This is a genomic window from Texcoconibacillus texcoconensis (assembly GCF_014202575.1).
Lineage (GTDB): Bacteria > Bacillota > Bacilli > Bacillales > Salisediminibacteriaceae > Texcoconibacillus > Texcoconibacillus texcoconensis.
Window position 1 is genome coordinate 1 of record NZ_JACHHB010000019.1, and the last position, 56,260, is coordinate 56,260.

Genomic DNA, 56,260 nt, shown 5'->3' on the forward strand with positions numbered 1-56,260 from the left:
ATGTCTCTGACATCTTTATTGTTTCATTGACAGAATCTTAAATAAGATCCCGCTGGTCGCTTAGCTTTTTGTTTAGTTTTCAAAGGTCAGTGTTTGCGCCGCTGTTGTTGCGACTTTTATAATCTTACTCTAACCTCCCGCAAAAGTCAACAATTATTTTTCAATGATTGAAATCAAAATCAAAAATCATATTTGTTTTGCGGACAATTGATAATATACCACCATAATGAATCAATGTCAAAGGTTTCATTGATGTTTATCAATTTTGACATTCTTACGCCCTCGCACATATTTCATCACTTCTTCATGACTTGCGAAGCGTTTGTACATTTTAAAGATCAATTGATACCTTTCTTCCATTGCCCTTTTTACTATTCCATCTATGCGTGAATCAGATAAATCAAGAAGTAATTCTTCAAGTTCACGATTTAGTAAATGCTTCACTTCTTCTAATTCTTTATCTTGAAATAAAACACCCATCATAATTATCACGCCTTTATATTTAATTCAACATTAATGTGTCGAGCTACTCTAAAATTCTTTTCTTTTTTCGAAAGTTTTATTCATCGTTGTCCAAACTTCTCCATATACATGTACAAATAACAGGACAAGGGAGGTAGGCGAGTGAATTTCATATGGGTTTGGAAAGCAAAGAACATAAAACGTTACCTCATCATTGCCTTAGCTGCATTTTTTACAGCCGGTATCATATATGTTGATCAAGCAAAAATAGCTGTTTTTTCTCCTAGTGACGATGATGCGGCAATATATCGAGCAGATATTGACGAACAGGAGGTATCCTTAACTTTCAATATCAGTTGGGGTGAGGAACATGCTATTCCAATTTTAGATGTTCTAAAAGATCATGACATTAGCAACGCTACATTTTTCCTTTCTGGATCATGGGCAGAAAGGCACCCCGATATCGTCGAAAGGATTGTTGAAGACGGACACGAAATCGGAAGTCACGGATTTCACCACGAGCACTACACAAAATGGGATGACAGTGAAATCAGGCGGGACATCCAGCTTGCGCATGACCATCTAGTAAGTGAAATTGATACTGAACCCAATTATTTACGTCCACCAAATGGTAGTTTTGATGAACGCGTTTTATCTGTTGCACGATCGCAGAATTATCATATTATCCATTGGAGCGTCGACTCTCATGATTGGAAAGAACCAGGTGTTGATACGATCGTAGATAACGTACTCGAACCAATTTCCCCTGGAGATATTGTGTTATTCCATGCTTCAGACTCAGCGACGCAAACTGCAGAGGCTTTACCTACAATCATTGAAGAACTAGAGAAAAATGATTATGAGTTTCTAACTGTTTCCGAATTGTTGGCTGGTGCTGAAAGCGAACATAGCGTTATCGAATAAAACAACAAGGGCTGTCCATTGAAGGACAGCCCTTGTTGTTTTATTGTTCTTGCAAACGATGTAGAATAAGAAGTTGCCACGTATTTGCAATAAGCAAAGGGACTAGAGCACTCCATAAAAAGGTTGGATCATTTTCTCTGAGTGCTGGTATCCATTCAATTGTCGTGATGACAACCATAAAGAATAAAGCTGGGATAAATGCTCCCATATGCGTGTCTTTGCTTTTTAAGTATGCAACGACTAGTCCATATACCAGAAGGAATAAAGGCATGATAGAATATGCTAAAAGTGATTCACCTTCTTCTGCAAATGCCATATGCCGAAAATACATTAAGTCAAATAAAACGAATAAAATAATGACGACTTGTACACGGTTCCACAACTTGTGGGATTTAAACATCCCTAAACATAAACGATTGAGCGTTAAGTAAGCGAAAAAACCCATTTGACTAATTGCAGTCCAAAGAGCGCCAATTCCAAAAAGCCAAATCACTAGGAGAATAAAACCAAAAAACTCTCCAGAAAATAAATCCTCCATGTATGCATTCCAATCCAATATTAAACCTATCAATGCCCCACTTGTTGAACCGATCAACATCGTTGATATAAATAAGTAAACGACCTTTCGAGAATTCACGGTATATTCCCCCAGTCTAAACTATTTGCACTGTAAATTGTATCAAAATATCGAACATAAGTGTTAGGAAGAACACTTATCTGTTTTCATTTTGTACAGATGTATAATAAAAGCTACTGTTATTCAACCTAAGAGCGAATCATTTAATGATAAAACATCATATTTAAGCCTGATAATCGCATCACCAATAAGCAATTCCTTCACAACCAAAAAGAGTATGCCTGATTTACATAAAAGGTGAAAGGAGTAAGAAACGTGAAGACAATCAGTCAATTCCTCATAACAAGTGCTGTATTTATTGTGTTAATGACTGGGTGTGCAGCAGCCGAAGAACAAAGCCAACCCGATTATGAAAGCACAAAGAAGATGATGGTAGATATGTTACAAACAGATGAAGGAAAACAATCGATTCAAGAAATTTTGCAAGATGAAGAAGTTCAACAATCGCTTATTATTGAAGATGAATTTGTTAAAGACACGATTCAAGAAACTTTGACAACCGAAAAAGGGAAAGAATTTTGGCAGGTTATGATGGAAGACCCTGAGTTTGCTCAAACCTTTGCCGAGAGTATGCAAGAAGAAAATGAACAAGTTCTTAAACATTTAATGAATGATCCTGAATATCAGGAAATGATGATGGAAATTTTAAAGGACCCTGAAATGGAACAATCCTACCTAGAGTTAATGGAAAGCAAAGAATATCGTCAACAAGTGATGAATGTAATGAACGAAGCGTTGGAAAGCCCACTTTTCGTCGGGAAATTAAAAAACATTTTGGATGATGTTGTTGAAGAACAAATGAATCAACAAAACGAAAACCAAGAAGAAGGCAATGAAGGTGAAGAATAAATTCAATGATTTAAAAAAGATGGATAAAGGGATCATCCCTTCATCCATCTTTTTTGTTTATTATTTACCTTCTTTTTCGATCACTTTTTCAGCTAATCCCATATAAATTTTACCGATAGGATGATCCTCATCGTAAACAGAAGGGGCAAAATTCTCCTCGTCGATTTCCGGTTGACCTAATGGGATTTGCGCCATAACCTCAGATTGTAACTCCTTAGCAAGGCGCTCACCGCCACCTTGACCAAAGACATACTCTTTTTCACCTGTTACTTTACTTTCAAAATAAGACATATTTTCGATAACACCTAAAATTTCGTGCTCTGTTTTCATCGCCATAGCGCCAGCACGTGCTGCAACAAATGCTGCAGTCGCATGTGGTGTCGTTACAATCAATTCTTTACTCTGCGGAAGCATGGAATGAACATCTAAAGCGACATCTCCAGTTCCTGGTGGTAAGTCTAAGATTAGGTAGTCAAGGTCGTCCCAAATAACCTCTGAGAAAAAGTTATTCAGCATTTTACCTAACATTGGACCACGCCAAATGATTGGTGAGTTATCTTCAACGAAGAAACCCATAGAAATAACTTGAACACCAAATCGATGGACAGGGTAAATCTTTTGTCCAACAACTTTCGGACGCTCTTCAATCCCCATCATATCTGGAACACTAAATCCATAAATATCCGCATCTACAATGCCGACTTTTTTCCCTTTACGTGCTAATGAAGTTGCCAAGTTTACGGAAACCGTTGACTTACCAACGCCACCTTTACCACTTGTAACGGCGATAAATTTTGTCTTAGAATTTGGGCTTAGTAATGAGTCGTCTTGTTCGTCTTCTTGTTGAAGGCCTAGCTTTTCTAGCTCCTCTTCACTGAAAGCTTCAAAACGTAAGCCTACCGACTCTGCTCCCGCTTCTTTCACGGCATTGACAACTTGTTGTTGTAATTGCATTTGTTCTGCTGTTCCTGTTTGGGTAAGAGCAATTTTAAGACTTACCATATCATCTGTTATTTTCACTTCTCGAACTGCATCAAGTTCGAGGAGAGGTTTATTTACGTGAGGCTCGTTCACTGAACGAAGCGCCTGAAGAACTTGTTCTTCGGTAAGCATACAAACACCGCCTTCTATGTAATCGATTTTGGGACTAGTATAACATAGATGGTGTGTATTCATGTTGATAAAAATCACAGCACCACTTATTCAATCATGCTATTCACTTGGTAAAGGATCGCCAGCCCCGTAACGAAGCATTCCTTCATAAATCGAAGCTGCTAATTTTTGTTGATATTCCTTTGTATTTAACCGATCTGCTTCAGAGGGGTTAGACAGAAAACCAACCTCAACAAGCGCACCCGGAATTTTTGACTCTTGCATTAAGTAAACATTATTCACAGGTTTAGCCAACCGATTTGTATTTTCCAAATTCCGGCGAAGTTCTCCTTGAATATGTTTTGCGAGCGTATCACTACCTTCAATAGCTCGATTATAAAAAGTTTGTGCGCCACTCCATTTTGGGGATGGAATTGCATTTAAATGGAGACTAATAAACATATCTGCATTTGACTCATTAACCAGCTTCAAACGCTCCCTTAAGTCTTCCAATTTACGTGTGCGAACACGTTGTGTTTCCTTATCTGCTAAATCATAGTCGCCTTCTCTTGTCATTAAAACAAGAGCTCCTGACTCTTGCAAATAATCGCGGAGCTTAAAAGCAATATCTAGAGCCACATCCTTTTCTAATGTGCCGGATTTCGAAGTGGCACCACCGTCGATGCCCCCATGACCTGGGTCAACAACAATAACCTGACCTGATAATGGCATTTGCATACTTCCTGAGTCTTGTGTTGTCAGTGGGTATTGTACAACGTAAACCAATGCAATAAACCCTAAAATAAATAACATCCGTTTGATCCAACGGTTCATACTTGTCTCCCTCCCTGTCCCATTCGTTTTAAATATATTGGGACAGGAAAGGAAATATGTTCTTTTTAATGCATTTTCAATCGATGTTGTTTTTCCCCTTCTTCAAATCCTTTCATCCACCATCTTCGTACGAAAGCCTTTCCCGCTTCGACAAACTCTTCTTCATCTACTTCCATACCGTACGTCCATGCGTAAAGATGGTGTTTGACTTGGTCGATGTACTCTTCAATTTGTTCTCGGCACCGGTCCATCGTTTTCTCTGCTGTATCGCCATAATAACCGAAACGGCTAAATGAAGCACCTAACAGATAACTGTCGACGCCAATATCCAAACAATAATCCTCAACGTACATCTGTCCGATTTGATCTAAGGGAAGAAATCGTAAAAATTGCTGTTGAACATCTTTTCGTAGCGACTGTACAGATAAATTTCTTAAAATGTTGCGTTCAAACTTCCACTGTTTTTGTCGCTGTCGTTCGCCAAATGTAGTAATTACATTCATGTTCATACTCACTGTTTATTCCCCCCTTGCTTTCAAACCTTATTATTTGAAGCAAACAGACAATCATCCGACGCAAATGATTCCATGGATGAGTACGATAAACTTTCCAATATTAAATGATGTTTATCATCCGACGATTGAGAAAGCATAATTATATGTAACAGTTATAAACAAAAAACAGCAAAGCACTCTTCTATCTTGTATGGGCAATTGGGCAATAAAAAAGCCCCTTTCCCAAGTGAATGGAAAAGAGACTTTTGGTATTCGAAGAATTAACGCTTCGAGAACTGAGGTGCACGGCGAGCGCCTTTAAGACCGTATTTCTTACGTTCTTTTTCACGTGCGTCACGTGTAAGGTAGCCTGCACTCTTAAGAGTTGGACGGTATTCTGGGTCTGCTTGCAATAATGCACGTGCAACGCCGTGGCGAATTGCACCAGCTTGACCAGTATATCCTCCACCATCTACGTTTACGCGCACATCATATGTTCCATCTGTGCTTGTTTCAACGAGTGGTTGTTTTACAATCAATTTAAGCGTATCAAGGTCGAAATATTCGTCAATGTCGCGATTGTTAATTACGATGCTGCCGTCACCAGGGACAAGGCGAACACGTGCAACCGCATTTTTACGACGGCCTGTACCGTAGTATTGAACTTGTGCCAATGTAAGAAACCTCCTTTTTTATTAACCGCGTAGTTCGTACGTTTCCGGCTGTTGTGCTTGGTGTGGATGTTCGTTACCAGCATAAACGTGAAGCTTCATGCCTTGTTTACGTCCAAGGCTGTTCTTTGGAAGCATTCCTTTAATACCGATTTCGAGCATTTTCTCAGGCTTGCGATCGCGCATATCTTGCGCAGATGTTGCCTTCAAACCACCAGGATGTCCACTGTGACGATAGTACATTTTATCGGACATTTTCTTCCCTGTTAGTTCAATTTTATCCGCATTGATGATGATCACGTGGTCACCTGTATCAACGTGCGGTGTGTAAGTTGGTTTATGCTTACCGCGAAGGATAGCAGCAACTTCACTGGATAGACGACCAAGCGTTTGGCCAGCTGCGTCTACCACATACCATTTACGTTCTACTTCATTGGCGTTTGCCATATATGTCGTACGCATGCGTTTCCCTCCTATATACGTTCAATAACAAAAACAATATCGATCACTACTGATTATATATTCTATATTCCCGGGGCTAGTGGGTCAAGAATACCATAAATCATAATAATATAAATTTTAAGCTGTGTCAATCATATGTTACACCAGGAATCGTTGTCTATCGAAAAGCGGAAGGCGCTGCTCACCGACGACCAACTTAATCCTAGCTATAATTGACTTCCCATAAATAGAGGCCCTGCCCTGAAACAGTCGGGCCTGCAAGATGACGTTTTTTATCTTTCAATAATTCTGTCATATTTTCAGGGGACCTTTTTTGTTTCCCAACCTCTAAAATTGTACCTGTTAATATTCTTACCATTTGATATAGAAAGCCACTACCTACATAACGAAAATGCCACTCATCACCTTGTTTATATATATCAATCTCGTAAAGTGTACGCACTTTATCCTTTACGTTCGTTTTCGGTGAGCAAAAAGCTGTAAAATCATGCTCACCTAATAGGAGAGAAGCAGCTTGTTTCATCGCTTCTTCATCCAATAAGCCAGGTAGGTGATAAGTATAGTTCCTGCGGAAAACATCAGGGTGTTTTCCTGTATAAACACGATAACGATACTCTTTTGTAACAGCATCGTATCGTGCGTCAAAATCGTCAGCCACCGGCTCTACATCTTTCACAGCAATATCCTCTGGCAATATTCCATTTAACGCAATAGGCCACTTATCACGCGGAATATCAATCGGTGTATCAAAGTGTGAAATTTGCGCCACAGCATGAACACCAGCATCAGTACGTCCTGAACTTCGGGTTTGTATGTGTTGTCCTTTATGCAGCTTTGCTAGGGCCCGTTCAAATTCATATTGCACTGTTCGTGACGAAGGTTGTACTTGGTAACCTGAAAAATGAGTACCGTCATAAGACAATGTACATTTCACTCGTGGCATTTGTCATCCCTTCTTTCTTTCATGATAGCCATCTCAATGCAAGCACGATGAACATTAAAGCCACGACCGTCAGCAAAACGAATGTATCGAGCCCTCTCCAATTTTGTTGACGAAATCGAGTTCTTTCAGCGCCACCTTGATATCCCCTTGACTCCATCGCTGTTGCTAGTTCATCTGCTCTTTTAAACGCTTGTATAAATAACGGAACGAGAACAGGGACAAAAGCTTTCACGCGCTTAACGAGCGAACCATGTAAGAAATTCGCTCCACGCGCCATTTGTGCCTTCATAATCTTTTCTGTTTCCATGAGTAACGTTGGTATAAAACGAAGCGAGATCGACATCATCAATGCAAACTCATAGACAGGGACACCAAATTTTTTTAATGGGTTAAATAACGACTCTAACCCGTCCGTTAAAGCGATAGGTGTTGTCGTTAATGTAAGCATTGATGTCATGACGACCAACAAAAACAACCGAAGCGAGATCATCGCTCCTTGTTTTACACCACCTTCATAGACCGTCAAGAACCCTACAGAAAATAATGGTTCTCCTTCTCGCGTCATAAACAAATGAAGCAGGAAGGTCACCACAATAATAATGGCAATCAGACGAAGTCCTTTCAGAAAAAAACGGATGGGCACCTTTGAAAGAAAGAATGCGCCGAGAACATATAGAGTTAAAAGGGAGAAGCTAACAAATTGATTGGCTATAAATAGGTTAATGATAAAGACAAATACAACGATTAATTTCGCTCTAGGGTCCATCCCATGGATCATGGATGTACCAGGAATATATTGACCAATTATTATATTTTTAAACATCTCCTAGTGTACTCCCTTTTAACATACCATCAATATGTTCAACTAAGGCCGTTTCTCCAAAAGGAAGAGAATCGCCTTCTTTTCCAAAGTGTTCTTGTACCGCTTTCCATAACCTAAGAGATTCAGGTAATTGTAAGCCTAAGCTTTGAAGCTTTTGCTCATCAGCAAATACTGTCGGAGGACTCCCTGATTTTGCAACTTGTCCTTCGCTCATGATAATTAAGCGATCTGAATGTTTTGCAGCAAGCTCCATATCATGAGTGACTAAGATAACTGTTGCCTCATAATCTTGTCGCCAAGCTTCGATCATATCCATTAATTCTTTTTGTCCTTGTGGATCAATGCCAGCTGTTGGCTCGTCAAGAATGAGAACCTCTGGATTCATCACTAGCACCCCTGCGATTGCAGCACGTCTCATTTGCCCCCCACTTAGGTCAAATGGTGATCGACTGCACACTTCTTGTGGCAACCCGACTTGTTCGATCGCTCGCCTTGCCCGTTTTAATGCCTCATCTTTTGGAACACCATGATTAATAGGACCAAATGCCACATCACTTTCAACTGTTTCATCAAATAGTTGATGTTCAGGGAATTGAAATACCATCCCAACTTTTCGCCGCATTGGGTGGATCACTTTTTGTTTTGTATCATGCTTTAATGTCCAGTTTCCGACTTGAACACTTCCAGATGTCGGTTTAACTAAACCATTAAAATGCTGGACAAGCGTCGACTTCCCTGATCCAGTATGACCTATAATCGAAACATATTCACCTGAAGCAATTGATAAATCAACTTCATGCAATGCTTTTGATTCAAAGGGAGAACCACTCATATAAATGTGGGTTAATTTTTCTGCTTTAATGTCCATAGTGCTTCCACCAACTCTTCCTCATTGGTCACTGACTTCGGTAATGGCCATCCCTTTTCTTTCTTTAGACGATCACCAACTCGAGCAGGCAAGGGCAACATAAGACCAGCCTGTTCTAGCAAGTCTTTTTGCTGTAAAACATCCTTAGATGTTCCTTCTGCAATCATAGCGCCTTCCTTCATCACAACGACCCGATCTGCTTGCCTCATTTCCTCTAAATCATGGGTAATAGAAACAACACTAATTCCTTCATTAACTTGTAATTGCTTCATCACTTCCCGTAAATGAGTCTTTCCTTCAGGGTCAAGCATAGAAGTCGCTTCATCGAGAACGATAATAGAAGGTTTCATTGCTAAGACCCCTGCAATAGCGACGCGTTGTTTTTGCCCACCAGAAAGATGATGTGGTTCAGCGTTTTCGTAACCACTCATACCTACCTTTTTTAAGCTGTTTTCAATTCGATCTTTCATTTCTTCAGATGGTACTGCGATGTTTTCTAAGCCAAAGGCCACATCATCTTTTACCGTCGTTGCAACCATTTGATTTTCGGGGTTTTGAAACACCATTCCAACTTTTTTTCTAATAAGGGAGAGGTCTTTTTCGTGATTTGTAAATAATCCATCAACAACGACTGAACCTTCTTCTGGTTGTAGTAAACCATTTAACATTTTTGCTAATGTTGATTTTCCACTTCCATTATGGCCGACGACCGCAAGCCATTCTCCTTCATTAATCGTTAAATTGATGCCTTTTATAACAAGAGGCATTTCTGGTTGGTACCGAAAAGAAACATTATTCACTGCTAGTAAGGAAACCATTTTTCTACTCCCTTAGAGTTTAGATTGGTCAACATGAACGGGCCAAAGTCGATCGCTTTTTGAACGAAAAGCGAAGCTAGCAACAACAAAAAAAGGGCACAGATCAGAACCTGAAAATCAGATTCTGTGTCTCGCCCTTTGCTGAAATCAATCCTAGTTGTTACACGAGTTCAATGATGGCCATTTCAGCGCCGTCACCACGACGAGGGCCTAGTTTGTTCACACGTGTGTAACCGCCTTGACGGTCCTCATAACGTGGTGCAATGTCGTCAAACAACTTTTGCACTGCATCTTGACCACTCTCTTCGTTCGCAACTTCTTTACGTACGAAAGCTGCTGCTTGACGGCGAGCGTGTAAGTCGCCACGCTTTCCGAGCGTAATCATTTTTTCTACGACGGAACGAAGTTCTTTAGCTTTTGATTCTGTCGTTTCGATGCGCTCGTTAATAATTAGATCCGTTGCTAAGTCACGAAATAATGCTTTACGAGCTGCACTATTGCGTCCGAGTTTTGCGTATGCCATTTGTGATTCCCTCCTTCATCAAACAGTCGTCCCGATCTCCCTTTGCATCAGGAATCAGTGGATCGTTAAAGACGAGACTACTCCTCGTTGCGTAATCCGAGGCCTAGTTCGCCTAGTTTTTCTTGAACTTCTTCTAATGACTTACGGCCGAGGTTACGAACTTTCATCATATCCTCTTCCGATTTTTGTGTGAGCTCTTGTACGGTATTAATTCCCGCTCGTTTTAAGCAGTTGTAAGAACGAACAGAGAGATCTAACTCTTCAATTGTCATCTCAAGCACTTTTTCTTTTTGGTCTTCTTCTTTCTCAACCATAATTTCAGCATTTTGTGCTTGATCTGTCAGTCCAACGAAGATGTTTAAATGCTCGTTTAAAATCTTACCACCAAGAGAAACAGCTTCCTCAGGGCGAATACTACCATCAGTCCAAACATCTAGTGTTAGCTTATCAAAGTTCGTGATTTGCCCAACACGTGTGTTTTCGACTTGATAGTTCACGCGAGATACCGGCGTGTAAATGGAGTCAATAGGGATGACGCCAATCGCCATATCCTCTGACTTGTTTCCATCTGCTGGTACATAGCCACGCCCACGACTGGCTGTTAATTTCATATTGAACTGTGCGCCTTTTGATAGTGTTGCGATATGAAGGTCAGGGTTCAAGACTTCTACATCACTGTCATGCGTAAGGTCCGCAGCCGTAACAACCCCTTCACCTTGAGCTTCAAGCTCCAACGTCTTCTCTTCATCAGAGTAGACTTTTAATGCTAAATTCTTTAAGTTCAAAATGATGGTTGTTACGTCTTCAACGACACCTTCGATCGTTGAGAATTCATGCAAGACACCATCGAATTGCACACTTGTTACAGCAGCACCAGGTAAGGAGGACAATAGAATTCGGCGCAAGGAGTTACCGAGCGTCGTTCCATAGCCTCTTTCCAAAGGCTCGACGACAAACTTCCCGTAAGTTGCATCGTCGCTCAGTTCAACCGTTTCTATATTCGGCTTTTCGATTTCAATCATTCAACAAACCCTCCTTCAAAACGTCGAAACCCCGGTTCACATTGACGTCGAACCGGAATCCCTCTTTAGGCACATCCCGACCGTATCATATCTTTTATGTCCATCGTTCGTAAGGAGCTGATCTTGTTGTCTCGTTAACGAATTCTCAAACATTATTGACAACGGATAAGCAACTCATACACGTTGCTGCACGATTAGACGCGACGACGTTTTGGTGGACGGCAACCGTTATGAGGAACAGGAGTGACGTCACGAATCATGCTAACTTCCAAGCCAGTCGCTTGCAAGGAACGGATCGCAGCTTCGCGCCCTGCTCCTGGGCCTTTTACAGACACTTCTACAGCCTTCATGCCGTGTTCTTGCGCAGCTTTTGCAGCTGTTTCTGCTGCTGTTTGTGCTGCGAAAGGGGTAGATTTACGTGAACCTTTAAACCCTAAAGCGCCAGCACTTGCCCAAGAAAGTGCATTTCCTTGTTGATCTGTGATCGTAACAATCGTGTTGTTGAAAGTAGAACGAATGTGAGCGATCCCAGATTCAACATTTTTACGTTGGCGACGTTTTGTACGTGTCGTTTTTGTTCTTGCTTTAGCCATAATGTGCAATTACCTCCTTTACTTTTTCTTGTTCGCTACTGTACGACGTGGACCTTTACGTGTACGTGCGTTGTTCTTCGTTTTTTGACCTCGTAGTGGTAAACCACGACGGTGGCGAATACCTCGGTATGCACCGATTTCAATAAGACGCTTAACATCTAAAGAAAGTTCGCGACGAAGGTCACCTTCTACTTTGTAAGTGTCAATAACTTCACGGATTCGTGCTAACTCGTCATCAGTAAGATCACGAACACGTGTGTTTTCAGATACATTTGCTTTATCGAGGATTTCTTTCGCTCTGGAATTTCCGATTCCATAAACGTAAGTTAGTGAAATCACTACTCGTTTCTCACGAGGAATATCGACGCCTGCAATACGTGCCATCGATCATGCACCTCCTTCAATTAACCTTGTTTTTGTTTGTGCTTTGGATTTGAGCAGATAACCATTACCGTACCTTTACGGCGAATGATTTTGCATTTTTCACAAATGGGTTTGACTGATGGTCTAACCTTCATGATTTTTACCTCCTTATTGCACGGAGTGACCTTAATAGGTTTTCATTTTTTTTACTATTTATATCGGTAAGTGATACGACCACGAGATAAGTCATACGGAGATAATTCTACCGTAACTTTATCGCCTGGTAGAATTCGAATAAAGTGCATACGGATTTTACCAGACACGTGAGCTAATATTTTATGACCATTTTCCAATTCAACACGGAACATAGCATTTGGAAGCGGCTCAATCACCGTTCCTTCCACTTCAATTACATCATCTTTCGCCATGAATTTACTCTCCTTCCTTCAGTAAACTTTTATGAATATACGATGAAATAGCAAATCGTAATTTCGCATTGGTAACACGACCCGTCTCGACTATGCTATTCTTCACTTCTGAGGAAATATCATATAGTCTTTCGACGTGCTGAACATTTTTCTTCTTCGCACGATCTACTTTGCGTTTATCACCATCGGCAATAAGAACAAAGCGATCATTGACGACTTCGATCACGCACGCAAATTGCCCTATATCTCTTCCTTGCGAAATTCGCACAAGTTCTCCAACTTGCGGAACCGAATCAGGATTCTTCATAGAGAACCACCTTAACTTAGGCTTTCGTCAAAATTTCATATCCTGTGTCGTTAATAGCAATCGTGTGTTCAAAGTGAGCGCAGTTTTTCCCATCTGACGTAACGACAGTCCAATTATCAGACAGTGTCTTCACGTGACGTGATCCTGCATTCACCATTGGTTCTACCGCGATCACGAGACCTGGTTTGAGTCGGGGCCCTTTATCTGGTGGACCAAAATTCGGTACTTGTGGCTCTTCGTGCAAGTTTTGCCCGATACCATGACCGACATACTCACGAACGACTGATAGACCATGTTCTTCAACATATAATTGTACAGCATTTGAAATGTTAGACAAGCGTTCGCCTGGTTTTGCTTCATTTAAACCTGCGTATAATGCTGATTCAGTCACACTTAATAGTCGTTCATCTTCTTCTGAGATCTCACCAACTGCATATGTCCATGCAGAGTCCCCATGATAACCACCATACTTTGCACCAATATCGATACTGATGATGTCACCTTCTTGAAGCACTCGCCCCCCTGGAATCCCGTGTACCAATTCTTCATTTACTGAAGCGCAGATACTGCCAGTAAATCCATGGTAGCCTTTAAAAGATGGAATCGCATCATGTGCTCGAATAAATTGATCAGCAATTTCATCTAGATCTTTTGTCGTTACACCTGGTTTGATGTGTTTTTTAAGCTCCTGATGAGTTCGCCCAACAATTTGTCCAGCTACACGCATAATTTCCAATTCTCTTGGCGTTTTTTTTACAATCATTACTCGGTTCCTTTCAACCATTGCGTAATGGAAGCAAAGACATCATGAATGTCTTGATTTCCATCAATGGAACGAAGGTATCCTTTATCCTTGTAAAAGTCAACAAGGGGTTGCGTTTGTTCTAAGTTCACTTTAAGACGTTTTTCGACGGTTTCAGGTTTATCATCATCTCTCTGAATGAGCTCACTACCATCTTTATCACAAACACCCGGTGTTTCCGGAGGATTGTAAATTTCGTGATAAGTTGCCCCACTCGTTGGAGAAATCCAACGTCCTGTCAATCGTTTGAAAAGATCGTCGTAAGCGACGTCAATATATAAAACGTGATCAAGCTTACGTCCTAAATCTTGTAGGAGATTTTCTAAGGCCTCAGCTTGAGCAACGGTACGTGGAAAACCATCTAGCAAAAAGCCTTTTTTACAATCTGGCTTTTCAAGACGTTCACGAACGATACCGATGGTGACTTCATCAGGAACGAGAGCCCCTTCATCCATATACGATTTCGCTTGTTTTCCAAGTTCTGTTTCTTCTTTTATCGCTTGTCGAAACATATCCCCAGTTGATATATGTGGGACTTGATATTCATCGACAATTTTTTCGGCTTGGGTACCTTTTCCTGCGCCCGGAAGTCCCATTAAAATCAAGTTCATCGATATCCCTCCATCGTGCGATCCTATTCACAACGAATAAGGTAAGGGAGGGTGAATTCCCCTACCTTTCTATTTAATGAAGCCTTTATAGCTACGTTGAATGAGCTGGCTTTCGACCTGTTTCATCGTATCCAAAGCTACACCAACAACGATTAACAAACCAGTTCCTCCGATTTGTACTTGCGGTGGTAACCCTGCAAGTTCTGTGAAAAAGACTGGTATGACGGAGACAGCTGCTAAGAAAAGAGCTCCGACAAATGTTAAACGGTACAGGATCCGGGTGATGTAAACTTGCGTCGTGTGACCGGGACGAATACCAGGAATGTAGCCACCTTGCTTCTTCAAATTTTCTGCCATTTGTTCAGGATTGACTTGAACAAATGTATAGAAATAGGTAAACCCAATAATGAGTAAGGCATAAACGAGCAATCCAAACGGTTGCGTGTAGTCAAAGTTTGTCGAAACCCATGCCGCAATCGCGTTCTCATCACCTACAAAACCTGCAATCGTCGGTGGGAAAATAAACAATGACATTGCGAAAATAACGGGGATAACCCCTGCAGCGTTTACTTTCAATGGTAGGTGTGTCGATTGACCTCCTTGTGGTTTCCCTGCAACAAGGCGCTTCGCGTACTGTACAGGAACCTTACGTAACGCTTGTTGAACGAAGATTACACCAACAACGATCGCCAATAAAGCGACGAGTAAAAGGAGAATCGTGACAACACCAACAAAGAGTTGCTCACCTGCTCCAGCAATTTGTTGTTCATACAATTGGCCAACGCCACCAGGAATACCTGCAGCAATACCACCAAAAATCATAATCGAAATCCCGTTACCGACACCTTTTGCAGTGATTTGCTCCCCTAACCACATTAAGAATGTGGTCCCTGCAGTTAAAACAAGTGCAATCAACAAGTATGTGACGACGGTAGGGTTCGGAACCAAACCTGGCATTAAATTGTTAAAGCCAATCGACATACCTAATGCCTGAAAAAAAGCAATGACAACCGTAAAATAACGGGTGAATTGAGCTAATTTTCGGCGACCTGCTTCACCTTGTCTTCCCCACTCAGCAAACTTTGGGACAACATCCATTCTGAGCAATTGGACAATGATCGACGCAGTGATGTAAGGCATAATGCCTGTTGCAAAAATTGAAAAGTTCTCTAATGCTCCACCACCGAACGCGTTGATAAAGCCAAATGCATTCATTTGGTCCTCGAACGTCAACATTTCCGCATTGACGCCAGGGGCAGGTATATGAGCTCCAATCCGGAAAACGATAAGCATCGTTAGGGTGAAAAGGATTTTGTTACGCAAATCACCCACACGAAAAACGTTTGCGATGGACCGAAACATTAGACCACCTCAGTGCTTCCGCCGGCAGCTTCGATCGCTTCTTTTGCTGAAGCGGAGAACTTTCCTGCCTTAACAGTAAGCTTGCGTTCAAGCTTGCCGTTACCTAGGATCTTAACTCCATCCTTTTCGCTCTTTACGACTCCGGATTCTACAAGAAGTTCTGGTGTAACTTCAGTGCCATCCTCGAAGCGATTTAAAGCATCTAAATTCACGATCGCAAATTCTTTGCGGTTCGGATTCGTAAACCCACGTTTAGGTAGACGACGAATGATCGGCATTTGTCCACCTTCAAAACCTGGGCGAACTCCGCCGCCAGAACGAGCGTTTTGACCATGGTCACCACGACCGGATGTGTTACCCGCGCCCGAAGCATAGCCACGTCCAACGCGTCTACGAACTTTTCGTGAACCTTCGTTAGGCTTAAGTTCATGAAGTTTCATCTTGGCACCTCCTCAACTATATAGTGTTTTATGCGTCAATTTCGTTTACTTTTACTAGATGGCTCACTTTGTTAACCATGCCACGAATCGCTGAGTTATCCTCTTGCACAACGCTGTGGTTCACTTTACGAAGACCAAGTGCTTCAACTGTCTGACGCTGGTCTCCTGGGCGGCCAATCAAACTACGAGTGAGGGTGATTTCAAGTTTCTTTGCCATGTCTCGTCCCTCCTTATCCTAACAGCTCTTCAACGGATTTACCGCGAAGTTTTGCGACTTGTTCAGGTTTTTTAAGTTCAGTCAACCCTTGGATTGTCGCACGAACCATGTTTACAGGGTTGTTAGAACCGTGTGATTTCGAGAGAATGTCGCCGACGCCTCCGAGCTCTAACACCGCACGGACAGGTCCACCGGCAATAACTCCTGTACCTTCAGATGCTGGTTTAAGAAGAACATTACCTGCACCGTATCGTCCGACGATTTGGTGAGGAATTGTCGTACCACGCATAGGTACTTCAACTAAGTTTTTCTTCGCATCTTCAATACCTTTACGGATCGCTTCAGGAACTTCTAGGGCTTTACCCATACCGAATCCTACGTGACCGTTTTTATCTCCAACAACGACAAGTGCAGCAAAGCGGAAGCGACGTCCACCTTTAACAACCTTCGCTACACGGTTGATCGCCACTACTCTTTCTTCAAGTTCAAGTTGATTTGGGTCGATTTGCATCAGTTTCCCTCCTTTATTGCTTCATTAAAATTCAAGGCCATTTTCACGTGCTGCATCAGCAAGCACTTGAACACGACCGTGGTAAAGGTAACCACCGCGGTCAAAAACGACTGACGTGTAGCCATTTTCTTTTGCGCGTTTCGCTAGTAGTTCGCCGACTTGGCGAGCTGCTTCTTTATTGCCACCGTTATCAAGTTTAAGTTCTTTATCTAAGCTAGAAGCACTTGCAACCGTGACGCCTGCAACGTCATCGATTAGTTGTGCATTAATTTGCTTATTAGAACGGAAAACATTTAAACGGGGACGTTCAGCAGTACCTGATACCGTTTTGCGAACATGACTATGGCGCTTTTTGCGAACCGCATTTTTGTTCGTCTTCGTAATCATCGAACGTCTCTCCTTTCATTCCGTTTGTTTACCGATTACTTCCCAGTCTTACCTTCTTTTTGGCGGACATATTCGCCTTCGTAACGAATACCTTTACCTTTATAAGGCTCTGGCGTACGTACGGAACGAACATTAGAAGCAAACGCACCTACACGTTCTTTATCAATTCCACGAATAACAATCGATGTGTTACTTGGTACTTCTACTTCAAGATCGCCTTCTGTTTCAAATTCTACTGGGTGAGAGTATCCAACGTTCAATACTAATTTGTTACCAGTCTTTTGCGCACGGTAACCTACACCTACGAGTTCGAGCTTACGTTCGAAGCCGTTTGTAACACCTTGAATCATGTTATTTAAAACACTGCGCGTCGTACCGTGAAGCGCACGATGTTCTTTATGATCAGATGGGCGTTCGATCGTAATCACGTTCTCTTCTTGCTTAATAATCATGTCTGGGTGAAGCGTTCTGCTTAGTTCACCTTTAGGACCTTTTACTGTTACGCTGTTGCCGTCAAACGCAATTTCTACGTTCGATGGAACTTCGATCGGCTTAACACCAATTCGTGACATATTCTTGCACCTCCATTCTGCCGTTGAGACTTACCAGATATATGCTAGTACTTCGCCGCCAACTTGTTTTTGACGAGCTTCTTTGTCTGTGATAACACCAGTAGATGATGAAACCACCGCAATACCTAAACCACCAAGTACACGTGGTACTTCTGAAGCTTTTGCATAAACGCGAAGACCTGGCTTACTGATTCGTTTTAAACCTGTGATAACACGTTCGTTATTTGAACCGTATTTAAGGAAAATACGTAAGATACCTTGCTTGTTGTCTTCGATCATTTCGTAATCGCGAATAAAACCTTCACGCTTCAAGATATCAGCTACTTCTTTCTTGAGCTTAGAAGCTGGTAGCTCCAAGCTATCATGGCGTACTGTATTCGCGTTACGAATACGCGTTAGCATATCTGCAATTGGATCTGTCATGACCATAGGTTTTTACCTCCTTCCCAAATCGGAATTACCAACTTGCTTTTTTAACACCTGGAATTTGCCCTTTATACGCGAGTTCACGGAAACAAATTCGGCATAGTTTGAACTTACGAATGACGGAGTGCGGGCGTCCACAACGTTCGCAACGTGTATATTCCTGCACTTGGAACTTTTTCGGCTTCTTGGCCTTAGCGATCATTGCCTTTTTTGCCAAAGTGTTCACTCCTCCCTATTTGGCTATCGCCTTTTATTTTTGGAATGGCATTCCCATTTCTGTAAGAAGTTCACGAGCTTCTTCGTCAGAATCTGCTGTCGTAACAATTACGATGTCCATACCACGAACTTTATCGACTTTATCATATTCAATCTCAGGGAAAATTAGCTGTTCTTTCACTCCGAGTGTGTAGTTTCCGCGTCCGTCAAAAGCTTTTTTCGATACACCACGGAAGTCACGTACACGAGGCAAAGAAACAGAGAACAATTTATCTAAGAAATCGTACATGCGCTCGCCGCGCAAAGTTACTTTAGCACCGATTGGCATACCTTCACGAAGCTTAAATCCGGCGATGGATTTTTTCGCTTTCGTAATGATCGGTTTTTGACCTGTGATTGCTGTTAACTCTTCGACAGCTTTGTCTAGCATCTTAGAGTTTTGAACAGCATCGCCGACACCCATGTTGATGACGACCTTTTCGATTTTAGGAACTTCCATAACGGAATCATAGTTAAATTTCTCTGAGATAGAAGAAACGATCTCTTGATTATACTTCTCTTTTAATCGATTCATTGCTAAATTGACCTCCTTTCGACACTGGCAATTAGTCGAGCGCTTCGCCAGATTTCTTTGCGATACGTACTTTTTTACCGTTCTCTTCTTTAAATCCAACACGTGTTGGTTCAGATGTTTTTGGATCAATTGGCATCACGTTTGATACGTGTACTGGCGCTTCTTGATTCAAAATACCACCTTGTGGGTTTGCTTGAGTCGGCTTTGCATGTTTTTTCACCATGTTGACTCCTTCAACAAGCACGCGTTCGGAAGACGGGTACGCTTCAAGAACTTTGCCTTCTTTTCCTTTATCTTTACCTGAGATGACTTTAACGTTATCTCCAGTTTTCACGTGCAATTTACGTTGTGACATAAGGGCACCTCCTTAGCTGACGAATTTCCGTCCGTTTCCTTTTCTATCCGTTAAAGCACTTCTGGTGCAAGAGATACAATTTTCATAAATTGGTTTTCGCGTAATTCACGAGCAACCGGTCCGAAAATACGCGTTCCACGTGGGCCTTTGTCGTCACGTACGATGACTGCTGCGTTTTCGTCGAAACGGATGTAAGAACCGTCTTTACGACGAACTCCGCTCTTTGAACGAACGATAACAGCTTTAACAATTTCACCTTTCTTGACAACGCCACCAGGTGTTGCTTGCTTTACGGAACAAACGATAACGTCCCCGATATTTGCGGTTTTACGCCCAGATCCGCCCAATACTTTGATGCATTGTACTTCACGAGCTCCAGAGTTATCTGCTACTTTCAAGCGGCTTTCTTGTTGAATCATAGTTCCTTAACCTCCCTTCAGGTAAGCAAATGACTTAACTGAACTGATTAGACAATTACAGCTTCTTCAACAACTTCTTCGAGTCTAAAACGTTTGTTTTTCGAAAGTGGGCGTGTTTCCATGATGCGTACAATGTCGCCATTTTTCGCAACGTTATTTTCATCATGCGCCTTAAACTTTTTCGAGTATTTAACACGTTTACCGTACAGTGAGTGCATTTTATACGTTTCTACAACAACTGTGATCGTTTTATCCATTTTATCGGAAACGACACGGCCGACGTAAGATTTACGATTATTACGCTCTGCCAATGGACGAACCTCCTCTCAGCTTATTCGTTCGTAATTCCTAATTCACGCTCACGAAGAACTGTTTTCGCTCGAGCGATCGCCTTTTTCACTTCGCGGATGCGAGCAGGGTTATCTAATTGACCTGTCGCTAGTTGGAAGCGTAAGTTAAACAATTCTTCTTTTAGTGAGTTGGCTTTTTGTTCAATTTCGGCAGTGGTTAAGTTGCGAATCTCGTTAGCCTTCATTTGCGTCACCACCCACTTCTTCTCGTTTTACAAATTTCGTTTTAATCGGTAGTTTGTGAGAAGCTAAACGCAATGCTTCACGGGCAACTTCTTCAGAAACACCGGAAATTTCAAACATGATTTTTCCTGGTTTAACAACCGCAACAAATCCTTCTGGAGCACCTTTACCGGAACCCATACGAACTTCAAGAGGTTTTGCTGTATAAGGCTTGTCAGGAAAGATTTTGATCCATACTTTACCGCCACGTTTCATGTAACGTGTCATAGCGATACGTGCAGCTTCAATTTGGCGGTTTGTGATCCAAGACGCTTCTAACGCTTGTAAACCGTACTCACCAAAGTTAACCTCTGTACCACCTTTTGCTTGACCACGCATTTTCCCACGATGTTCACGACGGAATTTAACACGTTTTGGTACTAGCATAATTAGTTTCCTCCTTCCTCTTCGTTCGTTCCTTTCGTCGGAAGGACTTCCCCTCGATAAATCCAAATCTTCACACCTAGCTTACCGTATGTTGTGTCAGCTTCTGCGAAACCGTAATCAATGTCGGCACGCAAAGTGTGTAGGGGTACTGTACCTTCGCTGTATTCTTCAGCTCGTGCGATATCTGCGCCACCAAGACGACCAGAAACTTGTGTTTTAATACCTTGTGCTCCAGATCTCATAGTACGTTGCATCGCTTGTTTCATCGCACGACGGAAAGAAACGCGGTTTTCTAATTGGCGTGCAATATTTTCAGCAACTAAAGTTGCGTCCATATCTGGTTGCTTAATTTCGTTAATGTTGATGTGTACACGCTTGCCAGTTAATTGGTTAAGAGCTTTACGTAGTGCTTCAACTTCAGCACCACCTTTACCGATAACCATACCAGGCTTAGCAGTGTAAATCGTAATATTTACACGGTTTGCTGCACGTTCAATTTCAATAGTTGAAACTGCAGCATCTTTTAGACGGTTTTCCAGGTATTCACGAATTTTAATATCTTCGTGAAGTAGGTCAGCGTAATTCTTGTCAGCGTACCATCTTGATTCCCAATCGCGGATAACGCCAACGCGAAGTCCTACTGGATTAACTTTTTGACCCACATTTATCCCTCCTTCTTTTCTGTTAGAACGACAGTAATATGACTCGTACGTTTGTTAATACGGCTCGCTCGACCCATCGCACGCGGGCGGAATCGTTTGAGCGTGATGCCTTCGTCTACGTATGCTTCGCTGACAACGAGATTGTCAGGTTCCATTTCGTAATTGTGCTCTGCATTTGCGATCGCAGAGTTGATGAGCTTTTCAACAACAGGTGACGATTTCTTCTGAGTATGGCGAAGAATTGAAATCGCCTCTCCAACGTCCTTACCTCTAATCAAGTCAACCACTAAGCGAACCTTGCGAGGAGCAATACGCACTTGTTTAGCTACTGCTTTAGCTTGCATGAATAGTACCTCCTCTCTCTATTAACGTTTCGTTTTCTTGTCACTACCTGCATGGCCTTTGAAAGTACGGGAAGGAGCAAACTCACCAAGTTTGTGTCCTACCATATCTTCAGAGACGTATACAGGTACATGTTTACGACCATCGTGTACGGCAATTGTATGACCGATAAATTGTGGGAAAATTGTTGAGCGACGAGACCAAGTTTTAATAACCTTTTTCTCGTTTGCTTCGTTCAAAGAATCCACTTTCTTCATCAAGTGATCATCTACAAAAGGTCCTTTTTTCAAGCTGCGACCCATGTGTGTACCTCCCTTCGCGATTGCCCTACGGTTCCTACGAACCGTAGCTCAATCCCGTTATTTTTTACGACGGCGACGAACAATATATTTGTCCGTGTCCTTATTTTTCTTACGTGTCTTGTAACCAACTGATGGTTGACCCCATGGGGATACAGGCGATTTACGTCCGATTGGTGCACGACCTTCACCACCACCGTGTGGGTGATCGCTAGGGTTCATAGCAGAACCACGTACATGTGGACGCTTGCCTTGCCAACGAGAACGTCCAGCTTTACCTGTGTTCACAAGTTCGTGCTCAACATTACCAACTTGGCCAATTGTCGCACGGCATGTTGCAAGAATCAATCGTGTTTCACCTGAACGAAGGCGAATAAGCACGTATTTTCCTTCTTTACCAAGTACTTGTGCCTCTGCACCAGCAGAACGTACAAGTTGTCCACCTTTACCAGGTTTTAACTCGATGTTATGAACAACAGTACCAACTGGAATATCTTGAAGTTCCAAAGCGTTTCCGCGCTTGATATCTGCATCCTTACCGGACATAATTTCATCGCCAACTTTTAAGCCACGCGGCGCAAGAATATAACGCTTCTCACCATCAACGTAGTTGATAAGAGCAATGTTTGATGTGCGGTTTGGATCGTATTCGATCGTAGCAACGCGGCCTGGAATTCCATCTTTGTTACGTTTGAAGTCGATAATACGATAGTGTCTTTTGTGTCCGCCACCTTTATGACGGGATGTAATACGACCGTGGTTGTTTCGTCCAGCTGTTTTGCTGATTGGAGCTAACAAAGAGCTTTCCGGCTTATCAGTCGTAATTTCATCAAAAGTTAATCTTGTCATATTACGGAATCCGTTAGTCGTCGGATTATACTTTTTGATTGCCATCTGGGTTTCCCTCCTTCTCTGTTAAGATTTACGCTTCAAAGAATTCAATTTCTTTGCTATCTTGCGTAAGTTCTACAATCGCTTTTTTGCGCTTGCGTGTATACCCTGTGTAACGGCCGAAACGTTTGAACTTCCCTTTGTAGTTCATTGTGTTTACGTTCGCTACCTCCGTGCCATCAAAAATTTCTTCAATAGCTTTTTTGATTTCAGTTTTGTTGGCGCGTGGGTCAACTTCAAAAGTATATTTGTTCTCTGCCATAAGGTCCGTAGTACGCTCAGTAACCACGGGGCGCTTAATGATATCACGTGCATTTGCCATTATCCAAGCACCTCCTCGACCTTTTTCGCAGCACCTTGTGTCATAACGAGCTTATCAGATTTAAGAACGTCAAGGACATTAACGCCCTCTGCTGTTAGATAAGCTACGCCTGGGATGTTGTTAGTAGATAGAGCAACTTGTTGGTTATACTCTTCTGTAACTACTAATGCTTTTTCATCCGCAGATAGATTATTCAAGATGCTAATCATTTCTTTTGTCTTTGGCTTTTCAAGTGATAATTCTTCTAAAAGAATCACATCATCACTTTGAAGTTTTGAAGACAATACAGACTTCATTGCTAATCGACGAACTTTTTTCGGTAGTTTATAACCGTAATCGCGTGGTGTTGGTCCGAATACTGTTCCACCACCAACCCACTGTGGAGAACGGGTTGAACCTTGGCGCGCACGCCCTGTTCCTTTTTGGCGCCATGGCTTGCTGCCACCACCGCTCACATCCGAACGACCTTTTACTTTGTGAGTACCTTGTCTTAATGATGCTTGTTGCATTACAACGGCATCGTGAACAACGCTTTCGTTCGGTTCAATACCAAACACGTCATCGTTCAACTCGATGTCGCCTACTTGTGAACCGCTTTGGTTGTATAGAGTCACTTTTGGCATCTTGGCTCCTCCTTTCCTTGCCAATCTTTTAGTTTTCTTTTACAGCTGAATGTACAGAAACGTAACTTCTTTTCGCTCCTGGAACATTTCCTTTTACTAGAAGTAGGTTACGATCAGTGTCTACCTTTACAACTTCTAGGTTTTGAATCGTCACCTGATTCGTACCCATGCGACCCGGAAGTTTCTTCCCTGGACGAACGTGGTTCGGATCAATTGGACCCATCGCACCTGGTCGACGGTGGTAACGGGAACCGTGTGTCATTGGTCCGCGGGATTGGTTATGACGCTTGATTGCGCCTGCAAAACCTTTACCCTTTGTAATACCAGTAACGTCGATCGCGTCACCTGATTCAAATGTATCTACCTTGACTTCTTGACCAACTTCTAAGTTCGTAGCATCTAAGTTACGAAACTCTTTAACGAAGCGCTTAGGCGTTGCATTTGCCTTTTCGGCGTGGCCTTTTTCCGGTTTGTTGATTTGAGATTCTTTCTTATCTGCAAAACCAAGTTGTACTGATTCATATCCGTCATTTTCAACGGATTTCTTTTGAAGTACAACGTTAGGCTCAACTTCAATTACCGTTACAGGAACCACTTCACCGTTCTCAGAAAAAACTTGTGTCATACCTAGTTTTTTACCTAAGATTCCTTTGGTCATAAGTCACACCTCCTAATTAAATCTTTTATTTTAATTATAGTTTAATTTCAATATCGACACCTGATGGAAGATCCAAACGCATTAAGGAATCTACCGTTTGTGGTGTTGGGTCAACAATGTCAATTAGACGCTTGTGAGTTCGCATTTCAAATTGCTCACGTGCATCTTTGTACTTATGAACAGCACGTAGAATTGTATATACGGACTTTTCCGTTGGAAGCGGGATCGGCCCAGAAACACTTGCTCCTGCACGCTTAGCCGTTTCCACAATCTTTTCTGCAGACTGGTCTAAAATTCTGTGATCATATGCTTTTAGACGAATGCGAATTTTTTGTTTTGCCATTTGATTACCTCCTTTTTCGCCCATTTTTTAAAACAGACTTACTCCATGGAAATTTTCCTGCACCTAGCTCATGGCAAAGGAGCCGGGTGTGTCAGCAACCTTCCACATCATCGCCTGTCAGTGACCAACGTTAAATATTATACAATAAAATAACATGCGAATGCAAGTTTTTTTTTATTACTCTCAACGCGGACACTTTTTGTATTATACAAGCTGTGTTCGTGGATTTCAAGTTTACAAGTGAATCTTTTAAATGGAAATAAATATATCCTTTGTAAAACCGTCTATTACTAATAAAAAAACACCCTAGAATCCTAGGGTGCTTTTTGAAGTATCATAATCGTAGATTACTCAACGATTGTAGCTACGACGCCCGCACCTACTGTACGGCCACCTTCACGGATTGAGAATTTAGTACCTTCTTCAATCGCGATTGGTGCAATTAGGTCTACTGTCATTTCTACGTTATCTCCAGGCATAACCATTTCTACGCCTTCAGGAAGCTCGATGATTCCTGTAACGTCCGTTGTACGGAAGTAGAACTGTGGACGGTAGTTTGCGAAGAATGGCGTGTGACGGCCACCTTCTTCTTTTGAAAGAACGTAAACTTCAGCTTTGAACTTTGTGTGTGGAGTGATCGTACCAGGCTTAGCTAGAACTTGTCCACGTTGGATGTCATCACGGGAAACACCACGAAGTAGCGCGCCGATGTTGTCACCTGCTTCAGCGTAGTCAAGAAGCTTACGGAACATTTCCACACCAGTAACAGTTGTTTTGCTGGAGTCTTCTTCCATACCGATGATTTCGATTTCATCACCTACGTTTAATTGTCCACGCTCAACACGACCTGTAGCAACAGTACCACGACCAGTGATAGAGAATACGTCCTCAACTGGCATCATGAATGGCTTGTCTTTGTCGCGATCTGGAGTTGGAATGTAGTTGTCAACTGCTTCCATTAGTTCGAAAATTGCTTGCTCGTACTGCTCGTCACCTTCAAGTGCTTTAAGAGCAGAACCTTTAACAACTGGTACGTCGTCACCATCGAAGTCGTACTCACCAAGAAGGTCACGAACTTCCATTTCTACTAATTCTAGTAACTCTTCATCGTCAACCATGTCACATTTGTTCAAGAACACAACGATTGCTGGTACACCAACTTGGCGGGAAAGCAAGATGTGCTCACGAGTTTGTGGCATTGGACCGTCAGCAGCGGATACAACAAGGATTGCACCATCCATCTGAGCAGCACCAGTGATCATGTTTTTAACGTAGTCTGCGTGTCCTGGGCAGTCAACGTGTGCATAGTGACGACTTTCTGTTTCATACTCAACGTGTGCAGTGGAGATTGTGATTCCACGCTCACGCTCTTCTGGAGCACCGTCGATTTGGTCATATGCCATTGCGTCACCAGTACCGTCTTTCTTGTTAAGTACAGTAGTGATTGCTGCAGTTAATGTAGTTTTACCATGGTCAACGTGTCCGATTGTACCAATATTGGCATGGGTCTTCGAACGATCAAACTTTTCTTTAGCCATTATTAATTTCCTCCTTAAATTGAAGAATAATTTTTATAGTTGGAAAGGTGAGAGATGATAATCAGTCACCTTTCCTAGCTTACAATAAATTAAACACAGAAACAATATTTACTGATTTATTCACCAGTTTGTTTCTTGATAATTTCTTCAGAAATGCTCTTTGGCACTTCTTCATAGTGGTCAAAGTGCATTGTGTAAGCTCCGCGACCTTGTGTGTTTGAACGCAATACTGTTGCGTAACCAAACATTTCTGCAAGTGGAACGAAAGCTTTTACAATTTGTGCATTACCGCGTGCTTCCATACCATCAACTCGTCCACGACGAGAAGTGATGTCGCCCATGATGTCTCCCATGTATTCTTCTGGGATAACAACTTCGACTTTCATGACTGGTTCAAGAAGTACTGGTTTACACTTTGATTTCGCTTCTTTTAAGGCTAGGGAAGCAGCTACTTTATAAGCCATCTCATTAGAGTCAACGTCGTGGTAAGAACCATCAACTAGTTTTGCCTTCACGTCGATCATTGGATAGCCAGCAAGTAGACCATTATCCATCGATTCTCTTAGACCTTGTTCAACGGATGGGATATATTCACGTGGAACAACACCACCGACGATCTTGTCTACAAATTCAAAACCTGCGCCTTCTTCGTTTGGTTCGAACTCAATCCATACGTGACCGTACTGACCACGACCACCAGACTGACGTACAAATTTCCCTTCTACTTTTGCCGCTTCACGTAAAGTTTCACGGTAGGAAACTTGAGGAGCACCAACGTTAGCTTCAACTTTGAATTCACGCTTAAGACGGTCAACGATAACGTCTAAGTGAAGCTCACCCATACCTGCGATGATTGTTTGTCCAGTTTCTTCATCAGTATGCGTTTGGAATGTTGGGTCTTCTTCAGCCAACTTACCAAGTGCAATACCCATCTTGTCTTGGTCAGCTTTTGATTTAGGCTCAACGGACAAGGAGATAACTGGTGCTGGGAATTCCATGGATTCAAGGATAACAAGATCCTTCTCATGACAAAGCGTATCACCAGTTGCCGTTTGTTTCAAACCAACACCTGCAGCAATATCCCCTGAATAAACAGTGGAGATCTCTTCACGGTGGTTTGCGTGCATCTGGAGAATACGTCCCATACGTTCACGTTTGTTCTTCGTTGAGTTCTGTACATAAGAACCAGCATTTACTGTTCCAGAGTACACTCGGAAGAATGTCAACTTACCAACGTAAGGGTCTGTCATAACTTTAAATGCTAGTGCAGAGAATGGTTGGTTGTCATCTGCGCTACGCTCAACTTCTTCATCAGTATCAGGCTTGATACCTTGAATAGCAGGAACGTCAACAGGTGATGGCAAGAAGTCAATCACTGCATCCAACATAAGTTGAACACCTTTGTTTTTGAAGGCAGAACCACATAGAACAGGATAGAATTCAACATTAAGCGTTCCTTTACGGATCGCTTCCTTGATTTCTGCTATTTCTAATTCTTCACCTTCTAAGTACTTCATCATTAATTCTTCATCGAGTTCAGCAACAGCTTCAACTAACTTCTCGCGATATTCTTTCGCTTGAGCTTGATACTCTTCTGGAATCTCGCGAGCATCAGTACGTGTTCCTAGGTCATCTTCATAGTAATAAGCTTTCATTTCTATGAGGTCAATGATGCCATCGAACTCATCCTCTGCACCGATTGGTAGTTGAATAGCGTGAGCATTTGCCCCAAGACGGTCACTTAATGTGCTAAGGGAGTAGATGAAATCTGCCCCTACCTTGTCCATCTTGTTTACAAATACAATTCGTGGTACATGATATGTTGTAGCTTGGCGCCAAACTGTTTCAGTTTGCGGCTCAACCCCGGATTGCGCATCAAGTACTGCAACAGATCCGTCTAATACTCGTAGAGAACGTTCAACCTCAACTGTGAAGTCTACGTGTCCTGGAGTGTCGATAATATTTATACGGTGGTCATTCCACTGAGCAGTCGTTGCAGCAGAAGTGATTGTGATTCCGCGCTCTTGCTCCTGGGACATCCAGTCCATTTGTGAAGCACCTTCGTGCGTTTCACCAATTTTATGAATACGCCCCGTGTAGAAAAGAATACGCTCTGTTGCTGTTGTTTTACCAGCATCAATGTGAGCCATGATCCCGATATTACGGGTTTTCTCTAAGGAGAACTCTCTTCCCATTGACTTTTTCTCCTTCCTTTTTGTAGATGTTCACTATGATGCGAAAGAGAGTCGCATAAATATAGGACTCATCTTTACACATCTAGCAGTATCTATTCCCATATCAACCATATTAGATAAGTGGTTGATTAAAATTTTACCAACGGTAGTGAGCGAATGCTTTGTTCGCTTCTGCCATTTTATGCGTCTCTTCACGCTTCTTAACAGCAGCACCAGTGTTGTTAGCAGCATCTAGGATTTCGTTAGCAAGACGCTCTTCCATCGTTTTTTCACCACGAAGACGAGCATAGTTTACGAGCCAACGAAGACCTAGTGTTGTACGACGGTCTGGTTTAACCTCAACCGGTACTTGATAGTTTGCACCACCTACACGGCGAGCTTTAACCTCAAGTACTGGCATGATATTTTTAAGTGCTTGTTCAAAAACTTCTTGTGGATCTTGACCAGCACGCTCTTGTACAAGTTCAAATGCTTTATAAAGGATCTTTTGTGCTTTTCCTTTTTTACCGTCAGTCATAATACGGTTGATTAAACGAGTAACTAGTTTCGAGTTATACAACGGGTCAGGTAGTACGTCACGTTTTGCGACAGGACCTTTACGAGGCATGTGTTCCCCTCCTTTCAAATTTCTTAATTTGATAACAATCTATTTGTTAACGATCATTATTTTTTCTTTTTCTTCTTACCAGTTTTCGTTCCGTACTTGGAACGACCTTGCTTACGTCCTTCAACGCCAGCAGTATCTAGCGCACCACGTACAATGTGGTAACGGACACCTGGTAAGTCTTTAACACGTCCTCCACGGATAAGAACAACACTGTGTTCTTGAAGGTTGTGTCCAATACCAGGGATATAAGCTGTCACTTCAATTTGGTTCGTTAAACGAACACGAGCGTATTTACGCAATGCAGAGTTTGGTTTTTTCGGTGTCATTGTACCAACACGTGTACAAACCCCGCGTTTTTGAGGTGATGATTGATCCGTAGGCACTTTACGGTGACTGTTGTACCCTTTGTTAAGTGCTGGTGAATCATATTTTTTCGGCTTGGACTTACGTCCACTGCGTACTAGTTGGTTAATTGTAGGCATCGTTATTTTCCTCCTTTCATCATTAATATAAGGCCACTGATCCAGGTGGCTCATTGTTGTGTAAAAAGTAAAGTTTTTGTCGCGGGGGAGTGCCCCGCAAACAAAAACTTCATTTACTTTTTCAATGCGACCGTCGCAGCGCCAACATCTATTCCACAAGCCTTACCTAATTTTTTCATCGAATCAACTGTAACGATCGGTACGCCACGTCGATTAGCTGAAGAAAAAATTTTTTGTTTCACTTGTTCATCAATGTCCTCGGCAACGACCACTTCAGTTACCTTACCATCTTCCAGAGCTTTTAACGTCTGTTTTGTGCCCACCAGTTTCTGATCAGCCTGTGCTACTTTTTCATAAGACATTTTTCATCCTCCAAAGCACCAGGGTTTAGGCGCACTTTTATATACTATCATCATGATCTAGTGATGTCAATACTATTTTCTTTTAATCTTGTACGGTAACTTCTTCGGTTTCTTCCGAAGTTTCAGTTGCTGTTTGACCATCGTCATAATCTAGTTTGCGATAACGTTGCATTCCTGTACCTGCAGGAACGAGCTTACCGATAATGACGTTTTCTTTCAACCCAACAAGTTCGTCACGTCTTCCTTTGATCGCTGCATCTGTTAAGATACGAGTTGTCTCTTGGAAAGACGCCGCCGATAAGAAGGAGTCTGTTTCAAGTGATGCTTTGGTAATACCAAGAATAACAGGTTTACCAGTTGCAGGTTGCCCTCCTTGAAGCAGAACATCACGATTGGCTTTGTCAAACTGGTGAATTTCAACAAGTGACCCAGGTAATATTTCTGTATCCCCTGCATCAATAACACGGATTTTTCGAAGCATTTGGCGGACCATGACCTCTACGTGTTTATCACCGATTTCAACACCTTGCATACGGTAAACTTTTTGAACTTCCTTAAGCAAGTATGCCTGAACACCTTGAACACCGCTAACCTGTAGCAACTCTTTAGGGTCGATAGAACCTTCAGTGAGAGCCTGACCTGGTATCACTTCATCCCCTTCAGATACTGTAAGTCGAGCGCCATATAGCGTAGTGTACGTTCGGTTTTCGACATCACCTTGAACGGCGATTTCTTTTTTATCCGTCGATTCTGTGATATCTATAACCCTTCCTTCAATTTCGGAAATGACTGCCTGACCTTTCGGATTACGCGCTTCAACTAGCTCTTGGATACGCGGTAAACCTTGTGTGATATCGTCCCCTGCTACACCACCGGTGTGGAAAGTACGCATCGTTAACTGCGTTCCCGGTTCACCGATTGATTGAGCGGCAATAATACCTACGGCTTCACCGACTTCCACTTCGCTTCCTGTCGCTAGGTTTCGACCATAACACTTTTTACAAACGCCGTGTTCAGTGTCACAAGTAAAGGCAGAACGAATCGTAACCGTTTCAACACCAGCATCTACAATCTTGCGAGCAACATCTTCGTTAAGGAGTTCTTCTTTTTCTGCTAGCACTTCTCCAGTTTCTGGATGACGTACTGTTTCAAACGAAAGACGACCTACGAGTCGGTCAAATAGCCCTTCAATGACTTCACTGCCTTGAGTAATCGCCGAGACAGGTAAGCCACGATCAGTTCTACAATCATCCTCGCGAACGATGACATCTTGAGCTACATCAACAAGACGACGAGTCAAGTAACCCGAGTCTGCTGTCTTCAGTGCCGTATCGGCCAGACCTTTTCGGGCACCGTGTGTAGAGATAAAGTATTCAAGAACTGTCAAGCCTTCTCGGAAGTTAGACTTGATCGGAAGTTCGATAATTTGACCTGATGGATTGGCCATTAGACCACGCATACCTGCTAACTGGGTGAAGTTTGATGCGTTACCACGTGCACCCGAATCACTCATCATAAAGATTGGGTTCGTTTTATCCAACGCATTCATCAGACGACCTTGGATGTCATCCTTTGCCCCACTCCACGTTTCGATAACTTTGTCATAACGTTCCTCATCAGTAATTAAACCACGACGGAATTGTTTTGTAACACGAGTTACTTTTTCCTCAGCTTCATCGAGGATTCCTTGTTTATCTTCTAAGGTTACAATGTCTGCAACGCCCATCGTGATACCTGCTTTTGTTGAATAATAGAAACCTAAGTCCTTCATTTTATCCAGCATGACAGATGTTTCTGATATCTTGAACTTTTTAAAGACTTCTGCAATGATATCGCCTAAAAAGCCTTTTTTAAATGGATCAACGACTTCTCGGTTTTTGAACTCTTCCTTGATGTCAGTACCTACCGGAACGATGTATTTCTCCGGAATCACTTCTTCTAAGTTGGTTGCACTAGGTTCATTAATATAAGGGAATGAACCTGGGAGAATTTCGTTGAAGATCACTTTACCTACAGATGTGAGCAATAGTTGTTCGTCTTGCTCTTCAGTAAAGTTTGTTTTCCCAACTGAATTAACAGGTAATGCAATTCGTGTATGCAAGTGGACATATCCGTTTTGATAAGCTGTCAACACTTCGTCTGGGTCTTTATAGATATTTCCTTCACCTACGGCACCCGCACGTTCCAACGTTAGGTAGTAGTTCCCTAGAACCATGTCCTGTGATGGTGTAACAACAGGTTTTCCGTCTTTCGGGTTAAGGATATTCTGCGCTGCTAACATTAATAATCTTGCTTCCGCTTGCGCTTCAGCAGATAGCGGAACGTGAACGGCCATTTGGTCACCGTCAAAGTCCGCGTTATATGCAGTACATACGAGTGGGTGCAGCTTAATCGCTCGACCTTCAACAAGCGTAGGTTCAAAAGATTGAATCCCTAAACGGTGAAGGGTTGGAGCACGGTTTAACAATACAGGGTGCTCTTTAATTACTTCTTCAAGCACATCCCATACTTCTGGGTGTACGCGCTCAACTTTACGCTTTGCACTCTTAATATTATGAGATAAGCCTTTGTTTACGAGTTCTTTCATAACAAATGGCTTAAATAATTCTAGGGCCATTTCTTTCGGTAAACCACATTGATACATTTTCAGGCTAGGACCAACAACGATAACCGAACGACCAGAATAGTCAACACGCTTACCGAGTAAGTTTTGACGGAAACGACCTTGCTTACCTTTAAGCATGTGAGATAAAGACTTCAATGGACGGTTTCCTGGTCCTGTAACCGGACGACCTCGTCGACCGTTATCGATCATCGCATCGACGGCTTCCTGAAGCATTCTCTTTTCATTTTGAACAATGATACTAGGTGCGCCTAAATCTAGTAGGCGTTTTAGACGGTTGTTTCGGTTAATGACACGACGGTATAAGTCGTTAAGATCCGAAGTTGCAAAGCGTCCACCATCTAGTTGCACCATTGGACGAAGTTCAGGTGGAATAACCGGAAGGGCATCCATAATCATCCAAGCAGGGTTGTTACCTGAATTTCTGAATGACTCAAGAACTTCTAGTCGCTTAATTGCACGTGTGCGACGTTGACCTTGAGCAGTTTTGAGCTCTTCGCGAAGCATATCGACTTCTTTTTCTAGATCGATGTCTTCTAGAAGTTTACGAATCGCTTCTGCTCCCATTTCAGCTTGGAAAGAGCGCCCGTACTTTTCACGATACGTTCTGTACTCTTTCTCAGATAATAGTTGCTTTAATTCTAACGGTGTATCTCCTGTTTCTGTCACAACATAAGAAGCAAAGTAAATCACTTCTTCAAGCGACCTTGGAGACATGTCTAGAACGAGGCCCATTCGACTTGGAATCCCTTTAAAGTACCAAATGTGAGAGACAGGGGCAGCTAGTTCAATATGCCCCATGCGCTCACGTCGTACCTTTGAACGCGTAACTTCTACACCACAGCGGTCACAAACGACACCTTTGTAGCGTACGCGTTTATATTTTCCACAGTGACACTCCCAGTCTTTTTGCGGTCCAAAAATACGTTCACAAAACAAACCGTCTTTTTCTGGCTTTAATGTACGATAGTTAATCGTCTCAGGTTTTTTAACTTCACCGTGAGACCATGAACGGATTTTTTCCGATGAAGCTAGACCGATCTTCATGTACTCAAAATTATTTACATCTATCAAGGGGTCAACCTCCCTTTCCACATTAAGGATCTTGCATTACCCGTTCGTTTCGCCGGATTCGAGGTTTAGATTTAGCTTTTCATTATTTTGCTCTTCTTCATCGTCAAGTTCGAGCATTTCAATTTCTTCTTCGTTACTAGAAAGCATCTTCACGTCCATACCTAAACTTTGCAATTCTTTAATTAGAACTTTAAATGATTCAGGTACACCTGGTTCAGGTACACTTTCTCCTTTGACGATCGCTTCGTACGTTTTCACACGGCCGACAACGTCATCGGATTTGACCGTCAAAATTTCTTGCAATGTATAAGCAGCACCGTAAGCTTCAAGTGCCCACACTTCCATCTCACCAAAACGCTGACCACCGAATTGGGCTTTACCACCTAATGGTTGCTGTGTAACGAGTGAGTATGGTCCAGTTGAACGTGCGTGCAACTTGTCATCAACCATGTGCGCAAGTTTAATCATGTACATGACACCGACGGAAATACGGTTATCAAATGCTTCACCAGTACGGCCGTCATAAAGAACTGTTTTACCATCACGAGCCATACCTGCTTCTTCTAACGTGTCCCAAACGTCATCTTCACGCGCACCATCAAAAACAGGTGATGCTACGTTAATACCTAAGTTTCGCGCAGCCATACCTAAGTGCATTTCTAGCACTTGTCCGATATTCATTCTTGATGGAACACCTAATGGGTTTAACATAATGTCGATCGGTGTGCCGTCTGGTAAATAAGGCATATCTTCTTCTGGAAGTATACGAGAAATAACACCTTTGTTACCGTGACGGCCGGCCATCTTGTCACCTTCGTTAATTTTACGTTTCTGTACGATGTAAACACGTACGAGCTGGTTGACTCCCGGAGGTAGCTCGTCGCCATCTTCACGGTTGAAAATTTTCACATCGAGGACAATTCCATCTCCACCGTGCGGTGAACGTAAGGAAGTATCACGAACTTCTCGTGCTTTTTCACCGAAGATCGCGTGTAATAACCGCTCTTCAGCTGTTAACTCAGTAACCCCTTTAGGTGTTACCTTACCAACGAGAATGTCTCCATCTTTAACTTCCGCACCGATGCGAATAATGCCTCGCTCATCAAGGTTACGTAGTGCATCTTCACCGACATTCGGAATATCACGTGTGATTTCTTCTGGTCCAAGTTTTGTATCGCGAGCTTCTGATTCATACTCTTCAATATGAATCGAAGTATAAACATCATCTTTTACAAGGCGCTCACTTAAAATAACGGCGTCCTCATAGTTGTAACCATCCCATGTCATAAAACCGACAAGGACATTACGACCTAGGGCCATTTCGCCTTCTTCCATCGAAGGTCCATCAGCAAGGATTTCTCCTTTTTCAACGATCATACCTTCAGATACAATTGGGCGTTGGTTATAGCAAGATCCTTGGTTTGAACGCTCAAACTTTTGCAAGTTATAACGATCAACATCCCCTTCTACTTCCTTGCCATCGACTTCCTCAATACGTCGAACGCGTACTGATTTACCATCAACTTTTTCAACACGTCCTCTTGAACTTGCAAGGATCGCAGCACCTGAGTCTTTCGCAGAAACGTACTCCATCCCTGTTCCTACCGTTGGTGATTCAGGTTCTAGTAAAGGAACTGCCTGACGCTGCATGTTCGCACCCATCAATGCACGGTTTGAGTCGTCATTTTCAAGGAACGGTACACAAGCGGTCGCAGCAGAGACAACTTGTTTTGGTGAAACGTCCATATAGTCAATGCGGTCTTTCGATACGATAATGTTTTCACCGCGAAAACGACAAATAATCTCATCATCAATAAATGCACCATTTTCGTCTAACTGTGCATTCGCCTGAGCAACGACGTAATTATCCTCTTCGTCAGCGGTGAGGTAATCGGTTTGCTCAGTTACTCGGCCCTCTTCTCGGTTAACTTTTCGATACGGACTTTCCATAAAACCAAACTCATTAACCTTCGCATAACTTGATAGAGAGTTAATCAACCCGATGTTCGGTCCTTCTGGCGTTTCAATCGGACACATACGTCCATAGTGGGAATAGTGAACGTCACGCACTTCAAAGCCGGCGCGTTCACGCGTTAGACCACCTGGACCTAATGCAGATAGACGGCGTTTATGTGTTAATTCTGCAAGTGGGTTCGTTTGGTCCATAAACTGAGAAAGTTGGGAGCTTCCGAAGAACTCTTTAATCGATGCGATAACAGGGCGAATGTTAATAAGCGCCTGCGGTGTAATCGTTTGGACATCTTGGATAGACATACGCTCACGAACGACACGCTCCATACGAGATAAACCAATGCGGAATTGGTTTTGCAACAACTCCCCAACAGAACGTAAACGACGGTTCCCTAAATGGTCAATATCGTCTGTTCGACCGACACCATGAAGTAAATTAAAGAAGTAATTAATCGCGGAAATGATATCTTCTGGTGTAATGTTTTTAACATCTCTACCAATACTTCCGTTACCAATCACTCTGATAGGTTCTTGAGCATCTGGATCGTCTGCTGGATAGATAAGAATCGACTGTAACTCTACATCTTCTTGTTCAACGACGCCTCCGTTAAGCGTATAATGTTTGAAACCAACATTATTTTCTAAGTACGGAAGTAAGCGATCCAATAAACCACGATCAATAACAGAACCTTCTTCTGCTAAAATTTCACCTGTCTCAGGGTCAGCTAACGTTTCTGCTAAACGTTGGTTAAATAGGCGGTTTTGAATATGGAGTTTTTTGTTCATTTTATAGCGACCAACATTCGCTAAATCATAACGTTTAGGGTCAAAGAAACGCGATTCTAATAAACTTTTTGCGTTTTCGACAGTCGGTGGTTCACCAGGGCGAAGACGCTCGTAAATTTCTAAAAGCGCTTTTTCTGTGTTATCAGTGTTATCTTTTTCTAATGTATTTCGAAGGTAGCTATCATCACCTAAAAGGTCAATGATCTCTTGATCAGTGCCAAACCCTAAAGCACGTAACAATACTGTTACAGGAATTTTTCGAGTGCGGTCAATGCGAACATGGACGACGTCTTTTGCATCCGTCTCCAGTTCTAACCACGCTCCACGGTTTGGGATCACCGTCGCTGTATAACCTTTTTTACCATTTTTATCGACTTTGTCGTTATAATAGACACTTGGAGAACGAACGAGCTGTGATACAATAACACGTTCAGCTCCGTTAATAATAAATGTACCTGTATCTGTCATGAGCGGAAAGTCACCCATGAACACTTCTTGTTCTTTAACTTCGCCTGTTTCTTTATTAATCAAGCGAACTTTCACGCGAAGTGGAGCTGAGTATGTAACATCTCGCTCTTTAGAATCCTCGACAGAATACTTCGGTTCCCCTAAACTATAATCGATAAATTCAAGAACTAAGTTCCCTGTAAAATCTTCGATCGGAGAAATATCCTGAAACATCTCTTGGATACCCTCATCAAGAAACCATTGATAAGAAGCAGTCTGAATTTCAATCAAATTCGGAAGCTCTTGTACTTCACTGATGCGAGCATAGCTTCTACGTTGGCGGTGGCGTCCGTACTGAACTAGTTGACCTGTCAACTGATTCACCCCTCAAATCTAGCGTTTTATTATCAAAAGGATCGAGGTGTTGTTGATCCCTTTTTAAAGAACAAACGGCTCAAGGAAACAAAGTACGGCTTATAACCGACGATGTTCCTCATTCCATATTCCATTAACAAACAAACAAAAAAAGAAAAGGGCAGTTAAATCCTTTCTTCGTATCGGTCTAAAAAACATACACCTGTTTTTAGCATGCCCAATACGGCCCCTTTATAAACACCTCTTCTTTTTTTAATATAATAAACCTATTTTCAAATAGACATTCATATGCATTAAATAAGCCTACCATAATGAAACTTCCAAGTCAATATTTTTCTGCACGAAAAATATAGTACCCTTTATCTTTGCGGACTGTTTCTACTTCTTTAAATCTCTCCTGGAGCTTCTTTTTAGCTGAAGGCGCTCCTTGTTTTTTCTGAATGACAATCCATAGCTCTCCACCAGGAACTAGGTAATCATATGCCTGTTCGAATAATGTATGAATTGTATCTTTTCCTGCGCGAATTGGCGGGTTTGTCAAAATTGCCGCAAATGTTTGCCCTTTCAACGACTGAAACAAATCGCTTTTTAAAACTTTAACGTTTTGCAGGTTATTTTTTTCGGCATTTCCTTGCGCCAATTGAACAGCTCGTTCATTGACATCCACCATCCAAACCATTCTGTTTTGATCTTCACTCGCTAAAGTGACCCCAATCGGCCCCCATCCGCAACCTACATCTAAAATGTCTCCGTCGGTGGCGGGGAATGCGAATGAATCAAGTAGTACTTTCGTGCCATAATCAACACCTGATTTACTGAAAACAGCGGCGTCAGTTACAAACGTTAATGACCTACCTCGTAAAGCGACCTCATGCTTCTTCTGCTCACGTCTAGCATTTGGTTTTTCAGAAAAATAATGACTCATCGTCTCCCTCCTCATATCTTTATCAAGAAAAGAAGGTAGGTAAAAAAACTCGCTTTGGATTCCAAAGCGAGTTTTGGTTATTCTGAAACTATTTAAGCTCGATTTTCGCGCCAGCTTCTTCTAGTTTAGCTTTCATGTCTTCAGCGTCTTCTTTAGATACGCCTTCTTTGATTGGTGCTGGTGTACCGTCAGCAAGAGCTTTCGCATCTTTTAAGCCGAGGCCAGTGATTTCGCGAAGGATCTTGATAACGTTGATTTTGGAAGCACCTGCATCTTCAAGAACAACGTCGAATTCTGTTTGTTCTTCTGCTTCTGCTTCTGCACCGCCACCTGCAACAGCAACTGGAGCAGCTGCAGTTACACCGAATTCTTCCTCAATTGCTTTTACTAAGTCGTTTAATTCCAATACAGACATTTCTTTAATCGCATCAATGATTTGCTCTTTAGTCATGATTTGTTCCTCCTGTTTCTCGTTAATATTTTATACGGCTATGCGCAAACTTTCTTTACGCACTCTCTTCTTCTTTTTGATCGGCAACTGCTTTTGTTGCCAACGCCATGTTTCGCATTGGTGCTTGAAGCACGCTGAGAAGCATGGATAATAGGCCATCTTGGGAAGGGATTTCCGCAAGTTCCTTTACTTTATCGACAGATACAACTTCACCTTCAACCACACCAGCTTTAATTTCTAAGTCTGCATGGTCCTTTGAGAAGTTGTGCAAGATTTTCGCCGGTGCAACGGCATCGTCTTGAGAGAACGCAACCGCTGTCGGACCAACAAGAACCTCATCAAGTTCTGTCAAATTCGTTTCTGCAGTCGCACGACGAACCATTGTGTTTTTGTATACTTTATACTCTACACCTGCTTCGCGAAGTTGACGACGTAGTTCCGTCACTTCAGCAACATCTAGACCACGATAGTCGACAATAACTGATGATTTACTTTCTTGCAAGTTTGTTGCAATTTCAGAAACAATTTGTTTCTTCGCATCAATTACAGCGCTCATCCTTACACCTCCTACTAATTAAGCCTTAATTCATACCGTATCGGTGAAACATCACCTTCATTTATTCATAAGAAAGCCTCCATGAGTAGACGAACACACGGAGGCATAGATATCGTTACGTTACATAAACGAATTCTGAACCTCGGCAGGAAATTAAGCGATCACTCGCACCTACTGTCTACGGTATGAACAGATTATTTTATTCACAAGAGTTATTATACTAACTCCATGTATGCTTGTCAACTATTATTTGTAAGCTGAAACGTTAAGCTTCACACCAGGTCCCATTGTTGACGTAAGGGATACATTACGCATGTACGTCCCTTTCGCAGCTGATGGCTTTACTTTTACGAGTGTTTCAAGAACAGTCTCGATATTTTCTGTAAGGCTTTCGTCTCCGAAAGAAGCTTTCCCTACTGGGACATGGATGTTTCCTGCTTTATCAACACGGTATTCAACTTTACCGGCTTTAATTTCTTGAATCGCCTTGTCAAGTTCGAACGTAACCGTACCTGTTTTAGGGTTTGGCATAAGACCTTTTGGCCCTAATGTACGTCCAAGCTTACCAACTTGTGCCATCATGTCTGGTGTCGCTACAACAACATCAAAGTCGAACCAACCTTGGTTGATTTTGTTGATGTACTCTTCGTCACCAACGAAGTCAGCGCCTGCAGCTTCTGCTTCTTTTGCTTTATCGCCTTTCGCAAAAACAAGAACACGTTTTGTTTTTCCTGTTCCGTGCGGAAGAACAACAGCACCACGAATTTGTTGGTCTGCTTTTTTAGGATCAACGCCTAAGCGCGCTGCAACTTCAATTGTTTCATCGAAGTTTGCTTTAGACGTCTTTTTAATTAATTCAACTGCTTCATTAACACCATAAGCTTTTTCACGGTCAACGAGTTTTACCATTTCCTCGTATTTTTTACCTCTTTTAGCCAATGTTCTTTCCTCCTCAAATGTGGTTTTAGCGGTTAGACCTCCCACTAATAAAGGTTGCGAACCTATGAGAACATAGGCAGGGAGAATCCCTTCCGCAACCTTAATTGGTTTGATCATTTCTAGTCTTCGATCGTAATGCCCATACTGCGAGCAGTACCTTCTACCATACGCTCAGCTGCTTCAACGCTAGCGGCGTTCAAATCAGGCTGTTTAGTTTCCGCAATTTCGCGAACTTTATCACGACTTACCGTTGCAACTTTGTTGCGGTTCGGCTCGCCGGATCCTGATTCAATACCCGCAGCTTTCTTCAATAGAACAGCAGCAGGTGGCGTTTTTGTGATAAATGTAAATGAACGGTCTTCAAAAACCGTGATTTCTACTGGAATAATCAAGCCCGCTCGCTCTTGAGTTTGAGCGTTGAACTCTTTACAGAAACCCATGATGTTGATTCCTGCTTGACCTAGCGCTGGACCAACTGGCGGGGCTGGATTCGCCTTTCCAGCTTCAATTTGCAATTTAACAACTTGAATCACCTTTTTAGCCACGCGACACACCTCCTTAAGTCCGTGATGTGGTATACCGGGCAAGAAGCCCTCCCACTCAATACCTGCGTTATGCAGGAGAACGCGGACAGTTGTCCACGGTTATTAGCAACATTATGATTTTATCACTGTACTAGACAGATATCAAGCCATTTCAAGTGGAGAGTCAAATTTTTTCAACTTGTGTAAAACCGACTTCAACTGGCGTTTCACGCCCAAACATGTTTACATGCACTTTTAATTTTTCTTGATCGACATAAATTTCCTCTATTGAACCTATGAAATTTGCAAATGGGCCTTCCTTTACTTTAACCGATTCCTTAAGCTCGAAATCAACTTCTGCTTTCGGTTCTTCTTCGCCCATTTGACGAAGCAATGCATCTACTTCGTCTGGTAGAAGCGGCGTCGGCTTAGCCCCTGCACCACTCGAACCAACAAATCCAGTAACTCCTGGTGTGTTTCGAACGACGTACCAAGAATCATCTGTCATAATCATTTCAACAATGACATAACCTGGGAAAACCTTCTTTTCGACGGTCTTGCTCTTGCCGTTCTTCACTTCGGTCTCTTCTTCAGTGGGAACGAAGACGCGAAAGATTTTATCGGTCATTTCCATCGATTCCACGCGCTTGTCCAAATTCTTTTTTACTTTATTTTCGTAACCTGAGTACGTGTGTACAACATACCAATTTTTCTCCATTATGATTAGGACGCGCTCGTCCTTCCCTCCTCCAAGGTATTTCTCGTAAACCTTTGTTAGGTTTCAATTTATAAAGATCAAAAAAGCCGATATTCTCGAGGATCTTGTATACTAAGCGAGACGCAGCCACTCCTCCGCTACTTTAAACAACCTTGTAGGGCACGCCTTCTATGATCATCGATTACTCGGTCTTTTAACTCTCTTCTATTAATCTAAAAGTAATTGCAGAAGCCACGAAATAATTGTATCTACAACCGCAAAAAATACGGCAATAAATGCAACTGTTGTTACAACGATAATCGTATAACGCACAAGTTCACTACGCGTCGGCCATGTGACCCGCTTCATCTCATTTGAAACATCTTTTAGAAACTTCACCGGCTTCTTTATCGTTTCCGCCACTGAATACACCTCCAGCCCTCTCTCAAAATCCCTTACCTTATCAACTGATAGAAGAAACTAACAATATCTAGATATTATCACTTCGTCTCCTCATGAACCGTATGAGATCCGCACTGAGAACAAAACTTTTTCAATTGAAGCCTTTCATTACTCTTTTGCTCGGTCTTATTTGTAGAATAATTCCTTGACTTACATTCGCGACATGCAAGAGCTACCTTTTTTCGCATTACATACTCCTTTTAAGCTTAAAAGCAATTTGCATATATACCCCTAAAAGTTATCACAGGGGGTGAATACTGTCAATGACAGGGAACCCTCCTCCTCATCTTTGACAGCCTACCTCATTTTCATAACGTATATACCAAAAATCTTTACTTGTCTCTTATATGAACACAGATCAATGTTCCTAACCAAACAAAAAAACAAGGGGCTTAACCCCCTGTTTAGATTTTTACACCTTTTCGCTCTACATGATTTTCGAGTTTCCGTTTTACTCTCTGCAGGGCATTATCAATCGATTTAATGTGACGATTAAGATCTACTGAGATTTCTTGATACGATCTCCCATTTAAGTATAACATAAGGACCTCTTGCTCTAAGTCACTTAATAATTCACTCATTTTCACTTCTATGTTATCAAACTCTTCTTGATTTATTAATAACTCCTCTGGGTCCGTTATATGCGAACCACAGATTACGTCTAACAATGTCCTTTCTGACTCTTCATCGTACAACGGCTTATCCAAAGAAACATAAGAATTAAGTGGAATATGTTTTTGACGTGTAGCTGTTTTTATCGCCGTTATAATTTGCCTTGTGATACAAAGCTCCGCAAATGCTTTGAAAGAGGATTGCTTGTCTCCTTGAAAGTCACGAATCGCCTTGTAAAGGCCAATCATCCCCTCTTGTATAATATCCTCATGGTCTGCACCAATTAAAAAATAAGATCTCGCCTTGGCTCGGACGAAATTTTTATATTTATTAATTAAATGTTCTAGTGCGGCACTGTCACCCTCACGAGCATATTTCACTAGGTGGTCATCGTCCAATTCTTTAAAGTTCGTATGCAAAATAGAGTCTTCAAGGTTCACAGCCACCACGATCCCTCCGAGCCATAATAGTTTTCTCGAATGTTTAAAAAGGGGAAGTCGAAGATTTTAGAAGTTGATATAAAAATGAAAGCGGATAAATTTTAGACCTTTTTAAACAGCGTTAATTGTCTAAATATAGAAATATTATAGCGAATTCATACAAAAAACGTCAAGGAAGTTATGATTTTCCTCGACGCCATTTTTCGAAAATTTCAGCGATTTCCCCTGTTATAGGAAGCTTTGCTTTATTTGAGTAATTTTTTGTTTTTTCAACTTCTTGAGCAATTCCTTTTTCAATTGACTCCATTTCTCGACGCAGTTCTCGAGCCGATTTCCTTAATGCACCACTAGCAAAAATGACCCGTTGTTCTAGAAAGTCAGAGGTCGCAACGTAAATTTGTGTATCTACCCTCTTGTGCTCTTTGACGAGTTTTTCTATTCGTTCATCTGCCGTTTCTTTTTCCTTCGTATAAATGATCTCTAGACGATAGTCATTAAAGTTCTTCCCAAGGCCAGGAACCATATGAGCATCAAAGATAATTGACACTTGAATCCCTGTGTAAGCTTGGTACTCGGCCATCTTTTCAATTAATATGTCACGAGCACTCTCTAAATCATCTTCGCGCCTAGCTTTTAACTCAGGCCAGTCACCTATGATATTATATCCGTCAACGAACATCAGGCGCCTCATTTAACTCATCCTTTGTGGATGACGTGTTCGATAAACTTCGTACATGAGTAAACTAGCAGCAACCGATGCATTGAGTGACGTTACTCCACCTACCATAGGAATATTAACGAGAAAGTCACACGTCTCACGAACGAGTCGACTCATCCCTTTCCCTTCACTTCCTATGACAAGACCGATAGGCATATCAAAATCCGCTTCACGGTATTCTTGCTCTCCTTTAGCATCTGTGCCAACAAACCATAAGCCTTCGTCCTTTAATTCTCCCATCGTTCGTGATAAGTTCGTCACTCGGGCGACAGGGATATATTCAATCGCCCCCGCTGATGCTTTACTAACAGTTGCGGTCAATCCAACAGAGCGACGCTTTGGAATAATCACACCATGCACACCAACAGCATCTGCAGTACGAAGAATAGCCCCCAAATTGTGCGGGTCTTCTAGCTCGTCCAAGATAAGAATAAATGGTTGCTCCTGCTTGTTTCTTGCTTTTGCGAGAATATCATCAACTGTACTATATTCATAAGAAGCAACGTTAGCGATTACGCCTTGATGGTGCTCTTTGCCTGCCAGTTGGTCTAGTTTTTGTTTTGGAACACGCTGAATCGATACTTTTTGTTCTTTAGCCAGCTGAATGACTTGACCAACTTGGCCACGTTGCGCTCCTTCAGCAAGCATAATTTTATGAATCGGTCGTTTTGCTTTCAGCGCTTCAATGACCGAGTTTTTACCGACAATCTGTTCATCTTTTGCCATTGTTCTCCCCTTCTTCCGTTTCAATGTACCCAACAGCTAGTCTCGCCAACTCATCGAGCCGTTCATAACCTTCTGTTAAATATAAGTACCCAATGAGCGCTTCAAACGCTGTACTATAGCGATAAGTCGCATGATCTGTATTTTTAGGAACAGTCCCTGACTTGGCATTTCTTCCACGTTTTGCAACGAGGAACTCCTGTTCTGACAAGAGATCGTTCTCCTGTAAATGGTGCAAAACATTTGCTTGTGCTTTCGCAGAAACGTAAAATGTCGCTTCCTTATGAAGGCGGTTGGGTTTGACTTTCCCATGGGCGATAAGCCGATATCGAACATACATTTCCCAAACGGCATCGCCCATGTATGCAAGAGTGAGGGCATTCATTTGCCCTACATCACGCACGTTTTCATTTAAATCGAACATTACTATACCCTCTTCCAACGTACACCTTGGGGCGTATCTTCTAAAATAATATTTTTCTCTTTCAGCTCATCTCGAATTCTGTCAGCTGTTGCAAAGTCACGATTTTTCCGAGCTTCATTCCTTTGTTCAATTAATGCCTCAATCTCTTCATCAAGCATCTCATTTTCTTCTAATTGTACCCCGATAACAAAAGCCATTTCATCAAACGCCTTTAAGAAAGCTTTCAAGACTTCTTCTCTCGTGTGTGATTCTTGTAAATAAAGGTTAGCACTTTTAACAAGGTCAAATAAAACCGCAACAGCATTTGCACTGTTAAAATCATCATCCATTTCTTTAACAAATTGACGACGGTAGTCTTCGATCTTATTTTCCCACTCATCGACATCAGAAGCTAAGTTTGCCGTTTCATTCAGTCTATGCACAAGGTTGTTATATGTTGTTCTTATCCTTTCTAGCGCATTTTGAGCACTAGATAGCTGTTCATCACTAAAGTTGATCGGGCTTCGGTAATGGGCATTAACAATAAAGAATCGGACTATTTCTGGATCAAATTGTTGAATAATGTCATGCACGAGAATGAAATTTCCGACCGATTTAGACATTTTTTCATTATCAACATTAATATAGCCATTATGCAACCAATAATTAGCCATCTTCTTCCCTGTTAACGCTTCTGATTGAGCGATCTCATTTTCGTGGTGTGGAAACGATAAATCTTGACCACCTGCATGAATATCAATCGTATCTCCTAAATACTTTTTCACCATAGCCGAGCATTCAATGTGCCACCCAGGTCGACCTTCTCCCCAAGGACTAGACCAAGAGATTTCGCCAGGCTTGGCACTTTTCCATAATACGAAGTCAAGCGGATCTTCCTTTTGTTCACCCACACCTACTCGTGCACCTGCTTTTAGGTCATCAACAGATTGGTGCGATAACTTCCCGTATTCATCAAATTTTCTCGTTCGAAAATAAACGTCCCCATTTGCTTGATAAGCAAAATCGTATTCAATCAACTTTTCAATAAACGCAATGATTTCCTCCATCGTCTCAGTCACGCGCGGATGCACATCTGCCTTCCGAACACCGAGCGCTTGTGTGTCGTCATGATACGCTTGAATGAACCGCTCCGCTACATCTAAAACGTCTTCATCCATTTCTTTTGCCGCTTTAATAATCTTGTCATCAACATCTGTAAAGTTAGATACATAATTGACGTCATAGCCGCGATATTCCAAATACCTACGGACCATGTCAAAGACAACGGCAGGACGCGCATTTCCAATATGAATATAATTATAAACTGTTGGCCCACACACATACATCTTTACTTTACCGTCTTCAATGGGTGTAAAAGGCTCTTTCTTTCTTGTTAGTGTGTTATACATTTGTATTGCCATTCATAGGTCCTCCTTTACTTTCCAAAACCACTTGATGCTTTGCGATCCGCCTCATACTTCTCTTTCCAATAATCGACATCTTCTCGCAAACGACCAATCTCTTTTTCTAATTCACGAAGCTTATCGGCCACAGGGTCCGGCAAGTTAATATGATCCAAATCATTAGCTACTTTGACCCCATCTTGGACGACAACCTTTCCCGGAATTCCGACAACTGTGGAGTTTGGGGGCACTTCTTTTAGCACAACAGATCCTGCCCCTATTCGTGCATTGGCACCGATTCTCATAGAGCCTAGCACCTTTGCTCCTGAAGCAATCAATACGCTATCTTCAATTGTCGGGTGACGCTTTCCTGTTTCTTTCCCTGTACCACCAAGTGTTACGCCTTGGAATATCGTTACATTATCACCAATTTCACACGTTTCCCCGATAACTACACCCGTTCCATGGTCAATGAACATACGCTCACCTATCTTTGCTCCTGGGTGAATTTCGATACCTGTCAAAAAACGACTAACCTGAGATAGCAAACGAGCGATAAAAAAGAATCTTTTTTTCCATAATCCATGAGCAAAACGATGTGCCCATAGCGCGTGTACCCCCGAGTATGTCATGATTACTTCAAACCGGTTTCTCGCAGCTGGGTCCTGCTCTAATACGACATCAACATCATTTTTCAATGTCTTTAACATGTCGTAAACTCCCCCCTTCCCGAAGTCGCTTCCACGTTTTTAACCTAAGTGCTGATCAATTATTCGTGCACTAAGTCTTTCAAACAAGACGAAAACCCTAAACCTCTCCTACAACACCATGAAAAAAACGCCCCTGTGTCGTTGTAACTACGACACAGAGACGCTCTAAGTAAGCGCGGTTCCACTCTGTTTGATCCTTTCATGAGAAAAGACCCACTCTCCGATGATAACGGTCATCAGCCCCGCCCTTCGCTACTGAACCGGTTCGCGAAGGGACTCAGAGGTGCATTTCCAAAGTCCTCTTTCAAGCTGCTTTCAGCCTACGACAGCTCTCTCTGTAGAAAAAGGGCGCTTTGTACTTCTCCTCTTCATCGATTTTGCTATGATATTATTGTCCCAACACTTTTTTAAGACGCGTCAAAACAACATCCTTACCTAAAAGTGCAATCGTGTCTGGTAAATCACGTCCGTGAGTTTGACCAGTTGTTGCTACACGGATCGGCATAAATAATTGTTTCCCTTTATAACCCGTTTGTTTTTGCGTTGCTTTTGCAGCTTGCTTTACGTTTTCTGGTGCCCAGTCTTCTATTGCTTCAACTTCTTGATAAAATTGCTGCAATACTTCTGGTACATGTTCACCTCGTAAAACCTCATTTGCATCTTCATTATAGTCGATTTCTTCCTTGAAGAACAACTCTGTTAACTCGACAATCTCTGCACCATAGCTCATTTGTTCTTGATATAATGCTACAAGTTTACGAGCCCATTCTCTTTGCTCTTCAGACATCGACGCTGGCAATTTTCCAGCCTTTACAAGGTGAGGAATCGCTAATTCAGTGAGGCGGTCAACATCTGTATTTTTCACATATTGGTTATTCATCCATTCAAGCTTCTGTGTATCAAAGATTGCTGGCGCTTTCGCTAAACGCTCGACATCAAATTGTTCAATGAGCTCATCAAGCGTGAACAATTCTTCTTCACTCGCAGGAGACCAACCAAGTAATGCCAGGAAGTTAACAAGCGCCTCTGGTAAATAGCCAAGATCGCGATACTGTTCAACAAACTGAATCACAGATTCATCTCGTTTACTCATTTTTTGTCGATCTTCATTTAGAATTAATGAAGCATGAGCAAATATTGGGGCTTCCCAACCAAACGCATGATATAAAAGCACCTGTCGTGGTGCATTTGACAAGTGTTCCTCTCCACGAATCACATGACTAATCTCCATCAAATGATCATCAATCACAACGGCAAAGTTGTATGTAGGAACACCGTCTTTTCTTGCGATGACAAAGTCACCGATTCCTTCCGCTTCAAATTGAACGTCCCCACGAACAATGTCATTAACTTCAATCGCACCCTCGTCTGGTACATGGAAACGGATGACAGGTTTACGCCCCTCTTTTTCATAAGCTTCGCGTTGTTCTGGTGTAAGGTGACGGTCACGCCCACTATATTTCGGCGTTTCCCCTCTTTGTCTTTGTTCTTCACGTTCTGCTTCAAGTTCTTCTTCTGTCATATAGCAATAATAGGCTTTACCTTCGTCAAGCAGTTGCTGAAGATAACGATTGTAAATGTCGATGCGGTCCATACTTTGATACGGGCCATGCGGTCCACCTACATCAACACTTTCATCCCAGTCAATGCCTAACCATTTCAAGCTATCAAGCAACTTCTCTGTGGCTGTTTCGACATTTCTAGCCTGGTCTGTATCTTCAATACGAACGATAAAAGAGCCATTTTGTTTTCTTGCATATAAATAGTTAAATAATGCCGAACGCGCTCCTCCGATATGGAGATGTCCCGTAGGACTCGGCGCGAAACGTACACGGATTTGTTGAGACATTGTATGACACCTTCCAATCATTAGTTCCGTTCGTTGATTATTTTATCACCAAATCAAACGCTCTGGTGAATGAATCTGAGAATTTATCATATTTTATCACCATTCAGCATGGTTGACGACAAAGCACAATTAAGCCTTGGGCAATAGCAATACAACCGCTTGTGCTGCCACACCTTCTTCACGACCTGTAAAACCTAACTTTTCTGTTGTGGTCGCTTTCACATTTACTTGCGACACGTCGGCTTCTAACAATTCAGCGATCCGTTTGCGAATCGCGTCAATATATGGAGCCATCTTCGGTCGTTGCGCCATAAGTGTGCAATCCAAATTACCTAGCTTGTATCCTCTTTGCTGAACAAGTTGCCAAACGTGACGGAGTAATTCCGCTGAATCAGCATCTTTATAAGCAGGATCTGTATCAGGAAAATGCTTTCCGATATCTCCCTCGCCAACAGCCCCTAAGCATGCGTCTGCAATTGTATGTAAAAGAACATCCGCATCCGAATGACCAAGTAGCCCCAATTCATGAGGGATTTCTACGCCTCCAATAATAAGAGGGCGACCCTCTACAAGTTGATGAACATCAAACCCTTGTCCAATCCTCATATCTACTTTCCTCCCTTACGTTGTTGAATAATCGCCTCAGCAAACCATAAGTCTTCTGGGGTTGTTACTTTGATATTATCATAACTTCCTTCAACAACTTTCACTTTTCCACCGACATACTCAATCAAACTAGCATCGTCTGTACCACAAAAACGATGAGCTTCTGCCTTTTTATGTGCACTTAGAATCGAAGACAGACGAAAAGCTTGTGGGGTTTGAACGGCCCACAAGCTCGAACGTTTCATCGTCTCTTCAACGTCCCCTTCTTCATTTACGCGCTTCACTGTATCTTTTACAGGGACAGCGGCTATTGCCGCCTCCCCATTTTGTAAAACATGGTCAGTTAACCGATGAATGGTTTCCTTTTGAATAAACGGACGAGCCCCATCATGAATAAGTACAACTGGGTTATCCTTTATCACTTTTAACCCTTCAAATACACTTTGTTGACGTTCAGCTCCACCCGTTACAACATCGCTCACTTTTTTAAACTGGTACGAAGAAATGATACCTTGAATGTCTGCTTTCTCTTTCTCTCGACAAACAAGCACAATCCTTTCACAGCGTTCATCACGTTCAAAAACACGTAACGTATGAACAATGAGCGGATCACGATCAATTGATAAAAACGTTTTATTTGCCCCGGTTCCCATACGTTTACCTTGCCCTGCGGCAGGGATAACCACTACGTAACGCTCCATGTCATGACTCTCCATTTCTCCTCTAAATACGAACGTTTAAGAAATTTCTTTTATAAGGCCTTTTCAAGCGTTTTTGGTTTTGCAAAAATCATTCGTCCTGCTGACGTTTGCAATACACTTGTGACAATCACTTCAACATTTTTGCCAATATACTCACGACCACCTTCAACGACGATCATTGTTCCGTCATCTAGATAAGCGACCCCTTGATTTTGCTCTTTTCCATCTTTTATTACTTGAACATGCATCTCTTCCCCTGGAAGAACAACTGGTTTAACAGCGTTCGCTAAATCATTGATATTGAGTACAGCTACACCTTGTAAGTCACAAACTTTATTTAAATTAAAGTCATTTGTAACAACATAGCCATCGACGATTTTTGCTAGCTTAACAAGCTTACTATCAACTTCATGAATCTCTTCAAAGTCACCATCATAAATCTCAACATCAACAGGAAGTTCTTTTTGAATTTTATTTAAAATATCAAGACCACGTCGACCTCTATTTCGTTTTAATACATCTGAAGAATCGGCAATATGTTGCAATTCTTCTAACACAAATTCAGGAATGACGAGTGTTCCTTCTAAAAACCCTGTTTGGCAAATATCTGCAATACGACCATCAATGATAACACTTGTGTCCAAAATCTTTAATCCTGCACCTTTTCCTTCACTATCTGGGGCTTCGACTTCCTTTTTCTTTACCGCTCTCGAGGAAGTCGGGATGAAGTTTGAAAGTTCATCTCTCTTTTTAAAGCCAACTTGGAAACCTAAATAACCAAGTAAAAAGGTTACAATTAACGGGAAAACTGTACCTAGAAATTCAATAGAATTCAAAGGAATACTAATGAGAAATGCAACAAGCAAACCTAATATTAGTCCCATCGTTCCAAATAACAAATCCGTCACCGGCGCTTTTACGAGTGTTTCTTCAAATTTACGTATTAAGTCGGTGATGTAATCCGTCACCCAAAAAGTGGATATAAATAGTATGATGGCACCAATAAAACCTCCCGTATAAGGGTTTGATAACCAATTAGTTGCCCCCCCTATATTCAAGAGCGAAATCAAATCAGGAATAAAAATAAACCCCGCTGTTCCACCGATGATCAGTATAAACAATTGTACGATGCGTTTTAGCATACTTTCACCTCCTTTAATCATTATAGACAAATTCTTCAATTTGAAACGGTATATGCAAAAAAACTGCGTATTTTTTCAAGAAACTTAAAACTGCATATAGGTAAAAATAACAAAGGGGTCAGCAAATGTCAATTAAAGTAAAATTACAATTATATCGCTCATTTGTAATCTTCGTCAATATGTGTTTTGTTACGACAAAATTCATATGTGACGATCGATAAATAATTGCTCTTGAATACGCGTTAAACCTTCTTTGATTTTACGTGCTCTTACTTCACCAATGCCTTCAACTTCATCTAATTCTTCGATCGTCGCACGCATGATTTGTGGCAATTGCTCAAATTTCAACACTAAATTTTCCACAATTACTGGGGGGATACGCGGAATTTTATGCAGAATGCGATACCCTCGTGGTGATACAGCAAACTCTGAAATGTTCGATTTTGCATAACCGAGTAACTTCACAATCAATTGATCGTCTAATAGTTCATCGTTGGAAAGTTGTTTTAATTGGCGAAGGACTTGCGAAGGGTCATGATTGTTATCTTTTGCATAATCTTTTATCAGTAACATCGCTTCTTTCTCTGTATCTGAGACGAGCTCTTGTAATTGCATGGAAATAAGGCGCCCTTCATTACCTAATTCATTAACGTAATTAAGAATTTCACTTTTTATCCGCAGTACCATCTCAATACGATGCATCACTTGTGTCACTTCTTGAATCGTAACAAGTTCTTCAAATTCAAGCGCACCTAAGTTTGTAATTCCTTGATCTAACACCGACTTGTATTTTTCTAGGGTTTGAATGGCTTGGTTTGCCTTCGTTAAAATCATACCAATATCCTTCAAAGAATAACGGTATTCACCTTGATATAACGTAATGACATTTCTTCTTTGTGAAATGGAAATGACAAGGTTTCCGGTTTGCCTAGCTACACGCTGAGCTGTACGATGGCGAATTCCTGTTTCAGTAGACCCTATAGAGTTATTAGGGACAAGTTGTGTATTTGCATAAAGGATCCGTTGTCCATCTTCACTCAAAATGATCGCGCCATCCATTTTCGCGAGTTCATATAGGGAAGCAGGAGAGAACTCACAATTGATGAAAAAACCACCGTCTACAATATTCATCATTTCATTATTGTAACCGAGAACGATCAATCCACCAGTCTTCGCACGGAGTACGTTATCGATTCCTTGCCGTAACGGTGACCCTGGAGCCACCAGTGGTAACACTTCACTAATAAAATGGGTATCATATTTCGAATGTTGGTCCATTTGATGCACCTCCAATAGCCACTTCAATTGCTTCATCTATCGACTGTACCCCTATAACCTCAATACCATCAGGAACAGTCCACCCACCAAGGTTTTTCTTTGGTAAAATGACGCGCTCAAAACCTAGTTTTGCTGCTTCAAGTACACGCTGTTCAACGCGTGCTATACGTCGAACTTCTCCTGTTAACCCAACCTCACCAATAATGATATCGCCTGCTTGAGTTGGAACGTTACGGAAACTCGATGCAATACTAATTGCAACAGCCAAATCAATCGCAGGTTCATCTAAACGAACACCACCTGCTACTTTTACATAAGCATCTTGATTTTGAATCAACATACCGACACGCTTTTCTAACACAGCCATTAATAACGATATACGGTTGTGATCAAGCCCTGTCGCCATTCTTCGGGGCTGTCCGTAACTCGTTGGTGAAATAAGCGCTTGTATCTCGACAAGAACTGTTCTGGTTCCTTCCATTGATGCTACGACAGCTGAACCTGCAGCACCTGAGGAACGCTCTTCTAAAAATATTTCTGATGGATTTTTCACTTCCTCCAAGCCGACTTCCTTCATTTCGAATATACCGATCTCATTTGTTGAACCAAAACGGTTTTTAACAGCTCGTAAAATACGATACGTATGATGACGTTCACCTTCAAAATAAAGCACAGAGTCTACCATATGTTCCAATATCCTTGGCCCTGCAATCGATCCTTGTTTTGTCACATGGCCAACGATAAAGACGGCAATGCCCTTAGATTTGGCGATTTGCATTAAGGCAGATGTTGATTCGCGAACTTGCGTCACACTTCCTGGTGCTGAATTGACTGATTGAAGGTGGACAGTCTGAATCGAATCGATAATAACAAGTTCTGGATCAACAGATTCGATCGTTTGTTCAATGATGTCGTAAGCTGTTTCTGCAAACACAAACAATTGATCATCTGTAATACCTAAACGGTCCGCTCTTAACTTTGTTTGTTTGATTGATTCTTCACCTGAGATATAAAGAACTTTCTTTTTTGAAGAAGCCAAAGCTGCCGATACTTGGAGTAATAGCGTAGACTTTCCTATACCTGGATCTCCTCCGACAAGAATCAGTGATCCTGGTACGACACCTCCACCTAATACACGGTTAAGCTCTGCCATTGTTGTATCCATACGCTCCTCTTTTTCGCGAGGAACTTGTGTAATCGGTTGAGGTTTTGTTCGAGATGATTGCATAGTTGTCTGGGAAGTACGCCATCCTGGTGTTGATGAAGATACAAATTCTTCAACCATCGTGTTCCACTCTTGGCAACCTGGGCACTTTCCCATCCATTTTGTCGTTTCATAGCCACATTCTTGACATACAAACTTCGTTTTTGTTTTTGCCATGATTCTCTCCCTTAATTTACCGTCTTTACGAATTCAGTTATTTTTTATTTTATCACGAATTCGCCTGATACAAACAAGGGAAGGGTTTCTTTCTTCATAAACTGAGCCGAGAGTTAGCAAATGTTCTCTCGGCTCAGGCTTTAGTAGCAATTCAATGTTCAAAATTATTTCGTTACTGTTTCTTTATTCGTAACCGATTCAACGATAAATTCGTCATCTTTAACACCTATACGAACTTTTTGTCCTTTGTTAATGTTTCCAGTTAACAACTCTTCAGACAAACGATCTTCCACATGTTTTTGAAGCGCACGGCGTAAAGGACGAGCACCGTAATCTGGGTCATACCCTTCATCAGCAATTTTTCTTTTTGCCTCATCACTTAATTCAAAATCAATTCCTTGCTCCTCTAGGCGTTTACGCAATTGTCCTGCCATGAGGCCAACAATTTCTTGAATGTGTTCTTTCTCAAGTGCATGGAACACAATAAGCTCATCAATACGGTTAAGAAACTCAGGGCGGAAGCTTTTCTTCAAGTCACCCATGACTTTGCTCTTCATATCACCGTATGAATATCCGTCACGCTGCGCTGTAAAACCAAGGCTCTTAGACTGCTTTAGTGTGCTCGCACCGACGTTTGATGTCATGATAATCGCTGTGTTTCTAAAATCTACGCGGCGACCTTTTGAATCTGTCAAAAAGCCATCTTCAAGCACTTGCAGTAACATATTAAACACTTCTGGATGCGCCTTTTCAATCTCATCGAGCAATATAACTGAATAAGGTTTCTGACGAACTTTTTCCGTCAACTGGCCACCTTCTTCGTGCCCTACATAGCCTGGAGGTGAGCCAACAAGGCGCGCTGTTGAATGTTTTTCCATAAACTCTGACATATCCATACGGATGATCGAATCTTCATCTCCAAACAATGATTCCGCAACAGCACGGGCCAATTCTGTTTTACCTACACCTGTAGGCCCTAGGAAGATAAAGGACCCAATAGGTCTTTTCGGATCTTTTAACCCTGCACGTGCACGTCTGACCGCTGTTGCAATCGATTTTACAGCTTCTTCTTGACCAATGATTCGTTCGTGCAATGTCTCTTCCATTCGTAACAAACGTTCTGTTTCCGCTTCTTCTAATTTAGAAACAGGAATTCCCGTCCAGCTTGATACAACTTGGGCAATGTCATCAATTAAGACTTCTGTGTTTTCTTGACCTTGTTTTTCTTTCCACTCTTCTTTCATCGCCTCTAATTCTTCACGGAGACGCTGTTCTGAGTCACGTAGCGAGGCAGCCTTTTCAAACTCTTGACTCTGTACCGCTGCATCCTTTTCTTTACGTGTCTCTTCTAATTTATGCTCTAACTCTTTTAAGTTCGGTGGTGCGGTATAAGAACGCAAACGAACTTTTGAACCTGCTTCGTCGATTAAATCAATCGCCTTATCTGGAAGAAAACGATCCGAGATATAACGATCTGATAACTTCACAGCTTCTTCAATGGCATCGTCTGTAATTGTGACACGATGGTGTGCCTCATATCGGTCACGAAGACCTGATAAAATTTGAATCGATTCATCAATCGTCGGTTCATCAACTTGAATTGGTTGGAAACGACGTTCAAGGGCAGCATCTTTTTCAATATATTTGCGGTATTCATCAAGCGTTGTCGCACCTATACATTGCAACTCTCCACGTGCAAGCGATGGTTTTAAAATGTTAGAAGCGTCAATTGCACCTTCTGCACCACCAGCACCTATGAGCGTATGAAGCTCATCAATAAATAAAATCACATTGCCAGCTTGACGAATTTCCTCCATGACTTTTTTCAAACGGTCTTCAAATTCACCACGATATTTTGTACCCGCAACAACCGTACCCATATCCAGGGTCATAACTCGTTTATTACGTAAAATTTCAGGTACTTCATTATTGACAATTTGCTGGGCTAAACCTTCAGCAATCGCTGTTTTACCGACACCTGGCTCCCCAATTAAAACAGGGTTGTTTTTTGTTCTACGGCTGAGCACTTGGATAACTCTTTCAATTTCTTTGCTTCGTCCAATAACAGGGTCAATCGCTTCTTCCTTAGCTATCGCTGTTAAATCTCGAGCCAAGCTATCTAGCGTTGGTGTACTTGCATTCGCCCCTGAGCCGACTTGCTGACCATTTGAGTTCG

Annotated in this window: 72 protein-coding genes and 2 other annotated features (1 of these 74 cut by a window edge); of the genes, 2 read left to right on the forward strand and 70 right to left on the reverse strand. The window is 42.0% G+C overall.

Features of this window, described 5'->3' with window-relative positions:
• Positions 1–246 precede the first annotated feature (246 nt).
• The gene (locus tag HNQ41_RS15480) at positions 247–483 is read right to left on the reverse strand and encodes a hypothetical protein (RefSeq protein ID WP_184665348.1); all 237 of its coding nucleotides are present in this window, start codon (positions 481–483) and stop codon (positions 247–249) included.
• A gap of 141 nt (positions 484–624) precedes the next feature.
• Here HNQ41_RS15480 and pdaB point away from each other — a divergent pair, with 141 nt between their 5' ends.
• Positions 625–1,386, forward strand: coding sequence for a polysaccharide deacetylase family sporulation protein PdaB (gene pdaB, locus HNQ41_RS15485; RefSeq protein ID WP_184665349.1), 762 nt, complete (start codon positions 625–627; stop codon positions 1,384–1,386).
• A 40-nt stretch (positions 1,387–1,426) separates the two neighbouring features.
• Here pdaB and HNQ41_RS15490 read toward each other — a convergent pair whose 3' ends face one another.
• Positions 1,427–2,023 (reverse strand): KinB-signaling pathway activation protein, encoded by a 597-nt coding sequence (locus HNQ41_RS15490; protein WP_184665350.1) that lies wholly within the window; start codon positions 2,021–2,023, stop codon positions 1,427–1,429.
• Positions 2,024–2,278: 255 nt separating this feature from the next.
• Between HNQ41_RS15490 and gerD the strand changes: the two genes are divergently transcribed.
• Positions 2,279–2,872 carry a spore germination lipoprotein GerD gene (gene gerD / locus HNQ41_RS15495; protein ID WP_343043380.1) on the forward strand — a complete coding sequence of 198 codons (594 nt, stop codon included), beginning with the start codon at positions 2,279–2,281 and terminating at the stop codon, positions 2,870–2,872.
• Positions 2,873–2,932: 60 nt separating this feature from the next.
• Here the strand turns inward: gerD and HNQ41_RS15500 are convergent, their stop codons facing one another.
• The 68 genes from HNQ41_RS15500 to clpC all read right to left on the reverse strand — a co-directional run.
• Positions 2,933–3,985, reverse strand: coding sequence for a P-loop NTPase (locus HNQ41_RS15500; RefSeq protein WP_184665351.1), 1,053 nt, complete (start codon positions 3,983–3,985; stop codon positions 2,933–2,935).
• A 99-nt stretch (positions 3,986–4,084) separates the two neighbouring features.
• A complete protein-coding gene (cwlD, locus tag HNQ41_RS15505; RefSeq protein WP_184665352.1) occupies positions 4,085–4,798 on the reverse strand; it encodes an N-acetylmuramoyl-L-alanine amidase CwlD in 714 nt (237 codons plus the stop codon).
• A gap of 65 nt (positions 4,799–4,863) precedes the next feature.
• A complete protein-coding gene (locus HNQ41_RS15510) occupies positions 4,864–5,307 on the reverse strand; it encodes a DUF2521 family protein (RefSeq protein ID WP_246421748.1) in 444 nt (147 codons plus the stop codon).
• A gap of 266 nt (positions 5,308–5,573) precedes the next feature.
• On the reverse strand, positions 5,574–5,966 hold the full coding sequence (gene rpsI / locus HNQ41_RS15515) for a 30S ribosomal protein S9 (protein ID WP_184665354.1): 393 nt from the start codon (positions 5,964–5,966) through the stop codon (positions 5,574–5,576).
• A 21-nt stretch (positions 5,967–5,987) separates the two neighbouring features.
• On the reverse strand, positions 5,988–6,425 hold the full coding sequence (gene rplM, locus HNQ41_RS15520; RefSeq protein ID WP_184665355.1) for a 50S ribosomal protein L13: 438 nt from the start codon (positions 6,423–6,425) through the stop codon (positions 5,988–5,990).
• 202 nt (positions 6,426–6,627) lie between these two features.
• The gene (gene truA, locus HNQ41_RS15525) at positions 6,628–7,368 is read right to left on the reverse strand and encodes a tRNA pseudouridine(38-40) synthase TruA (protein ID WP_184665356.1); all 741 of its coding nucleotides are present in this window, start codon (positions 7,366–7,368) and stop codon (positions 6,628–6,630) included.
• Between the two features lie 19 nt (positions 7,369–7,387).
• Positions 7,388–8,191 (reverse strand): energy-coupling factor transporter transmembrane component T family protein, encoded by an 804-nt coding sequence (locus tag HNQ41_RS15530; protein ID WP_184665357.1) that lies wholly within the window; start codon positions 8,189–8,191, stop codon positions 7,388–7,390.
• Positions 8,184–9,059, reverse strand: a complete 876-nt coding sequence (locus HNQ41_RS15535; protein ID WP_184665358.1) for an energy-coupling factor transporter ATPase — start codon at positions 9,057–9,059, stop codon at positions 8,184–8,186. The genes HNQ41_RS15530 and HNQ41_RS15535 overlap by 8 nt, the downstream gene beginning before the upstream one ends.
• Positions 9,035–9,877 (reverse strand): energy-coupling factor transporter ATPase, encoded by an 843-nt coding sequence (locus HNQ41_RS15540; protein WP_184665359.1) that lies wholly within the window; start codon positions 9,875–9,877, stop codon positions 9,035–9,037. Before HNQ41_RS15540 ends, HNQ41_RS15535 begins: the two co-directional genes overlap by 25 nt.
• A gap of 160 nt (positions 9,878–10,037) precedes the next feature.
• Positions 10,038–10,400: a 50S ribosomal protein L17 gene (gene rplQ, locus HNQ41_RS15545; RefSeq protein ID WP_184665360.1), complete on the reverse strand. Its 363-nt coding sequence runs from the start codon at positions 10,398–10,400 to the stop codon at positions 10,038–10,040.
• A 77-nt stretch (positions 10,401–10,477) separates the two neighbouring features.
• On the reverse strand, positions 10,478–11,422 hold the full coding sequence (locus HNQ41_RS15550; RefSeq protein WP_184665361.1) for a DNA-directed RNA polymerase subunit alpha: 945 nt from the start codon (positions 11,420–11,422) through the stop codon (positions 10,478–10,480).
• Between the two features lie 194 nt (positions 11,423–11,616).
• A complete protein-coding gene (gene rpsK / locus HNQ41_RS15555) occupies positions 11,617–12,015 on the reverse strand; it encodes a 30S ribosomal protein S11 (protein ID WP_184665362.1) in 399 nt (132 codons plus the stop codon).
• Positions 12,016–12,033: 18 nt separating this feature from the next.
• The gene (gene rpsM, locus HNQ41_RS15560) at positions 12,034–12,399 is read right to left on the reverse strand and encodes a 30S ribosomal protein S13 (RefSeq protein ID WP_184665363.1); all 366 of its coding nucleotides are present in this window, start codon (positions 12,397–12,399) and stop codon (positions 12,034–12,036) included.
• Positions 12,400–12,419: 20 nt separating this feature from the next.
• Positions 12,420–12,533 carry a 50S ribosomal protein L36 gene (gene rpmJ / locus HNQ41_RS15565; RefSeq protein ID WP_184665364.1) on the reverse strand — a complete coding sequence of 38 codons (114 nt, stop codon included), beginning with the start codon at positions 12,531–12,533 and terminating at the stop codon, positions 12,420–12,422.
• 54 nt (positions 12,534–12,587) lie between these two features.
• A complete protein-coding gene (infA, locus tag HNQ41_RS15570; RefSeq protein WP_042360798.1) occupies positions 12,588–12,806 on the reverse strand; it encodes a translation initiation factor IF-1 in 219 nt (72 codons plus the stop codon).
• Between the two features lie 4 nt (positions 12,807–12,810).
• Positions 12,811–13,113, reverse strand: a complete 303-nt coding sequence (locus tag HNQ41_RS15575) for a KOW domain-containing RNA-binding protein (protein WP_184665365.1) — start codon at positions 13,111–13,113, stop codon at positions 12,811–12,813.
• Positions 13,114–13,129: 16 nt separating this feature from the next.
• Positions 13,130–13,876, reverse strand: coding sequence for a type I methionyl aminopeptidase (gene map, locus HNQ41_RS15580; protein ID WP_184665366.1), 747 nt, complete (start codon positions 13,874–13,876; stop codon positions 13,130–13,132).
• Positions 13,876–14,526, reverse strand: a complete 651-nt coding sequence (locus HNQ41_RS15585) for an adenylate kinase (protein ID WP_184665367.1) — start codon at positions 14,524–14,526, stop codon at positions 13,876–13,878. Before HNQ41_RS15585 ends, map begins: the two co-directional genes overlap by 1 nt.
• 69 nt (positions 14,527–14,595) lie before the next feature.
• Positions 14,596–15,888: a preprotein translocase subunit SecY gene (secY, locus tag HNQ41_RS15590; RefSeq protein WP_184665368.1), complete on the reverse strand. Its 1,293-nt coding sequence runs from the start codon at positions 15,886–15,888 to the stop codon at positions 14,596–14,598.
• Complete coding sequence (gene rplO / locus HNQ41_RS15595; RefSeq protein WP_184665369.1) at positions 15,888–16,328, reverse strand: 50S ribosomal protein L15; 441 nt, start codon at positions 16,326–16,328, stop codon at positions 15,888–15,890. Before rplO ends, secY begins: the two co-directional genes overlap by 1 nt.
• A gap of 28 nt (positions 16,329–16,356) precedes the next feature.
• Positions 16,357–16,545, reverse strand: a complete 189-nt coding sequence (gene rpmD / locus HNQ41_RS15600; protein ID WP_184665370.1) for a 50S ribosomal protein L30 — start codon at positions 16,543–16,545, stop codon at positions 16,357–16,359.
• 13 nt (positions 16,546–16,558) lie between these two features.
• Entirely contained in the window at positions 16,559–17,059 is a 501-nt protein-coding gene (gene rpsE / locus HNQ41_RS15605) for a 30S ribosomal protein S5 (protein WP_184665419.1), read from the reverse strand.
• A 21-nt stretch (positions 17,060–17,080) separates the two neighbouring features.
• On the reverse strand, positions 17,081–17,443 hold the full coding sequence (rplR, locus tag HNQ41_RS15610; RefSeq protein ID WP_184665371.1) for a 50S ribosomal protein L18: 363 nt from the start codon (positions 17,441–17,443) through the stop codon (positions 17,081–17,083).
• A gap of 35 nt (positions 17,444–17,478) precedes the next feature.
• The gene (gene rplF / locus HNQ41_RS15615; protein WP_184665372.1) at positions 17,479–18,015 is read right to left on the reverse strand and encodes a 50S ribosomal protein L6; all 537 of its coding nucleotides are present in this window, start codon (positions 18,013–18,015) and stop codon (positions 17,479–17,481) included.
• Between the two features lie 30 nt (positions 18,016–18,045).
• Entirely contained in the window at positions 18,046–18,444 is a 399-nt protein-coding gene (gene rpsH, locus HNQ41_RS15620) for a 30S ribosomal protein S8 (RefSeq protein WP_184665373.1), read from the reverse strand.
• 28 nt (positions 18,445–18,472) lie between these two features.
• Entirely contained in the window at positions 18,473–18,658 is a 186-nt protein-coding gene (locus HNQ41_RS15625; protein WP_184665374.1) for a type Z 30S ribosomal protein S14, read from the reverse strand.
• A 33-nt stretch (positions 18,659–18,691) separates the two neighbouring features.
• Entirely contained in the window at positions 18,692–19,231 is a 540-nt protein-coding gene (rplE, locus tag HNQ41_RS15630; protein WP_184665375.1) for a 50S ribosomal protein L5, read from the reverse strand.
• A gap of 31 nt (positions 19,232–19,262) precedes the next feature.
• Entirely contained in the window at positions 19,263–19,571 is a 309-nt protein-coding gene (gene rplX, locus HNQ41_RS15635; protein WP_184665420.1) for a 50S ribosomal protein L24, read from the reverse strand.
• A 65-nt stretch (positions 19,572–19,636) separates the two neighbouring features.
• Positions 19,637–20,005, reverse strand: coding sequence for a 50S ribosomal protein L14 (gene rplN, locus HNQ41_RS15640; RefSeq protein WP_184665376.1), 369 nt, complete (start codon positions 20,003–20,005; stop codon positions 19,637–19,639).
• A 47-nt stretch (positions 20,006–20,052) separates the two neighbouring features.
• Positions 20,053–20,316, reverse strand: coding sequence for a 30S ribosomal protein S17 (rpsQ, locus tag HNQ41_RS15645; RefSeq protein ID WP_184665377.1), 264 nt, complete (start codon positions 20,314–20,316; stop codon positions 20,053–20,055).
• A 20-nt stretch (positions 20,317–20,336) separates the two neighbouring features.
• Positions 20,337–20,540 carry a 50S ribosomal protein L29 gene (gene rpmC, locus HNQ41_RS15650; protein WP_184665378.1) on the reverse strand — a complete coding sequence of 68 codons (204 nt, stop codon included), beginning with the start codon at positions 20,538–20,540 and terminating at the stop codon, positions 20,337–20,339.
• Complete coding sequence (rplP, locus tag HNQ41_RS15655) at positions 20,530–20,964, reverse strand: 50S ribosomal protein L16 (protein ID WP_184665379.1); 435 nt, start codon at positions 20,962–20,964, stop codon at positions 20,530–20,532. The genes rpmC and rplP overlap by 11 nt, the downstream gene beginning before the upstream one ends.
• 2 nt (positions 20,965–20,966) lie before the next feature.
• Positions 20,967–21,626 (reverse strand): 30S ribosomal protein S3, encoded by a 660-nt coding sequence (rpsC, locus tag HNQ41_RS15660; RefSeq protein ID WP_184665380.1) that lies wholly within the window; start codon positions 21,624–21,626, stop codon positions 20,967–20,969.
• Positions 21,627–21,628: 2 nt separating this feature from the next.
• Entirely contained in the window at positions 21,629–21,970 is a 342-nt protein-coding gene (gene rplV / locus HNQ41_RS15665) for a 50S ribosomal protein L22 (RefSeq protein WP_184665381.1), read from the reverse strand.
• A 21-nt stretch (positions 21,971–21,991) separates the two neighbouring features.
• Positions 21,992–22,270, reverse strand: a complete 279-nt coding sequence (rpsS, locus tag HNQ41_RS15670) for a 30S ribosomal protein S19 (protein ID WP_184665382.1) — start codon at positions 22,268–22,270, stop codon at positions 21,992–21,994.
• A gap of 57 nt (positions 22,271–22,327) precedes the next feature.
• Positions 22,328–23,161, reverse strand: coding sequence for a 50S ribosomal protein L2 (gene rplB / locus HNQ41_RS15675; protein ID WP_184665383.1), 834 nt, complete (start codon positions 23,159–23,161; stop codon positions 22,328–22,330).
• 28 nt (positions 23,162–23,189) lie between these two features.
• Positions 23,190–23,480, reverse strand: coding sequence for a 50S ribosomal protein L23 (gene rplW, locus HNQ41_RS15680; RefSeq protein ID WP_184665384.1), 291 nt, complete (start codon positions 23,478–23,480; stop codon positions 23,190–23,192).
• Positions 23,480–24,103, reverse strand: a complete 624-nt coding sequence (rplD, locus tag HNQ41_RS15685) for a 50S ribosomal protein L4 (RefSeq protein ID WP_184665385.1) — start codon at positions 24,101–24,103, stop codon at positions 23,480–23,482. Before rplD ends, rplW begins: the two co-directional genes overlap by 1 nt.
• A 28-nt stretch (positions 24,104–24,131) precedes the next feature.
• Entirely contained in the window at positions 24,132–24,761 is a 630-nt protein-coding gene (gene rplC / locus HNQ41_RS15690; protein WP_184665386.1) for a 50S ribosomal protein L3, read from the reverse strand.
• A gap of 34 nt (positions 24,762–24,795) precedes the next feature.
• A complete protein-coding gene (rpsJ, locus tag HNQ41_RS15695; protein WP_184665387.1) occupies positions 24,796–25,104 on the reverse strand; it encodes a 30S ribosomal protein S10 in 309 nt (102 codons plus the stop codon).
• Positions 25,105–25,451: 347 nt separating this feature from the next.
• Positions 25,452–26,642 carry an elongation factor Tu gene (gene tuf, locus HNQ41_RS15700; protein ID WP_184665388.1) on the reverse strand — a complete coding sequence of 397 codons (1,191 nt, stop codon included), beginning with the start codon at positions 26,640–26,642 and terminating at the stop codon, positions 25,452–25,454.
• A 116-nt stretch (positions 26,643–26,758) separates the two neighbouring features.
• Positions 26,759–28,837 (reverse strand): elongation factor G, encoded by a 2,079-nt coding sequence (gene fusA, locus HNQ41_RS15705; protein WP_184665389.1) that lies wholly within the window; start codon positions 28,835–28,837, stop codon positions 26,759–26,761.
• 136 nt (positions 28,838–28,973) lie between these two features.
• Positions 28,974–29,444 (reverse strand): 30S ribosomal protein S7, encoded by a 471-nt coding sequence (rpsG, locus tag HNQ41_RS15710; RefSeq protein ID WP_184665390.1) that lies wholly within the window; start codon positions 29,442–29,444, stop codon positions 28,974–28,976.
• 56 nt (positions 29,445–29,500) lie between these two features.
• Entirely contained in the window at positions 29,501–29,926 is a 426-nt protein-coding gene (gene rpsL, locus HNQ41_RS15715) for a 30S ribosomal protein S12 (protein ID WP_184665391.1), read from the reverse strand.
• Between the two features lie 113 nt (positions 29,927–30,039).
• Positions 30,040–30,288, reverse strand: coding sequence for a 50S ribosomal protein L7ae-like protein (locus HNQ41_RS15720; RefSeq protein ID WP_184665392.1), 249 nt, complete (start codon positions 30,286–30,288; stop codon positions 30,040–30,042).
• Positions 30,289–30,370: 82 nt separating this feature from the next.
• Positions 30,371–33,985 carry a DNA-directed RNA polymerase subunit beta' gene (gene rpoC / locus HNQ41_RS15725; RefSeq protein WP_184665393.1) on the reverse strand — a complete coding sequence of 1,205 codons (3,615 nt, stop codon included), beginning with the start codon at positions 33,983–33,985 and terminating at the stop codon, positions 30,371–30,373.
• Positions 33,986–34,021: 36 nt separating this feature from the next.
• Positions 34,022–37,564 carry a DNA-directed RNA polymerase subunit beta gene (gene rpoB, locus HNQ41_RS15730; RefSeq protein WP_184665394.1) on the reverse strand — a complete coding sequence of 1,181 codons (3,543 nt, stop codon included), beginning with the start codon at positions 37,562–37,564 and terminating at the stop codon, positions 34,022–34,024.
• Between the two features lie 325 nt (positions 37,565–37,889).
• Complete coding sequence (locus HNQ41_RS15735) at positions 37,890–38,489, reverse strand: class I SAM-dependent methyltransferase (RefSeq protein ID WP_184665395.1); 600 nt, start codon at positions 38,487–38,489, stop codon at positions 37,890–37,892.
• Positions 38,490–38,577: 88 nt separating this feature from the next.
• The gene (gene rplL / locus HNQ41_RS15740) at positions 38,578–38,940 is read right to left on the reverse strand and encodes a 50S ribosomal protein L7/L12 (protein WP_184665396.1); all 363 of its coding nucleotides are present in this window, start codon (positions 38,938–38,940) and stop codon (positions 38,578–38,580) included.
• A gap of 55 nt (positions 38,941–38,995) precedes the next feature.
• Complete coding sequence (rplJ, locus tag HNQ41_RS15745) at positions 38,996–39,496, reverse strand: 50S ribosomal protein L10 (protein WP_184665397.1); 501 nt, start codon at positions 39,494–39,496, stop codon at positions 38,996–38,998.
• A gap of 61 nt (positions 39,497–39,557) precedes the next feature.
• Positions 39,558–39,698, reverse strand: a sequence feature (ribosomal protein L10 leader region).
• A 44-nt stretch (positions 39,699–39,742) separates the two neighbouring features.
• Positions 39,743–40,480 carry a 50S ribosomal protein L1 gene (gene rplA, locus HNQ41_RS15750; RefSeq protein ID WP_343043381.1) on the reverse strand — a complete coding sequence of 246 codons (738 nt, stop codon included), beginning with the start codon at positions 40,478–40,480 and terminating at the stop codon, positions 39,743–39,745.
• 74 nt (positions 40,481–40,554) lie between these two features.
• Positions 40,555–40,980, reverse strand: coding sequence for a 50S ribosomal protein L11 (gene rplK / locus HNQ41_RS15755; protein ID WP_184665399.1), 426 nt, complete (start codon positions 40,978–40,980; stop codon positions 40,555–40,557).
• A 163-nt stretch (positions 40,981–41,143) separates the two neighbouring features.
• A complete protein-coding gene (gene nusG, locus HNQ41_RS15760) occupies positions 41,144–41,677 on the reverse strand; it encodes a transcription termination/antitermination protein NusG (RefSeq protein ID WP_184665400.1) in 534 nt (177 codons plus the stop codon).
• Between the two features lie 207 nt (positions 41,678–41,884).
• A complete protein-coding gene (gene secE, locus HNQ41_RS15765; RefSeq protein WP_184665401.1) occupies positions 41,885–42,079 on the reverse strand; it encodes a preprotein translocase subunit SecE in 195 nt (64 codons plus the stop codon).
• A 77-nt stretch (positions 42,080–42,156) separates the two neighbouring features.
• Entirely contained in the window at positions 42,157–42,306 is a 150-nt protein-coding gene (gene rpmG / locus HNQ41_RS15770) for a 50S ribosomal protein L33 (protein ID WP_184665402.1), read from the reverse strand.
• A 216-nt stretch (positions 42,307–42,522) separates the two neighbouring features.
• The gene (gene sigH / locus HNQ41_RS15775) at positions 42,523–43,152 is read right to left on the reverse strand and encodes an RNA polymerase sporulation sigma factor SigH (protein WP_425506992.1); all 630 of its coding nucleotides are present in this window, start codon (positions 43,150–43,152) and stop codon (positions 42,523–42,525) included.
• Positions 43,153–43,348: 196 nt separating this feature from the next.
• Complete coding sequence (locus tag HNQ41_RS15780) at positions 43,349–43,861, reverse strand: NYN domain-containing protein (RefSeq protein WP_184665404.1); 513 nt, start codon at positions 43,859–43,861, stop codon at positions 43,349–43,351.
• Positions 43,862–44,614: a 23S rRNA (guanosine(2251)-2'-O)-methyltransferase RlmB gene (gene rlmB / locus HNQ41_RS15785; protein ID WP_184665405.1), complete on the reverse strand. Its 753-nt coding sequence runs from the start codon at positions 44,612–44,614 to the stop codon at positions 43,862–43,864.
• The gene (locus HNQ41_RS15790; protein WP_184665406.1) at positions 44,601–45,035 is read right to left on the reverse strand and encodes a Mini-ribonuclease 3; all 435 of its coding nucleotides are present in this window, start codon (positions 45,033–45,035) and stop codon (positions 44,601–44,603) included. The genes rlmB and HNQ41_RS15790 overlap by 14 nt, the downstream gene beginning before the upstream one ends.
• 2 nt (positions 45,036–45,037) lie before the next feature.
• Complete coding sequence (gene cysS / locus HNQ41_RS15795; protein ID WP_184665407.1) at positions 45,038–46,435, reverse strand: cysteine--tRNA ligase; 1,398 nt, start codon at positions 46,433–46,435, stop codon at positions 45,038–45,040.
• Positions 46,436–46,449: 14 nt separating this feature from the next.
• Positions 46,450–47,127, reverse strand: coding sequence for a serine O-acetyltransferase (gene cysE, locus HNQ41_RS15800; RefSeq protein ID WP_184665408.1), 678 nt, complete (start codon positions 47,125–47,127; stop codon positions 46,450–46,452).
• Between the two features lie 153 nt (positions 47,128–47,280).
• Positions 47,281–47,508: a binding site (T-box leader), on the reverse strand.
• Between the two features lie 7 nt (positions 47,509–47,515).
• Positions 47,516–48,976 (reverse strand): glutamate--tRNA ligase, encoded by a 1,461-nt coding sequence (gene gltX, locus HNQ41_RS15805; protein ID WP_184665409.1) that lies wholly within the window; start codon positions 48,974–48,976, stop codon positions 47,516–47,518.
• Between the two features lie 129 nt (positions 48,977–49,105).
• The gene (gene ispF / locus HNQ41_RS15810) at positions 49,106–49,582 is read right to left on the reverse strand and encodes a 2-C-methyl-D-erythritol 2,4-cyclodiphosphate synthase (RefSeq protein WP_184665410.1); all 477 of its coding nucleotides are present in this window, start codon (positions 49,580–49,582) and stop codon (positions 49,106–49,108) included.
• Between the two features lie 2 nt (positions 49,583–49,584).
• Positions 49,585–50,283, reverse strand: a complete 699-nt coding sequence (ispD, locus tag HNQ41_RS15815; RefSeq protein ID WP_184665411.1) for a 2-C-methyl-D-erythritol 4-phosphate cytidylyltransferase — start codon at positions 50,281–50,283, stop codon at positions 49,585–49,587.
• A 50-nt stretch (positions 50,284–50,333) separates the two neighbouring features.
• The gene (locus HNQ41_RS15820; protein WP_184665412.1) at positions 50,334–51,425 is read right to left on the reverse strand and encodes a PIN/TRAM domain-containing protein; all 1,092 of its coding nucleotides are present in this window, start codon (positions 51,423–51,425) and stop codon (positions 50,334–50,336) included.
• Positions 51,426–51,626: 201 nt separating this feature from the next.
• Entirely contained in the window at positions 51,627–52,703 is a 1,077-nt protein-coding gene (gene disA / locus HNQ41_RS15825) for a DNA integrity scanning diadenylate cyclase DisA (protein ID WP_184665413.1), read from the reverse strand.
• Positions 52,681–54,084 carry a DNA repair protein RadA gene (radA, locus tag HNQ41_RS15830; protein WP_184665414.1) on the reverse strand — a complete coding sequence of 468 codons (1,404 nt, stop codon included), beginning with the start codon at positions 54,082–54,084 and terminating at the stop codon, positions 52,681–52,683. The genes disA and radA overlap by 23 nt, the downstream gene beginning before the upstream one ends.
• Positions 54,085–54,248: 164 nt before the next feature.
• On the reverse strand, positions 54,249–56,260 hold the 3' portion of the coding sequence (gene clpC / locus HNQ41_RS15835) for an ATP-dependent protease ATP-binding subunit ClpC (protein ID WP_221301974.1). It continues 442 nt past the right edge of the window; the window shows 2,012 of its 2,454 coding nt (coding positions 443–2,454); the start codon falls outside the window, past its right edge — the gene reads right to left on this strand; the stop codon is at positions 54,249–54,251.

Excerpts from the sequence above, each read along its gene's own strand:
- HNQ41_RS15480 (WP_184665348.1), bottom strand. The coding sequence starts at position 483 with ATGATGGGTGTTTTATTTCAAGATAAAGAATTAGAAGAAGTGAAGCAT.
- HNQ41_RS15500 (WP_184665351.1), bottom strand. The coding sequence starts at position 3,985 with ATGCTTACCGAAGAACAAGTTCTTCAGGCGCTTCGTTCAGTGAACGAG.
- cwlD (WP_184665352.1), bottom strand. The coding sequence starts at position 4,798 with ATGAACCGTTGGATCAAACGGATGTTATTTATTTTAGGGTTTATTGCA.
- HNQ41_RS15510 (WP_246421748.1), bottom strand. The coding sequence starts at position 5,307 with ATGAACATGAATGTAATTACTACATTTGGCGAACGACAGCGACAAAAA.
- rplM (WP_184665355.1), bottom strand. The coding sequence starts at position 6,425 with ATGCGTACGACATATATGGCAAACGCCAATGAAGTAGAACGTAAATGG.
- truA (WP_184665356.1), bottom strand. The coding sequence starts at position 7,368 with ATGCCACGAGTGAAATGTACATTGTCTTATGACGGTACTCATTTTTCA.
- HNQ41_RS15530 (WP_184665357.1), bottom strand. The coding sequence starts at position 8,191 with ATGTTTAAAAATATAATAATTGGTCAATATATTCCTGGTACATCCATG.
- HNQ41_RS15535 (WP_184665358.1), bottom strand. The coding sequence starts at position 9,059 with ATGGACATTAAAGCAGAAAAATTAACCCACATTTATATGAGTGGTTCT.
- HNQ41_RS15540 (WP_184665359.1), bottom strand. The coding sequence starts at position 9,877 with ATGGTTTCCTTACTAGCAGTGAATAATGTTTCTTTTCGGTACCAACCA.
- rplQ (WP_184665360.1), bottom strand. The coding sequence starts at position 10,400 with ATGGCATACGCAAAACTCGGACGCAATAGTGCAGCTCGTAAAGCATTA.
- HNQ41_RS15550 (WP_184665361.1), bottom strand. The coding sequence starts at position 11,422 with ATGATTGAAATCGAAAAGCCGAATATAGAAACGGTTGAACTGAGCGAC.
- rpsK (WP_184665362.1), bottom strand. The coding sequence starts at position 12,015 with ATGGCTAAAGCAAGAACAAAAACGACACGTACAAAACGTCGCCAACGT.
- rpsM (WP_184665363.1), bottom strand. The coding sequence starts at position 12,399 with ATGGCACGTATTGCAGGCGTCGATATTCCTCGTGAGAAACGAGTAGTG.
- rpmJ (WP_184665364.1), bottom strand. The coding sequence starts at position 12,533 with ATGAAGGTTAGACCATCAGTCAAACCCATTTGTGAAAAATGCAAAATC.
- infA (WP_042360798.1), bottom strand. The coding sequence starts at position 12,806 with ATGGCGAAAGATGATGTAATTGAAGTGGAAGGAACGGTGATTGAGCCG.
- HNQ41_RS15575 (WP_184665365.1), bottom strand. The coding sequence starts at position 13,113 with ATGAAGAATCCTGATTCGGTTCCGCAAGTTGGAGAACTTGTGCGAATT.
- map (WP_184665366.1), bottom strand. The coding sequence starts at position 13,876 with ATGATTGTAAAAAAAACGCCAAGAGAATTGGAAATTATGCGTGTAGCT.
- HNQ41_RS15585 (WP_184665367.1), bottom strand. The coding sequence starts at position 14,526 with ATGAACTTGATTTTAATGGGACTTCCGGGCGCAGGAAAAGGTACCCAA.
- secY (WP_184665368.1), bottom strand. The coding sequence starts at position 15,888 with ATGTTTCGGTCCATCGCAAACGTTTTTCGTGTGGGTGATTTGCGTAAC.
- rplO (WP_184665369.1), bottom strand. The coding sequence starts at position 16,328 with ATGAAACTTCATGAACTTAAGCCTAACGAAGGTTCACGAAAAGTTCGT.
- rpmD (WP_184665370.1), bottom strand. The coding sequence starts at position 16,545 with ATGGCAAAGAAACTTGAAATCACCCTCACTCGTAGTTTGATTGGCCGC.
- rplR (WP_184665371.1), bottom strand. The coding sequence starts at position 17,443 with ATGATTACGAAGACGAACAAAAATGCGGTTCGCAAAAAGCGCCATAGT.
- rplF (WP_184665372.1), bottom strand. The coding sequence starts at position 18,015 with ATGTCACGAATTGGTGTTAAGCCGATCGAAGTTCCATCGAACGTAGAA.
- rpsH (WP_184665373.1), bottom strand. The coding sequence starts at position 18,444 with ATGGTCATGACAGATCCAATTGCAGATATGCTAACGCGTATTCGTAAC.
- rplE (WP_184665375.1), bottom strand. The coding sequence starts at position 19,231 with ATGAATCGATTAAAAGAGAAGTATAATCAAGAGATCGTTTCTTCTATC.
- rplN (WP_184665376.1), bottom strand. The coding sequence starts at position 20,005 with ATGATTCAACAAGAAAGCCGCTTGAAAGTAGCAGATAACTCTGGAGCT.
- rpmC (WP_184665378.1), bottom strand. The coding sequence starts at position 20,540 with ATGAAGGCTAACGAGATTCGCAACTTAACCACTGCCGAAATTGAACAA.
- rplP (WP_184665379.1), bottom strand. The coding sequence starts at position 20,964 with ATGCTAGTACCAAAACGTGTTAAATTCCGTCGTGAACATCGTGGGAAA.
- rplV (WP_184665381.1), bottom strand. The coding sequence starts at position 21,970 with ATGCAAGCTAAAGCAGTAGCTAAACAAGTGCGTATTGCTCCTCGCAAG.
- rpsS (WP_184665382.1), bottom strand. The coding sequence starts at position 22,270 with ATGGGTCGCAGCTTGAAAAAAGGACCTTTTGTAGATGATCACTTGATG.
- rplB (WP_184665383.1), bottom strand. The coding sequence starts at position 23,161 with ATGGCAATCAAAAAGTATAATCCGACGACTAACGGATTCCGTAATATG.
- rplW (WP_184665384.1), bottom strand. The coding sequence starts at position 23,480 with ATGGCAAATGCACGTGATATCATTAAGCGCCCCGTGGTTACTGAGCGT.
- rplD (WP_184665385.1), bottom strand. The coding sequence starts at position 24,103 with ATGCCAAAAGTGACTCTATACAACCAAAGCGGTTCACAAGTAGGCGAC.
- rplC (WP_184665386.1), bottom strand. The coding sequence starts at position 24,761 with ATGACCAAAGGAATCTTAGGTAAAAAACTAGGTATGACACAAGTTTTT.
- rpsJ (WP_184665387.1), bottom strand. The coding sequence starts at position 25,104 with ATGGCAAAACAAAAAATTCGCATTCGTCTAAAAGCATATGATCACAGA.
- tuf (WP_184665388.1), bottom strand. The coding sequence starts at position 26,642 with ATGGCTAAAGAAAAGTTTGATCGTTCGAAGACCCATGCCAATATTGGT.
- fusA (WP_184665389.1), bottom strand. The coding sequence starts at position 28,837 with ATGGGAAGAGAGTTCTCCTTAGAGAAAACCCGTAATATCGGGATCATG.
- rpsG (WP_184665390.1), bottom strand. The coding sequence starts at position 29,444 with ATGCCTCGTAAAGGTCCTGTCGCAAAACGTGACGTACTACCTGACCCG.
- rpsL (WP_184665391.1), bottom strand. The coding sequence starts at position 29,926 with ATGCCTACAATTAACCAACTAGTACGCAGTGGACGTAAGTCCAAGCCG.
- HNQ41_RS15720 (WP_184665392.1), bottom strand. The coding sequence starts at position 30,288 with ATGTCTTATGAAAAAGTAGCACAGGCTGATCAGAAACTGGTGGGCACA.
- HNQ41_RS15735 (WP_184665395.1), bottom strand. The coding sequence starts at position 38,489 with ATGAGTCATTATTTTTCTGAAAAACCAAATGCTAGACGTGAGCAGAAG.
- rplL (WP_184665396.1), bottom strand. The coding sequence starts at position 38,940 with ATGACTAAAGAGCAAATCATTGATGCGATTAAAGAAATGTCTGTATTG.
- rplJ (WP_184665397.1), bottom strand. The coding sequence starts at position 39,496 with ATGAGCGCTGTAATTGATGCGAAGAAACAAATTGTTTCTGAAATTGCA.
- nusG (WP_184665400.1), bottom strand. The coding sequence starts at position 41,677 with ATGGAGAAAAATTGGTATGTTGTACACACGTACTCAGGTTACGAAAAT.
- rpmG (WP_184665402.1), bottom strand. The coding sequence starts at position 42,306 with ATGCGAAAAAAGGTAGCTCTTGCATGTCGCGAATGTAAGTCAAGGAAT.
- HNQ41_RS15780 (WP_184665404.1), bottom strand. The coding sequence starts at position 43,861 with ATGAGGCGCCTGATGTTCGTTGACGGATATAATATCATAGGTGACTGG.
- rlmB (WP_184665405.1), bottom strand. The coding sequence starts at position 44,614 with ATGGCAAAAGATGAACAGATTGTCGGTAAAAACTCGGTCATTGAAGCG.
- HNQ41_RS15790 (WP_184665406.1), bottom strand. The coding sequence starts at position 45,035 with ATGTTCGATTTAAATGAAAACGTGCGTGATGTAGGGCAAATGAATGCC.
- cysS (WP_184665407.1), bottom strand. The coding sequence starts at position 46,435 with ATGGCAATACAAATGTATAACACACTAACAAGAAAGAAAGAGCCTTTT.
- cysE (WP_184665408.1), bottom strand. The coding sequence starts at position 47,127 with ATGTTAAAGACATTGAAAAATGATGTTGATGTCGTATTAGAGCAGGAC.
- gltX (WP_184665409.1), bottom strand. The coding sequence starts at position 48,976 with ATGTCTCAACAAATCCGTGTACGTTTCGCGCCGAGTCCTACGGGACAT.
- ispF (WP_184665410.1), bottom strand. The coding sequence starts at position 49,582 with ATGAGGATTGGACAAGGGTTTGATGTTCATCAACTTGTAGAGGGTCGC.
- ispD (WP_184665411.1), bottom strand. The coding sequence starts at position 50,283 with ATGGAGCGTTACGTAGTGGTTATCCCTGCCGCAGGGCAAGGTAAACGT.
- HNQ41_RS15820 (WP_184665412.1), bottom strand. The coding sequence starts at position 51,425 with ATGCTAAAACGCATCGTACAATTGTTTATACTGATCATCGGTGGAACA.
- disA (WP_184665413.1), bottom strand. The coding sequence starts at position 52,703 with ATGGACCAACATTCGAAATATGATACCCATTTTATTAGTGAAGTGTTA.
- radA (WP_184665414.1), bottom strand. The coding sequence starts at position 54,084 with ATGGCAAAAACAAAAACGAAGTTTGTATGTCAAGAATGTGGCTATGAA.